47 protein-coding genes and 1 pseudogene are annotated in these 53,805 nt (G+C 57.2%); 29 read left to right on the top strand and 19 right to left on the bottom strand.

Annotated features, from left to right (window positions below; translation table 11 throughout):
- From murE to mutT, 15 genes are all read left to right on the top strand, one after another.
- Positions 1–1,428: UDP-N-acetylmuramoyl-L-alanyl-D-glutamate--2,6-diaminopimelate ligase (gene murE / locus CKF42_RS12310; RefSeq protein ID WP_233501041.1), on the top strand; the 1,428-nt coding region annotated here is incomplete at its 5' end.
- Positions 1,425–2,783 carry a UDP-N-acetylmuramoyl-tripeptide--D-alanyl-D-alanine ligase gene (murF, locus tag CKF42_RS12305; protein WP_111208302.1) on the top strand — a complete coding sequence of 453 codons (1,359 nt, stop codon included), beginning with the start codon at positions 1,425–1,427 and terminating at the stop codon, positions 2,781–2,783. The genes murE and murF, both read left to right, overlap by 4 nt.
- The gene (mraY, locus tag CKF42_RS12300) at positions 2,777–3,859 is read left to right on the top strand and encodes a phospho-N-acetylmuramoyl-pentapeptide-transferase (RefSeq protein WP_009092141.1); all 1,083 of its coding nucleotides are present in this window, start codon (positions 2,777–2,779) and stop codon (positions 3,857–3,859) included. Before murF ends, mraY begins: the two co-directional genes overlap by 7 nt.
- Before the next feature lie 2 nt (positions 3,860–3,861).
- Positions 3,862–5,178, top strand: a complete 1,317-nt coding sequence (gene murD / locus CKF42_RS12295; protein WP_111208301.1) for a UDP-N-acetylmuramoyl-L-alanine--D-glutamate ligase — start codon at positions 3,862–3,864, stop codon at positions 5,176–5,178.
- Entirely contained in the window at positions 5,178–6,392 is a 1,215-nt protein-coding gene (ftsW, locus tag CKF42_RS12290) for a cell division protein FtsW (RefSeq protein WP_009092138.1), read from the top strand. Before murD ends, ftsW begins: the two co-directional genes overlap by 1 nt.
- Entirely contained in the window at positions 6,389–7,447 is a 1,059-nt protein-coding gene (gene murG, locus CKF42_RS12285) for an undecaprenyldiphospho-muramoylpentapeptide beta-N-acetylglucosaminyltransferase (protein ID WP_111208300.1), read from the top strand. The genes ftsW and murG overlap by 4 nt, the downstream gene beginning before the upstream one ends.
- A 70-nt stretch (positions 7,448–7,517) precedes the next feature.
- Entirely contained in the window at positions 7,518–8,996 is a 1,479-nt protein-coding gene (gene murC, locus CKF42_RS12280) for a UDP-N-acetylmuramate--L-alanine ligase (protein WP_009092134.1), read from the top strand.
- Complete coding sequence (locus CKF42_RS12275) at positions 8,986–9,906, top strand: D-alanine--D-alanine ligase (RefSeq protein WP_111208299.1); 921 nt, start codon at positions 8,986–8,988, stop codon at positions 9,904–9,906. Before murC ends, CKF42_RS12275 begins: the two co-directional genes overlap by 11 nt.
- A 1-nt stretch (position 9,907) precedes the next feature.
- Entirely contained in the window at positions 9,908–10,747 is an 840-nt protein-coding gene (gene ftsQ / locus CKF42_RS12270; RefSeq protein WP_009092131.1) for a cell division protein FtsQ, read from the top strand.
- Positions 10,744–12,000, top strand: a complete 1,257-nt coding sequence (ftsA, locus tag CKF42_RS12265; RefSeq protein WP_009092129.1) for a cell division protein FtsA — start codon at positions 10,744–10,746, stop codon at positions 11,998–12,000. Before ftsQ ends, ftsA begins: the two co-directional genes overlap by 4 nt.
- 71 nt (positions 12,001–12,071) lie before the next feature.
- Positions 12,072–13,226: a cell division protein FtsZ gene (gene ftsZ, locus CKF42_RS12260; RefSeq protein ID WP_009092127.1), complete on the top strand. Its 1,155-nt coding sequence runs from the start codon at positions 12,072–12,074 to the stop codon at positions 13,224–13,226.
- A gap of 101 nt (positions 13,227–13,327) precedes the next feature.
- A complete protein-coding gene (gene lpxC / locus CKF42_RS12255; RefSeq protein WP_009092125.1) occupies positions 13,328–14,245 on the top strand; it encodes a UDP-3-O-acyl-N-acetylglucosamine deacetylase in 918 nt (305 codons plus the stop codon).
- Between the two features lie 299 nt (positions 14,246–14,544).
- The gene (gene secM / locus CKF42_RS12250; RefSeq protein WP_223812705.1) at positions 14,545–15,051 is read left to right on the top strand and encodes a secA translation cis-regulator SecM; all 507 of its coding nucleotides are present in this window, start codon (positions 14,545–14,547) and stop codon (positions 15,049–15,051) included.
- Between the two features lie 74 nt (positions 15,052–15,125).
- A complete protein-coding gene (gene secA / locus CKF42_RS12245) occupies positions 15,126–17,828 on the top strand; it encodes a preprotein translocase subunit SecA (protein WP_009092121.1) in 2,703 nt (900 codons plus the stop codon).
- A 142-nt stretch (positions 17,829–17,970) separates the two neighbouring features.
- Entirely contained in the window at positions 17,971–18,366 is a 396-nt protein-coding gene (mutT, locus tag CKF42_RS12240; RefSeq protein WP_009092119.1) for an 8-oxo-dGTP diphosphatase MutT, read from the top strand.
- A 30-nt stretch (positions 18,367–18,396) separates the two neighbouring features.
- Here mutT and yacG read toward each other — a convergent pair whose 3' ends face one another.
- The 3 genes from yacG to coaE are packed head-to-tail and all read right to left on the bottom strand — an operon-like array spanning position 18,397 to position 19,959.
- Positions 18,397–18,594 carry a DNA gyrase inhibitor YacG gene (gene yacG, locus CKF42_RS12235; protein WP_009092117.1) on the bottom strand — a complete coding sequence of 66 codons (198 nt, stop codon included), beginning with the start codon at positions 18,592–18,594 and terminating at the stop codon, positions 18,397–18,399.
- Between the two features lie 8 nt (positions 18,595–18,602).
- Positions 18,603–19,346: a cell division protein ZapD gene (gene zapD / locus CKF42_RS12230; protein ID WP_009092116.1), complete on the bottom strand. Its 744-nt coding sequence runs from the start codon at positions 19,344–19,346 to the stop codon at positions 18,603–18,605.
- A 4-nt stretch (positions 19,347–19,350) separates the two neighbouring features.
- Positions 19,351–19,959, bottom strand: coding sequence for a dephospho-CoA kinase (coaE, locus tag CKF42_RS12225; protein ID WP_009092113.1), 609 nt, complete (start codon positions 19,957–19,959; stop codon positions 19,351–19,353).
- Between the two features lie 234 nt (positions 19,960–20,193).
- Between coaE and CKF42_RS12220 the strand changes: the two genes are divergently transcribed.
- A complete protein-coding gene (locus CKF42_RS12220; RefSeq protein WP_009092110.1) occupies positions 20,194–21,234 on the top strand; it encodes a GMP reductase in 1,041 nt (346 codons plus the stop codon).
- A gap of 25 nt (positions 21,235–21,259) precedes the next feature.
- Here CKF42_RS12220 and hofC read toward each other — a convergent pair whose 3' ends face one another.
- From hofC to nadC, 4 genes are all read right to left on the bottom strand, one after another.
- Positions 21,260–22,459 (bottom strand): protein transport protein HofC, encoded by a 1,200-nt coding sequence (gene hofC / locus CKF42_RS12215; protein ID WP_111208298.1) that lies wholly within the window; start codon positions 22,457–22,459, stop codon positions 21,260–21,262.
- Complete coding sequence (gspE, locus tag CKF42_RS12210) at positions 22,452–23,837, bottom strand: type II secretion system protein GspE (protein ID WP_111208297.1); 1,386 nt, start codon at positions 23,835–23,837, stop codon at positions 22,452–22,454. Before gspE ends, hofC begins: the two co-directional genes overlap by 8 nt.
- A complete protein-coding gene (gene ppdD, locus CKF42_RS12205; RefSeq protein ID WP_009092106.1) occupies positions 23,824–24,279 on the bottom strand; it encodes a prepilin peptidase-dependent pilin in 456 nt (151 codons plus the stop codon). Before ppdD ends, gspE begins: the two co-directional genes overlap by 14 nt.
- A gap of 216 nt (positions 24,280–24,495) precedes the next feature.
- Entirely contained in the window at positions 24,496–25,392 is an 897-nt protein-coding gene (gene nadC / locus CKF42_RS12200) for a carboxylating nicotinate-nucleotide diphosphorylase (RefSeq protein WP_009092105.1), read from the bottom strand.
- A gap of 196 nt (positions 25,393–25,588) precedes the next feature.
- On the opposite strand from nadC, the gene ampD reads away from it, so the two are divergent.
- Positions 25,589–26,140: a 1,6-anhydro-N-acetylmuramyl-L-alanine amidase AmpD gene (ampD, locus tag CKF42_RS12195; RefSeq protein ID WP_009092102.1), complete on the top strand. Its 552-nt coding sequence runs from the start codon at positions 25,589–25,591 to the stop codon at positions 26,138–26,140.
- A gap of 16 nt (positions 26,141–26,156) precedes the next feature.
- Positions 26,157–27,011, top strand: a complete 855-nt coding sequence (gene ampE / locus CKF42_RS12190; RefSeq protein WP_111208296.1) for a beta-lactamase regulator AmpE — start codon at positions 26,157–26,159, stop codon at positions 27,009–27,011.
- Here ampE and CKF42_RS12185 read toward each other — a convergent pair.
- The 4 genes from CKF42_RS12185 to aroP form a co-directional block, all read right to left on the bottom strand.
- On the bottom strand, positions 26,993–27,952 hold the full coding sequence (locus CKF42_RS12185) for a family 43 glycosylhydrolase (protein WP_009092100.1): 960 nt from the start codon (positions 27,950–27,952) through the stop codon (positions 26,993–26,995). The genes ampE and CKF42_RS12185 overlap by 19 nt on opposite strands.
- Entirely contained in the window at positions 27,949–29,361 is a 1,413-nt protein-coding gene (locus CKF42_RS12180) for a glycoside-pentoside-hexuronide (GPH):cation symporter (protein ID WP_111208295.1), read from the bottom strand. Before CKF42_RS12180 ends, CKF42_RS12185 begins: the two co-directional genes overlap by 4 nt.
- A 175-nt stretch (positions 29,362–29,536) precedes the next feature.
- Positions 29,537–29,782: a hypothetical protein gene (locus tag CKF42_RS12175; RefSeq protein ID WP_111208294.1), complete on the bottom strand. Its 246-nt coding sequence runs from the start codon at positions 29,780–29,782 to the stop codon at positions 29,537–29,539.
- Positions 29,783–29,906: 124 nt separating this feature from the next.
- A complete protein-coding gene (gene aroP / locus CKF42_RS12170; RefSeq protein ID WP_009092097.1) occupies positions 29,907–31,262 on the bottom strand; it encodes an aromatic amino acid transporter AroP in 1,356 nt (451 codons plus the stop codon).
- Between the two features lie 515 nt (positions 31,263–31,777).
- Here aroP and pdhR point away from each other — a divergent pair.
- The 5 genes and pseudogenes from pdhR to CKF42_RS12145 all read left to right on the top strand — a co-directional run.
- Complete coding sequence (gene pdhR / locus CKF42_RS12165) at positions 31,778–32,542, top strand: pyruvate dehydrogenase complex transcriptional repressor PdhR (protein ID WP_009092096.1); 765 nt, start codon at positions 31,778–31,780, stop codon at positions 32,540–32,542.
- Positions 32,543–32,645: 103 nt separating this feature from the next.
- Positions 32,646–35,312: a pyruvate dehydrogenase (acetyl-transferring), homodimeric type gene (gene aceE / locus CKF42_RS12160; protein WP_111208293.1), complete on the top strand. Its 2,667-nt coding sequence runs from the start codon at positions 32,646–32,648 to the stop codon at positions 35,310–35,312.
- Positions 35,313–35,326: 14 nt separating this feature from the next.
- Complete coding sequence (aceF, locus tag CKF42_RS12155; protein WP_111208292.1) at positions 35,327–37,228, top strand: pyruvate dehydrogenase complex dihydrolipoyllysine-residue acetyltransferase; 1,902 nt, start codon at positions 35,327–35,329, stop codon at positions 37,226–37,228.
- Between the two features lie 160 nt (positions 37,229–37,388).
- The gene (gene lpdA / locus CKF42_RS12150; RefSeq protein WP_046101230.1) at positions 37,389–38,813 is read left to right on the top strand and encodes a dihydrolipoyl dehydrogenase; all 1,425 of its coding nucleotides are present in this window, start codon (positions 37,389–37,391) and stop codon (positions 38,811–38,813) included.
- 49 nt (positions 38,814–38,862) lie between these two features.
- A pseudogene (locus tag CKF42_RS12145) lies at positions 38,863–39,150 on the top strand (IS481 family transposase); the annotation flags it as partial.
- 266 nt (positions 39,151–39,416) lie between these two features.
- Here CKF42_RS12145 and CKF42_RS12135 read toward each other — a convergent pair.
- From CKF42_RS12135 to CKF42_RS12125, 3 genes are read right to left on the bottom strand one after another with little or no spacing between them, the layout of a single operon-like run.
- The gene (locus tag CKF42_RS12135; RefSeq protein WP_111208290.1) at positions 39,417–40,070 is read right to left on the bottom strand and encodes a hypothetical protein; all 654 of its coding nucleotides are present in this window, start codon (positions 40,068–40,070) and stop codon (positions 39,417–39,419) included.
- Complete coding sequence (locus tag CKF42_RS12130) at positions 40,063–40,569, bottom strand: hypothetical protein (RefSeq protein WP_111208289.1); 507 nt, start codon at positions 40,567–40,569, stop codon at positions 40,063–40,065. The genes CKF42_RS12135 and CKF42_RS12130 overlap by 8 nt, the downstream gene beginning before the upstream one ends.
- Before the next feature lie 18 nt (positions 40,570–40,587).
- Positions 40,588–41,487, bottom strand: a complete 900-nt coding sequence (locus CKF42_RS12125) for a LysR family transcriptional regulator (protein WP_111208288.1) — start codon at positions 41,485–41,487, stop codon at positions 40,588–40,590.
- Between the two features lie 105 nt (positions 41,488–41,592).
- Here CKF42_RS12125 and CKF42_RS12120 point away from each other — a divergent pair, with 105 nt between their 5' ends.
- The 3 genes from CKF42_RS12120 to yacL all read left to right on the top strand — a co-directional run bounded on the left by CKF42_RS12120 (position 41,593) and on the right by yacL (position 45,690).
- Entirely contained in the window at positions 41,593–42,102 is a 510-nt protein-coding gene (locus CKF42_RS12120; protein WP_009092087.1) for a phenolic acid decarboxylase, read from the top strand.
- A gap of 419 nt (positions 42,103–42,521) precedes the next feature.
- Positions 42,522–45,119 carry a bifunctional aconitate hydratase 2/2-methylisocitrate dehydratase gene (acnB, locus tag CKF42_RS12115; protein ID WP_111208287.1) on the top strand — a complete coding sequence of 866 codons (2,598 nt, stop codon included), beginning with the start codon at positions 42,522–42,524 and terminating at the stop codon, positions 45,117–45,119.
- 190 nt (positions 45,120–45,309) lie between these two features.
- Positions 45,310–45,690, top strand: coding sequence for a protein YacL (yacL, locus tag CKF42_RS12110; protein ID WP_009092085.1), 381 nt, complete (start codon positions 45,310–45,312; stop codon positions 45,688–45,690).
- A gap of 63 nt (positions 45,691–45,753) precedes the next feature.
- Here yacL and CKF42_RS12105 read toward each other — a convergent pair whose 3' ends face one another.
- The 5 genes from CKF42_RS12105 to CKF42_RS12085 form a co-directional block, all read right to left on the bottom strand.
- A complete protein-coding gene (locus CKF42_RS12105) occupies positions 45,754–46,425 on the bottom strand; it encodes an SDR family NAD(P)-dependent oxidoreductase (RefSeq protein ID WP_199559868.1) in 672 nt (223 codons plus the stop codon).
- 8 nt (positions 46,426–46,433) lie between these two features.
- Positions 46,434–47,630, bottom strand: a complete 1,197-nt coding sequence (locus tag CKF42_RS12100) for an exo-alpha-sialidase (RefSeq protein ID WP_009092083.1) — start codon at positions 47,628–47,630, stop codon at positions 46,434–46,436.
- Position 47,631: 1 nt separating this feature from the next.
- Positions 47,632–49,047, bottom strand: a complete 1,416-nt coding sequence (locus CKF42_RS12095; RefSeq protein WP_009092082.1) for a sodium:solute symporter family protein — start codon at positions 49,045–49,047, stop codon at positions 47,632–47,634.
- A gap of 79 nt (positions 49,048–49,126) precedes the next feature.
- On the bottom strand, positions 49,127–50,011 hold the full coding sequence (locus tag CKF42_RS12090; protein WP_111208285.1) for a dihydrodipicolinate synthase family protein: 885 nt from the start codon (positions 50,009–50,011) through the stop codon (positions 49,127–49,129).
- Positions 50,012–50,022: 11 nt separating this feature from the next.
- Positions 50,023–51,171 (bottom strand): iron-containing alcohol dehydrogenase, encoded by a 1,149-nt coding sequence (locus CKF42_RS12085; protein WP_111208284.1) that lies wholly within the window; start codon positions 51,169–51,171, stop codon positions 50,023–50,025.
- A gap of 187 nt (positions 51,172–51,358) precedes the next feature.
- Between CKF42_RS12085 and CKF42_RS12080 the strand changes: the two genes are divergently transcribed.
- The 3 genes from CKF42_RS12080 to CKF42_RS12070 all read left to right on the top strand — a co-directional run.
- Positions 51,359–52,615: a four-carbon acid sugar kinase family protein gene (locus tag CKF42_RS12080; protein WP_111208283.1), complete on the top strand. Its 1,257-nt coding sequence runs from the start codon at positions 51,359–51,361 to the stop codon at positions 52,613–52,615.
- Positions 52,608–53,588 carry a D-threonate 4-phosphate dehydrogenase gene (locus CKF42_RS12075; protein WP_009092077.1) on the top strand — a complete coding sequence of 327 codons (981 nt, stop codon included), beginning with the start codon at positions 52,608–52,610 and terminating at the stop codon, positions 53,586–53,588. Before CKF42_RS12080 ends, CKF42_RS12075 begins: the two co-directional genes overlap by 8 nt.
- 6 nt (positions 53,589–53,594) lie before the next feature.
- Positions 53,595–53,805, top strand: a 211-nt coding sequence (locus tag CKF42_RS12070) for a DeoR family transcriptional regulator (RefSeq protein ID WP_146239936.1), incomplete at its 3' end; no start/stop codon positions are given.

Here is a 53,805-nt window from a genome sequence, read left to right as displayed (position 1 = left end):
CCACTGCGTGACATGACCCTGGACAGCCGCCTTGCGGCTTCTGGCGATCTGTTTGTCGCTGTTTCAGGCCATCAGGTTGATGGACGCCGTTTTATCCCGCAGGCGATTGCGCAGGGCGTCGCTGCCGTTGTTGCGGAAGCCGAAGGCGAAGCCGCTGACGGTGAAATCCGTGAAATGCACGGCGTGCCGGTTATCTATCTGGCGCAGCTGCATCAGCGTCTTTCGGCATTAGCCGGACGCTTTTACCAGCAGCCAGGTGAAAAACAGAAGCTGATCGGCGTGACCGGCACCAACGGCAAAACCACCACCACGCAGTTACTGGCGCAGTGGGCCATGCTGCTGGGTGAAACCAGCGCGGTCATGGGCACGGTCGGCAACGGCCTGGTAGGCCAGCTGGCCGCCGCCGAAAATACTACCGGCTCTGCGGTAGACGTACAGCATCTGCTGCACGATCTGGCTGAAAAAGGGGCGACCCTGACCGCTATGGAAGTTTCTTCACACGGGCTGGTTCAGCATCGCGTCGCGGCGCTGCCGTTTGCCGCTGCGGTCTTCACTAATCTCAGCCGCGACCACCTCGACTATCACGGTGACATGGAGAGCTACGAGTCCGCCAAATGGCTGCTCTTCTCTGAGCATCAGGTTGGTCAGGCGATCCTCAACGCGGATGATGAAGTGGGGCGTCGCTGGCTCGCGCGCTTACCGGATGCGGTCGCGGTCACTATGGAGAATAACCTCCAGCCGGGTTGCCATGGCCGCTGGCTGAAAGCCGACGCGGTGGAGTATCACGACAACGGCGCCCATATCCGTTTCAGCTCCAGCTGGGGCAATGGCGACATTGCCAGCCCGCTGATGGGCGCATTCAATGTCAGCAATCTGATGCTGGCGCTGGCGACCCTGCTGGCGCTCGACTATCCGCTGGCGACGCTGATCGACGCCGCCCCCCGGTTACAGCCGGTCAACGGGCGTATGGAAGTGTTCAGTGCCGCAGGTAAACCCACGGTCGTGGTCGATTACGCTCACACGCCAGACGCGCTGGAAAAAGCGCTGGAAGCGGCACGCCTGCACTGCACAGGAAAACTGTGGTGCCTGTTTGGCTGCGGTGGCGATCGTGACAAAGGGAAACGCCCGTTAATGGGGGCGATTGCCGAGCAGTTTGCCGATGTGGTGGTGATTACCGATGACAACCCGCGCAGCGAAGATCCGCAGGCCATCGTCAACGATATTCTGACCGGTTTGCTGGACCCGGGCCGCGCCCGTGTGGTCTCCGGTCGTGCGCAGGCGGTGACTAACACTATTATGCAGGCGCAGCCTGACGACATCGTGCTGGTCGCGGGCAAGGGCCACGAAGATTATCAGATCATCGGTACACACCGGCTTGATTACTCCGACCGTGCAACGGTCGCGGCTCTGCTGGGAGGCACAGCATGATTCCGGTTTCATTACAGGCCCTGGCACAGATCACCGGCGGCACGCTTTACGGCAGCGACCTCACTCTGAACGAGGTCACCACAGATACCCGCAAGGTGACGGCTGGCAGCCTGTTTGTCGCGCTGGTGGGTGAGCGTTTTGATGCGCATGACTTTGTCGGCGATGCGATTGCGAATGGCGCACAGGCGCTGCTGGTCAGTCAGCATTTACCTGTCGCTGTACCGCAGGTAGTCGTTGAGGATACCCGTCTCGCCTTTGGCAGACTGGGGGCCTGGGTTCGCCAGCAGTCGAGCGCCCGCGTCGTGGCGCTGACCGGCTCTTCCGGGAAAACCTCGGTGAAAGAGATGACCGCGGCGATTCTGCGTCAGTGCGGTGAAACGCTCTATACCGCCGGTAATCTCAATAACGACTATGGCGTCCCGATGACGCTGCTGCGCCTGACACCTGAACATCAGTATGCGGTGATCGAGCTGGGCGCGAACCATCAGGGCGAGATCGCCTATACCACCGATCTGGTTCGGCCGGAGAGTGCGCTGGTTAACAACCTGGCGGCAGCACATCTGGAAGGCTTTGGTTCACTGGCGGGCGTTGCCAAAGCCAAAGGCGAAATTTTTCAGGGCTTACCGCCGCACGGCATTGCGATTCTGAATGCCGAGAGCAATGACTGGCCAAAGTGGCAGGCGAATCTGCAGGATAAAACCGTGTGGCGCTTCGCACCGCAGGCGGCAGGGTGCGACTTCTCCGCCCGCGATATCCGCATTGCTCAGGACGGCACCCATTTTGTCATGGTGACTCCGCGTGGCGAAGTGGAGATCGTTCTGCCGCTGCCGGGTCGCCATAACATCGCTAATGCCCTGGCCGCTGCGGCCCTGGCCCTGTCAGTGGACGCGCCGCTGAGCGCCGTTCAGCAGGGGCTGAAAAGTCTGCAGTCGGTGCCTGGCCGTCTGTTCCCGGTGCGCCTTTCTGCGCAGCAGCTGCTGCTGGATGACAGTTACAACGCTAACGTCGGTTCAATGACCGCAGCGGTTCAGGTGCTGTCCGAGATGCCGGGCTATCGGGTGCTGGTGGCGGGGGATATGGCCGAGCTGGGCGACGAGACCGAACAGTGTCACCGCGAAGTCGGCGAGGCAGCACGTGACGCAGGCATTGATCGCGTGCTGACGACCGGCAGATTCAGCCATTTCATCAGCGAAAGCAGCAAAGCTGGCGAACATTTCAGCGATAAGACGGCGCTGACTGAACGTTTACGCCAGCTGTTGTCCGAACACTCAGAAATTACTGTCTTGATAAAAGGTTCGCGTAGTGCCGCCATGGAGCAGGTAGTACAGAGCTTACAGGAGAAAGGAACATGTTAGTTTGGCTGGCCGAGCATCTGGTCGCTTTATATTCCGGTTTTAACGTCTTTTCCTATCTGACGTTTCGCGCCATTGTCAGCCTGCTGACCGCGTTATTTATCTCGCTCTGGATGGGACCGCGCCTGATCGCCTGGCTGCAGAAGTTACAGATCGGTCAGGTTGTCCGCAATGACGGCCCGGAGTCTCACTTCAGCAAGCGCGGCACGCCGACCATGGGCGGCATCATGATCCTGACCTCCATCACCATTTCGGTGCTGATGTGGGCCTATCCGTCGAATCCGTATGTCTGGTGTGTGCTGGTGGTGTTAATCGGCTTTGGCATCATCGGCTTTGTCGACGACTACCGCAAAGTCGTACGTAAAGACACCAAGGGACTCATCGCCCGCTGGAAATATTTCTGGATGTCGGTGATTTCGCTGGGCGTGGCGTTCGCGCTGTATGCGGCAGGCAAAGATACGCCGGCGACCCAGCTGGTGGTGCCATTTTTCAAAGACATCATGCCGCAGCTCGGCCTCTTTTATGTGCTGCTGGCCTACTTTGTGATTGTCGGAACGGGTAATGCGGTCAACCTGACCGATGGCCTGGATGGTCTGGCTATTATGCCGACCGTCTTTGTGGCGGCCGGCTTCGCGCTGGTTGCCTGGGCAACGGGTAACGTGAAATTCGCAGAATATCTGCACATCCCTTACCTGCGTCATGCCGGTGAACTGGTGATTGTCTGCACCGCTATCGTCGGGGCAGGGCTGGGCTTTCTGTGGTTCAACACCTACCCTGCACAGGTCTTTATGGGGGACGTGGGCTCGCTGGCACTGGGCGGCGCGCTGGGAACCATCGCGGTGTTACTGCGTCAGGAATTTTTACTGGTGATCATGGGCGGCGTGTTTGTGGTTGAAACGCTGTCGGTGATCCTGCAGGTGGGATCGTTCAAGCTGCGCGGTCAGCGTATTTTCCGCATGGCGCCGATCCATCACCACTATGAACTGAAAGGCTGGCCGGAACCGCGCGTGATTGTGCGCTTCTGGATTATTTCGCTAATGCTGGTGCTGATTGGCCTGGCCACGCTGAAGGTGCGTTAATCATGGCTGACTATCGGGGTAGAAAAGTCGTCATCATCGGGCTGGGCCTGACCGGGCTCTCCTGTGTTGATTTCTTTCTGGCGCAGGGCGTAACGCCTCGCGTGATGGATACCCGTGTCTCGCCGCCGGGGCTGGATAAATTGCCCGGGCAGGTTGAACGCCATCTGGGCGGTCTTTACGGCGACTGGCTGCTGACCTCCGATCTGATTGTTGCCAGTCCGGGTATCGCGCTGGCGCATCCGCTTCTCAGCGAAGCAGCAGATGCCGGTATCGAAATCGTCGGCGACATCGAGCTGTTTTGCCGCGAGGCGCAGGCGCCTGTCGTGGCGATTACCGGTTCCAACGGCAAAAGCACGGTGACGACGCTGGTGGGCGAGATGGCCAAAGCCGCAGGCTGGCAGGTGGGCGTAGGCGGCAACATCGGTCTGCCCGCACTGAGCCTGCTGCAGTCTCCGGCGCAGCTCTACGTGCTGGAGCTCTCCAGTTTTCAGCTTGAGACTACGCACAGCCTGAAAGCCGCGGCGGCAACCGTGCTGAACGTCAGCGAAGATCATATGGATCGCTATCCGCTGGGGATGCAGCAGTATCGTGCCGCCAAACTGCGGGTTTACGAGAACGCGCAGACCTGCATCGTTAACGCCGATGACGCCCTGACGATGCCGGTTCGCGGCGCGGACACCCGTTGTGTCAGCTTTGGCATCGATTTCGGTGACTATCATCTTAACAAGCAGCAGGGCAGTATCTGGCTGCGGGTGAAGGGTGAGAAGGTGCTGAACACCGCTGAAATGAAAATGACCGGCCAGCACAACTACACCAATGCACTGGCGGCGCTGGCCCTGGCTGATGCAGTAGGGTTGCCACGCGCCTCCAGCCTGGCCGCTTTAACGCATTTTAACGGTCTGGCACATCGCTTCCAGCTGGTGCATGAGCATCAGGGCGTGCGCTGGATTAACGACTCTAAAGCCACCAATGTTGGCAGCACCGAAGCGGCACTGAATGGTCTGCAGGTGAACGGCACGTTATGGCTGCTGATGGGCGGGGATGGCAAATCAGCCGACTTTACGCCGCTGGTCCCCTGGCTGCAGGGTGACAATGTGCGCCTCTACTGTTTTGGCCGCGATGGCGATGCGCTGGCGGCGCTGCGTCCTGAGATCGCCGTACGCACGGAGACGATGCGTCAGGCAATGGAGCAGATCGCGCCTCAGGTTAAATCCGGCGATATGGTTCTGCTGTCGCCCGCCTGTGCCAGCCTTGACCAGTTCCGTAACTTTGAGCAGCGCGGCGATCAGTTCGCGCAGCTGGCGAAGGAGCTGAGCTGATGCGTATTCCTGGCGCCGGACTGGCTCACTATTTCTCAGGACGCCTGAAAGATTGGGTCATGGGAGCGCGTGAAAGTGATGACACTTCACTGGTGCTCTATGACCGCACGCTGTTATGGCTGACGCTCGGTCTGGCTGTGATTGGTTTTGTGATGGTGACTTCGGCCTCTATGCCGGTCGGTCAGCGTCTGAATGACGATCTCTTTTACTTTGCCAAGCGTGACGCCTTCTACATTGCGCTGGCGCTGGGCATGGCGCTGGTCACGCTGCGGGTGCCGATGGATTTCTGGCAGCGCTACAGCAACGTGATGCTGATGGTCACGATCGTCATGCTGCTGATTGTTCTGGTGGTCGGCAGCTCGGTTAACGGTGCATCGCGCTGGATTGCGCTGGGTCCGCTGCGTATCCAGCCTGCGGAGCTGTCGAAGCTCTCCCTGTTCTGCTATCTCGCCAGTTACCTGGTGCGCAAAGTGGAAGAGGTGCGTAATAACTTCTGGGGCTTCTGCAAACCGATGGGCGTCATGGTCGTGCTGGCGGTGTTACTGCTGGCGCAGCCCGACCTGGGAACGGTGGTGGTACTGTTTGTTACGACGCTGGCGATGCTCTTCCTGGCGGGGGCCAAGCTGTGGCAGTTCATGGCGATCATCGGCTCCGGTATCTTTGCGGTGATCCTCCTTATCATTGCAGAACCCTACCGTATGCGCCGTGTGACGTCGTTCTGGAATCCCTGGGAAGATCCCTTTGGGAGTGGCTACCAGCTGACCCAGTCGCTGATGGCCTTTGGCCGCGGTGAGTTCTGGGGACAGGGACTCGGTAACTCCGTGCAAAAGCTGGAATATCTGCCGGAAGCGCACACCGACTTTATTTTCGCCATCATAGGGGAAGAACTCGGTTACATCGGTGTGGTATTGGCACTTTTAATGGTATTCTTCGTCGCTTTTCGTGCGATGTCGATTGGCCGACGCGCGCTGGAGCTGGATCAGCGTTTTTCCGGCTTCTTAGCCTGTTCAATTGGCGTCTGGTTCAGCTTCCAGGCGCTGGTTAACGTCGGGGCTGCAGCCGGTATGTTACCGACTAAAGGCCTGACCTTGCCGCTGATCAGTTACGGTGGTTCGAGTCTGATCATTATGTCGACCGCCATCGTCTTTTTATTACGCATAGATTATGAAACGCGCCTGGCGAAAGCGCAGGCGTTTACCCGAGGTGGTCGATGAGCGGTAAGCGATTGATGGTGATGGCAGGCGGAACCGGCGGACATGTTTTTCCCGGTCTGGCTGTCGCCCATCATCTGATGGAACAGGGCTGGCAGGTTCGCTGGTTAGGCACCGCCGACCGCATGGAGGCCGATCTGGTGCCGAAGCACGGCATTGAAATCGACTTTATCCGCATCAGCGGACTGCGCGGTAAAGGCCTGAAAGCGCTGCTGCTGGCGCCCATGCGCATCTTCAATGCCTGGCGTCAGGCGCGCCGCATTATGAAAGCCTGGCAGCCCGATGTTGTGCTGGGCATGGGCGGCTACGTTTCCGGTCCCGGTGGCCTGGCCGCCTGGAGTTGCGGCATTCCGGTGGTACTGCATGAGCAGAACGGGATTGCCGGACTGACCAACAAATGGCTGGCGAAAATCGCCACCAAAGTGCTGCAGGCGTTTCCGGGGGCTTTTCCTGCTGCCGATGTGGTGGGCAATCCGGTGCGTACGGATGTGCTGGCGCTGCCTCTGCCGGCACAACGGCTGGCCGACCGGACGGGCCCGATCCGGGTGCTGGTGATTGGCGGAAGCCAGGGTGCGCGGATACTGAACCAGACGCTGCCGCAGATTGCGGCGCTGGTGGGTGATGAGATCACCCTGTGGCATCAGACCGGTAAAGGGGCGCTGCCCGAAACGGAGAAAGCCTATCAGCAGGCGGGTCAGACGCAGCACAGGGTCACCGAGTTTATCGATGATATGGCGGCGGCCTATGCCTGGGCCGATGTGGTGGTCTGCCGCTCCGGAGCGTTAACCGTGAGTGAAGTCGCTGCCGCTGGTTTACCGGCGATTTTCGTGCCGTTTCAGCACAAGGATCGCCAGCAGTACTGGAACGCGCTGCCGCTGGAAAAAGCGGGCGCTGCCAGAATTTTTGAGCAGCCGCAGTTTACTGCGGAGGCCGTAGCGGATCTGCTACGCCACTGGGATCGCGCAACCCTGTTGACGATGGCTGAGCAGGCCCGTCAGGTGGCGATCCCCGATGCGACCGATCGGGTCGCACAGGAAGTGGCTCGCGCCGCAAAGTAATCATTCCGGTCAGCGTGTCTGACCTGTACCCGGGCCGGGTACAAATTGAAAGAGCAGGTAATTGAGAGCGATGAATACACAACAATTGGCAAAACTGCGTTCTATCGTGCCCGAGATGCGTCGCGTCCGGCACATCCACTTTGTCGGCATCGGTGGTGCTGGCATGGGCGGTATTGCCGAGGTGTTAGCAAATGAAGGCTACCATATCAGCGGTTCAGATCTGGCCCCTAACCCGGTGACGCAGAACCTGATAGCGCTGGGTGCGACCATCTATTTTAACCATCGCCCTGAAAACGTGAACGATGCCAGCGTGGTGGTGGTTTCCAGCGCGGTCTCGCAGGACAACCCTGAACTGGTGGCGGCGCGTGAACAGCGCATTCCAGTTATTCGTCGCGCGGAGATGCTGGCGGAGCTGATGCGATTCCGTCACGGCATCGCCGTTGCGGGCACTCATGGCAAAACCACCACCACGGCGATGGTCTCAAGCATTTATGCGGAAGCCGGGCTGGATCCGACCTTTGTGAACGGCGGACTGGTCAAAGCAGCAGGCACCCATGCCCGTCTGGGCAACAGCCGCTATCTGATTGCCGAAGCGGATGAGAGTGACGCGTCGTTCCTGCATCTGCAGCCGATGGTGGCGATTGTGACCAACATCGAAGCGGACCACATGGACACCTATCAGGGCGATTTTGAGAACCTGAAGCAGACCTTTATTAACTTCCTGCACAACCTGCCGTTTTATGGTCGCGCAGTGATGTGCGTGGATGATGCGGTGATCCGCGATCTGATCCCACGTGTAGGACGGCACATTACCACCTACGGTTTCAGTGATGACGCTGACCTGCGCATTGAGAATTATGAGCAGAGTGGTGCGCAGGGACATTTCACCCTGATTCGTCAGGATAAAGCGCCGCTGCAGATTACGCTGAACGCACCGGGCCGCCACAACGCGCTGAATGCGGCCGCCGCGGTTGCCGTCGCGAGTGAAGAGGGCATTGAAGACAACGCCATTCTGGCCGCGCTGGAGAGCTTCCAGGGCACGGGCCGTCGCTTTGATCTGCTGGGTGAGTTCCCGACCGAACCGGTAAACGGGCAGCCGGGCAGCGCAATGCTGGTGGATGACTATGGTCATCACCCGACTGAAGTTGAGGCGACGATCAAAGCGGCACGTGCAGGCTGGCCGGACAAAAAACTGGTCATGGTATTTCAGCCGCACCGTTTCAGCCGAACCCGCGATCTCTTCGATGATTTCGCCAACGTGCTGTCACATGTCGATGTCCTGCTGATGCTGGATGTCTACTCTGCCGGTGAGACGGCCATTCCGGGCGCAGACAGCCGTTCGCTCTGCCGTGCGATTCGCAATCGGGGCAAAGTGGATCCGATTCTGGTGCCGGAACATGACGCGCTGCCGGAGATGCTGGCACCGCTGCTGTCAGGCAACGATCTGATTCTGGTGCAGGGAGCCGGTAACGTCGGCAAGGTTGCCCGCAAGCTGGCTGACGCGAAGCTCCAGCCGGAGCAGAAAGCGGAGGATCGTCATGGCGGATAAAGTTGCCGTATTAATGGGCGGTACCTCGGCAGAGCGTGAGGTGTCGCTTAACTCGGGTCAGGCTGTGTTAGCCGGATTACGGGAAATGGGCATTGATGCACATGGCATCGATACCCGTGATGTTTCGGTTCTCACGCTGAAAGAGCAGGGCTTTACCAAAGCCTTTATTGCTCTGCATGGCCGGGGTGGCGAAGATGGCTCGCTGCAGGCGGTGCTGGAGTTTCTGCAACTGCCCTACACGGGCAGCGGCGTGATGGCCTCAGCCGTCACCATGGACAAGCTGCGCACCAAACTGCTGTGGCAGGGGCGCGGCTTACCTTCAGGGCGCTTTGTCTGGCTGACGCGTCAGCAGTTTGATGCCGGGCTGGATGCAGAGAGCGACGCGGCGATTGCGGCGCTTGGCCTGCCACTGTTTGTTAAGCCAGCCTGTGAAGGCTCCAGCGTGGGCATCAGCCGGGTCAACGATCTGAGCGCGCTGCCTGCTGCACTGGGACTGGCGTTTAAGCACGACAATGACGTGCTGGTCGAGGCGTTTCTCAGCGGCGCGGAGTATACCGTCGCGATTGTGGGCGATCGTATTCTGCCTGCCATTGAAATTAAGAGCGCCAGCGAGTTCTATGACTATGAAGCTAAATACATTTCTGACGATACTCAGTATCTCTGTCCGGCCGATTTAAGTGCCGAACGGGAAGCAGAATTGCAGCAGCTGGTGCTGGCAGCCTGGCGTGCGCTGGGATGCCGTGGCTGGGGACGGGTTGATGTGATGACCGACGGAGAGGGGAACTTTCAGCTGCTGGAAGCCAACACCTCACCGGGCATGACCAGCCACAGTCTGGTTCCGATGGCGGCGAAACAGGCGGGTATGCGTTTTCCGCAGCTGGTTGCCCATATTCTGGAGCTGGCCGACTGATATGTCACAGGCGGCGATGAGAGTTCGAAACCGTGAACCGCAGGAGCGTACTCGCACCGGGCGCAGTAACGGAGCCCGACTGTTCGGTATTGTTTTCCTGCTGATTGTCATCGGGATTATGATTTCCGGCGGGCTGGTGGTGCTGAAGTGGATGAATGATGCGTCCCGGTTGCCGTTATCCAGACTGGTGGTAACGGGGCAGACGCACTACACCACGCACGATGATATCCGCCAGGCGATCCTGTCGCTTGGCCCACCGGGCACCTTTATGTCGCAGAATGTCGACATCCTGCAGCAGCAGATCGAGCGGCTGCCGTGGATCAAGCAGGTCAGCGTGCGTAAACAGTGGCCGGACGAGCTGAAGATTCATCTGGTGGAGTACACGCCAGTGGCACGCTGGAACGATGTGCATATGGTGGATGCTGATGGGGTTTCCTTCAGTGTGCCTGCCAGCCACATTGGTAAAGAGACGTTGCCAATGCTGTATGGACCTGAAGGGAGTGAGAAAGAGGTCCTGGCGGGCTATCACAGCATGGATGATGTGCTGAAAGCCCGGAAGTTTACTCTGAAGGTGGCGTCGATGACGGCCCGGCGTTCATGGCAGCTGGTCACCAGCGATGATGTTCGTATTGAGCTGGGCCGCAGCGACACCATGAAACGACTGAATCGCTTTATTGAGCTCTACCCGGTGCTGGAACAGCAAGGTCAGAACGAGAGCAAACGTATCAGCTACGTGGATTTGCGATACGACTCGGGCGCTTCTGTTGGCTGGACACCGGTTGTGATGGAGCCACAGGACAGTAATCAGCAACAGAACCAGGCACAGGCTAAACAACAATGATCAAGGCAACGGACAGAAAACTGGTAGTTGGACTCGAAATCGGCACTGCGAAGGTCGCCGCCCTGGTTGGGGAAATTCTGCCCGATGGTATGGTCAATATTATTGGGGTGGGCAGCTGTCCCTCCCGCGGTATGGATAAAGGTGGCGTAAACGACCTTGAGTCGGTGGTGAAATGCGTTCAGCGTGCCATCGACCAGGCTGAGCTGATGGCAGATTGCCAGATCTCCTCTGTCTACCTTGCTTTATCGGGCAAACATATCAGTTGTCAGAACGAAATCGGGATGGTTCCGATTTCGGAAGAGGAAGTGACTCAGGATGATGTGGAGAACGTCGTGCATACCGCCAAATCGGTGCGTGTGCGTGATGAGCATCGCATCCTGCACGTGATTCCTCAGGAATATGCCATCGACTATCAGGAAGGGATTAAGAACCCGGTCGGACTTTCCGGCGTGCGTATGCAGGCGAAAGTGCACCTGATCACCTGTCACAACGACATGGCAAAGAACATCGTGAAAGCCGTTGAGCGGTGCGGGCTGAAAGTCGATCAGCTGATTTTTGCCGGTCTCGCCTCCAGTTTTGCCGTTTTAACGGAAGACGAACGTGAGCTGGGCGTGTGTGTTGTCGACATTGGTGGCGGTACAATGGACATTGCCGTATATACCGGCGGCGCTTTACGGCACACTAAGGTTATTCCGTATGCGGGCAACGTCGTCACCAGCGATATCGCCTATGCGTTTGGCACACCGCCAACCGATGCGGAGGCGATTAAAGTGCGCCATGGCTGTGCGCTGGGATCGATTGTCGGCAAAGATGAGAACGTTGAAGTGCCAAGCGTGGGTGGACGTCCACCGCGCAGCCTGCAGCGTCAGACGCTGGCAGAGGTGATTGAGCCGCGTTATACCGAACTTTTGAATCTGGTCAACGACGAGATTCTGCAGTTACAGGAACAACTGCGTCAGCAGGGCGTGAAGCACCACTTAGCCGCAGGCATTGTCCTGACCGGTGGCGCCGCGCAAATTGAAGGACTGGCGGCCTGTGCGCAACGCGTATTCCATACGCAGGTGCGTATCGGACAGCCGCTGAATATTACTGGCCTGACTGATTATGCGCAGGAATCGTACTACTCCACCGCGGTGGGACTGCTGCACTATGGCAAAGAGTCGCACATGAACGGTGATGCAGAGACCGAAAAGCGTGTCTCAGTAGGTAACTGGTTCAAGCGTTTTAACAGTTGGTTAAAAAAAGAGTTTTAATTTTTGTGAAAGGAGATCATGCTGTTTTCTTTAGTGATCTCCAGGCGACAGGCACATAACGGAGAGAAATCATGTTTGAACCTATGGAATTAACCAACGACGCGGTGATTAAAGTCATCGGCGTCGGTGGCGGCGGCGGTAACGCCGTAGAGCACATGGTACGCGAGCGTATCGAAGGTGTGGAATTCTTTGCTGTGAATACCGACGCTCAGGCGCTGCGTAAAACAGCGGTCGGCCAGACGATCCAGATCGGTAACAACATTACCAAAGGTCTGGGTGCGGGTGCGAACCCGGAAGTGGGCCGTAACTCTGCAGAAGAAGATCGCGAAGCACTGCGTTCTGCGCTGGAAGGGGCAGACATGGTGTTCATCGCAGCCGGCATGGGCGGCGGTACCGGTACCGGTGCAGCGCCTGTCGTGGCTGAAGTGGCAAAGGATTTAGGCATCCTGACGGTGGCCGTGGTCACCAAGCCGTTCAACTTCGAAGGCAAAAAACGCATGGCGTTTGCCGAGCAGGGGATCGCTGAACTCTCTAAGCATGTCGATTCACTGATCACCATTCCTAACGACAAGCTGCTGAAAGTGCTGGGTCGCGGAATCTCCCTGCTGGATGCGTTTGGCGCAGCCAACGACGTGCTGAAAGGTGCAGTCCAGGGTATTGCCGAGCTGATCACCCGTCCGGGCCTGATGAACGTCGACTTTGCTGACGTGCGTACCGTCATGTCTGAAATGGGTTATGCGATGATGGGTTCAGGCGTTGCGTGCGGTGAAGATCGTGCGGAAGAAGCGGCTGAAATGGCAATCTCCAGCCCACTGCTGGAAGATATCGACCTGTCTGGTGCACGTGGCGTGCTGGTCAACATTACGGCAGGCTTCGATCTGCGTCTGGATGAGTTCGAAACCGTGGGTAACACCATCCGCGCCTTCGCTTCTGACAACGCAACCGTGGTTATCGGCACCTCGCTGGATCCGGAAATGAACGACGAACTGCGCGTCACCGTGGTGGCAACCGGTATCGGCATGGACAAGCGTCCGGAAATTACGCTGGTCACTAACAAGCCAGCCAGCCAGCCTGTGATGGATCATCGCTATCAGCAGCACGGTATGTCACCGCTGCCGCAGGAGCAGAAACCCGCTGCTAAAGTGGTTAACGACCAGGCTGCGCAGTCGAACAAAGAGCCCGACTATCTTGATATTCCGGCCTTTTTACGCAAGCAGGCCGATTAGGATTAACCCTATAATTGGGGTTCTCCGCTCTTTGTGCTAAAGTGTCTGCCCGCTGGTAAAGTATACTGGCGGTCGGAAAGGTAATATTGCGAGATAATGCGATGATCAAACAAAGGACATTAAAACGTATTGTTCAGGCGACGGGTGTCGGTTTGCATACCGGCAAAAAAGTCACCCTGACATTACGCCCTGCGTCGGCTAACACCGGGGTCATCTATCGTCGCACCGACTTGAATCCACCGGTAGATTTTCCGGCTGATGCAAAATACGTGCGCGACACCATGCTGAGTACCTGCCTGGTGAATGATGACGGCGTGCGTATTTCAACGGTCGAACACCTCAATGCCGCCCTGGCCGGTCTGGGTATCGATAACATTATTGTTGAAGTCGATGCTCCGGAAATCCCGATCATGGATGGCAGCGCAGCACCGTTTATCTATCTGCTAATGGATGCGGGTATCGAGCAGCTCAACAGCGCGAAGAAATTCGTGCGTGTTAAGCAGACCGTGCGTGTGGAAGAGGGTGATAAATGGGCCGAGATCAAACCGTACAACGGTTTCTCGCTTGATTTCACCATCGACTTCAAACACCCGGCTATCGATTCCAGCTCACAGCGTTATGCGATGAACTTCTCTGCTGATGCCTTTGTTCGTCAGATCAGCCGGGCGCGTACATTTGGCTTTATGCGTGAAATCGAATATCTGCAGTCTAAAGGCCTGTGCCTGGGCGGTAGCTTAGATTGTGCGATAGGTCTGGATGATTTCCGCGTACTGAATGAAGAAGGCCTGCGTTTTGAAGACGAGTTTGTCCGTCACAAAATGCTGGACGCTATCGGCGACCTGTTTATGTGTGGTCACAACATCATTGGTGCATTTACTGCATTCAAATCAGGCCACGCACTGAATAACAAGCTGCTGCAAGCGGTTCTGGCTAAGCAGGAAGCCTGGGAATGGGCAACCTTCGAAGACGAAGCTGAACTGCCGCTGGCATTCAAAGCACCGAATCTGGTTCTGGCTTAATTACCCCGGAACGCGAAACGGCTGGTTATGCTGACACCCTCTCCGGTCAGCGGCGCCAGCCGTTTTTTATTGCCCCCATCTTCTCCATCGCAATAGTGTGACCTCTCTCGTAACACCTTGTCTGTTCTGCTGAATTGCTGAACAATCGCTCGCCTTTTCTCACACCGCCACTTTAATCTCAGGTGTGGATGCCCCACATTAATGATACTATCTGTGGCGCTTTTACAGGCCGAAATCCGTTGCAGCACGCGGCGGTTGAACGAAAACAAAGGCGCAGGAGCATGCGCAATGGAAAGGGTGTGATCGGGATTCTTCAGCGCTGGCGACAATTGGGTAGACGCTATTTCTGGCCCCATCTCCTGTTAGGGATGGTCGCGGCCAGCTTTGGCCTGCCAGCCTGTGCGCAAAACTCCGAACTCAGCACCTCTTCAGAATCTCCGGCCAGCAGCCTTTTTCTGGGCAGTGCCGCACGTTTTGACCACCTGATACGGCTTCAGGAAGCGTCCCGCCGTCCCAGCTTCAGCGTGGATTACTGGCATCAGCACGCCATCCGTACGGTTATCCGTCATCTTTCGTTCACGCTGGCGCCACAGGCCCAGGCGGAGCCACAGATTTTACCGCTGGCGGCACAAAAGCTGGCGCTGATTGATTCACTGCATAACTTACTGACGTCCCATTCTGCGCGGCATACCGCCCCGCAGCTGATGACGGCACCCCCGCTTTTCACCGCCGTAACCCGCTCATGGGTTGAGTGGCATGCCAGCGTGCATGGCATTCGCGCCGGACCTGCCCGATTGTTCTGCTAATATTTTTGGTTTTATTCACTCTGTTAAGATTTCGCAGTCCGGCAAGCGCCGGCTGAATTGAGAAACTATTGATTATGTTAAGCAAAATATTGACCAAGGTTTTTGGCAGCAGCAACGATCGTACGCTGCGCCGCATGCGCAAAGTGGTAGATGTCATCAACAAGATGGAGCCTGATTTCGAGAAGCTCTCTGATGATGAACTGAAAGCCAAAACGGACGAGTTCCGCGAGCGCCTGAAAAAAGGCGAATCGCTGGAGAGCCTGATTCCTGAAGCCTTTGCGACAGTGCGTGAAGCCAGTAAACGTGTGTTTGGCATGCGTCACTTCGACGTTCAGCTGATCGGCGGCATGGTGCTGAACGACCGCTGCATCGCTGAGATGCGCACCGGTGAAGGTAAAACCCTGACCGCGACCCTGCCAGCCTACCTGAACGCCCTCTCCGGCAAAGGCGTTCACGTGGTGACCGTCAACGACTATCTGGCTCAGCGCGATGCGGAAAACAACCGTCCACTGTTCGAATTCCTTGGCCTGAGCATTGGTATCAACATGTCGGGTCTGCCTGCGGTAGCGAAGCGCGAAGCCTACGCTGCAGACATCACCTACGGCACCAACAACGAGTACGGCTTCGACTACCTGCGCGACAATATGGCTTTCAGCCCGGAAGAGCGCGTACAGCGTAAACTGCACTACGCGCTGGTGGATGAGGTCGACTCCATCCTGATCGATGAAGCGCGTACGCCGCTGATTATCTCCGGTCCGGCAGAAGACAGTTCTGACCTCTACACCAAAGTGAACAAAATCATCCCTCATCTGGTTCGTCAGGATAAGGAAGATAACGAAACTCATCAGGGTGAAGGTGACTTCTGGGTCGATGAGAAAGCGCGTCAGGCTCACATGTCCGAGCGCGGTCTGGTTAAGGTGGAAGAGCTGCTGGTCAGCCAGGGCATCATGGAAGCGGGTGAGTCACTCTATTCACCGACCAACATCATGCTGATGCATCACGTTACGGCGGCGCTGCGTGCTCATGCGCTCTTTACCCGCGACGTGGACTATATCGTCAAAGATGGCGAGGTCGTGATTGTTGATGAACACACCGGCCGTACCATGCAGGGTCGTCGCTGGTCCGATGGTCTGCATCAGGCGATTGAAGCGAAAGAAGGGGTAGAGATTCAGAACGAGAACCAGACGCTGGCCTCTATCACTTTCCAGAACTACTTCCGTATTTACGAGAAGCTGGCCGGTATGACCGGTACCGCAGACACTGAAGCGTTCGAATTCAGCTCCATCTATAAACTCGACACTATCGTGGTGCCGACCAACCGTCCGATGGTACGTAAAGATCTGGCTGACCTGGTCTACATGACCGAGAAAGAGAAGATCGATGCGATTATCGAAGATATCCGTGAGCGTACTGCTAACGGTCAGCCGGTGCTGGTGGGGACGATCTCGATTGAAAAATCGGAAGTGGTCTCTAACGAACTGACCCGTGCGGGTATCAAACACAACGTTCTGAACGCCAAGTTCCACGCCCGCGAAGCGGATATCGTGGCGCAGGCGGGTCAGCCGGGTGCGGTAACGATCGCCACCAACATGGCGGGTCGTGGTACAGACATTATGCTGGGCGGCAGCTGGCATGCCGATGTGGCGGCGCTGGAGAATCCGACCGAAGCGCAGATCGAAGAGATCAAAGCGGCCTGGAAGGTTCGTCACGATGCGGTTCTGGCATCAGGTGGTTTGCACATCGTCGGTACCGAGCGTCATGAGTCCCGCCGTATCGACAACCAGCTGCGTGGTCGTGCCGGTCGCCAGGGTGATGCCGGTTCCTCACGCTTCTACCTCTCAATGGAAGATGCGCTGATGCGTATTTTTGCCTCCGATCGCGTGTCGAATATGATGCGTAAACTGGGCATGAAGCCCGGCGAGGCGATTGAGCATCCATGGGTCACCAAAGCGATCGCCAATGCTCAGCGCAAAGTTGAAAGCCGTAACTTCGATATTCGTAAGCAGCTGCTGGAATATGATGATGTGGCAAACGATCAGCGTCGCGCTATCTACAGCCAGCGTAATGAGCTGCTGGATGTCTCTGATGTGAGCGAAACCATTAACAGCATTCGCCACGATGTCTACAAAGCGACCATCGATACCTATATTCCGCCGCAGTCACTGGAGGAGATGTGGGACGTGCCAGGGCTGGAAGAGCGTCTGCGCGCCGACTTCGATCTTAACCTGCCGATAGCGGAATGGCTGGATAAAGAGCCGGATCTGCACGAGGAAGTGCTGCGTGAGCGCATCATGACCCACGCGACCGAGAGCTATGCTGCCAAAGAAGAGATCGTCGGTGCCGAGATGATGCGTAACTTCGAAAAAGGCGTGATGCTCCAGACGCTGGATTCGCTGTGGAAAGAGCATCTGGCTGCGATGGACTATCTGCGTCAGGGCATCCATCTGCGTGGCTATGCGCAGAAAGATCCGAAGCAGGAGTACAAGCGCGAATCCTTCGCCATGTTCGCTGCGATGCTGGAATCACTGAAGTATGAAGTGATCAGTACCCTGAGCAAGGTTCAGGTGCGTATGCCTGAAGAGGTTGAAGCGATGGAGCAGCAGCGTCGTGAAGAAGCCGAGCGTCTGGCGCAGCAGCAGCAGCTGAGCCACGTAGAAGAGGATGCGCTGGCAGAACCGGCGGCAGAGCAGAGCGGTGAACGTAAAGTCGGCCGCAACGATCCCTGCCCGTGTGGTTCCGGTAAGAAATACAAGCAGTGTCATGGCCGTATCGCCTGATACGCAATGCTGATGAAAAAGGAGCCGCTGGCTCCTTTTTTTATGCCCGCGGCCCATCTCGCCAGAGCAGACGTAAAGCGGTTAACTTCCGCTATAGCATGTTCTAAAATCAGCCCTCACTCATTACGACCGGACAGTTTCCATGAAGCACCTGCAGGTTGCGGTTGGCATCATTCGCAATGCCAGTAAACAAATTTTCCTTGCCCAGCGCGCGTCAACGTCTTACATGGCGAACAAATGGGAGTTTCCCGGCGGTAAGATTGAAGCGGGCGAAAGTGCGGAAGAGGGGCTCGTCAGAGAACTCCACGAAGAAACCGGTATTGAAGTGACCGATGCGCGCCCGATTGGTCATGCCGACCACACCTATGACGATCTGCGCGTGACGCTGCATTTCTTTCTGGTCGAAGGCTGGAAGGGAGAGCCGTGGGGTAAAGAGGGGCAGCCGCAGCGTTGGGTTGATCAGCAGGCGCTGGTCGCCGACGAATTTCCGGCCGCGAATCATCAACTGATTGCGCGTCTGGTCGCCGGCGAGCTCTGAGCAGATGGGGCAGTGCGCCCCATCCTTCTGTCAGCGATCTTCTTCGCTCCAGTTTTCACTGTCGTTCATATCATCGCTGCTGGGAATGCGTTTCTCTTCGGCAGCCCATTCCCCTAAATCGATAAGCTGACAGCGCTTACTGCAAAACGGCCGAAACGGGCTGAGTTCGTCCCAGATCACCTCTTTGCCACACTGCGGACAGGAGACGGTCATGACTTCTTGCTGCATAGTTACCTCTAACAACAGGCCAGCTGGAAGTTAAGACGGGCGGGCACTTCGCCGCGCTCGCTGTCCAGCGGCATAAAACGAATGGCGTAGCGGCTTTTGTGTCCGGACACCTGTGGATAGAGCGCATCGTCCAGCGACAGCTGCAGTCGCAGCAGATCGGCATCCTCGGCATTATCCTGATAAAAGCCATTGAGGCTGGTCTGCGTATGGAACGAACCCGACTGGCGGATCAAATCCAGCACCATCGCCAGGGCATGATGGAGTGGCTCCAGGGTCTGCATCCAGGCTTCAACCTGCGCATCGCGGACTTCCTGTGGCAGATGCAGCCAGATGTGCAGACCCGGCAAATCAAAACTGCAGCAGCCGCCAGGAATGCTCAGACGCTGGCGAACCAGGGCAATGAGACGATCCTCGCGGAGTTGCTGCCCCATCCGTGGTGCATTCATCAACCGGGTTGACTGACTTTTGAGTTTATCGCTCAGGGCATCAACCCGCGTCATATCGACACCCGGCACATCCGCCCAGGCGCGTAATTTCTGCTGCTGACGCTCCAGCTCTTTCAGCAGCTCTGTGCGAATATCGCCCCGCTCGAAAATGTCGAGCAACTCGCCAGTGAGGCGGAAAAAGGTCAGTGCATTGACGGTTTTATCCAGCGGGGTCGTTTCGTCTAACTGATTAATTAAAAACTCAACCCGTAGCCAGGTCCGCATTTTTTCATTCAGTGGGTGTTCAAACAGAACGGGTGTGCTCATGTTATTAATCCTGTTTCGTTGCCGCCAGCCGGAGGTAGCGCTGGTGAAGTCCGGCAACCTGTGGCAAGGCGTCATCGGGCTCGCCACTGTTATCAATAATATCGTCGGCACAGGCGAGGCGCTGCTGGCGCGTCGCCTGCGCGGAAAGAATACGTTGCGCCTGCTCCAGGGAGAGCCCATCGCGCTGTCGGGTACGGGCTAACTGCGTCTCCTCATCAACATCCACGACCAGCACCCGATCAGCCTGGTGCTGTAACTGATTTTCTACCAGTAGTGGCACCACCCAGAGCACATAAGGTGAGGCCGCCTGGGCGATCAGCTGTCGCGTCCGGGCGTTAATCAGCGGGTGCAGCAGCGCGTTTAACCAGCTTTTCTCTTCGGGCTGCTGAAAAATAATTTCGCGCAGGCGAGCACGGTCAAGCGTTCCTTGTCCGGTCACGATCGATGCGCCGAAGCGCGCCTCAATGGCCTGCAGAGCGGGAGTGCCTGGCTCGACCACTTCGCGTGCGATCAGGTCAGCATCAATAATTTCCACACCAAGCGCAGCAAAGGCTCCGGCTATCGTGCTTTTACCACTGCCGATTCCTCCTGTGAGCGCGACGGTATAGGGCATGTTTCTCACCTGGCTTCTCATATGGACATAGGTTCAGGGTAATGATCTGAACAAAAAACGCAAAAATGAGCGACAGATCACACCAGTAAAGCAGCAATAAATTTTACGGATTGTAGCGTAAATAAAGTGAAATTCGCAGTCTTGTCGCGTCGCCAGAGGCGCGTAATATAACGTCACTGGAACCGTGCTTATTTCGCGAACGGCGAGTTGTTGCCACCTACCAGGACACTGTTTATGCGTATTGAAGAAGATCTGAAACTGGGCTTTAAAGATGTCTTAATCCGGCCCAAACGCTCCACGCTGCAAAGCCGCTCGCAGGTCGAGCTGGAACGCAGCTTCACCTTCCGCCACTCTCGCCTGAGCTGGAGCGGCGTCCCGATTATCGCGGCCAACATGGATACCGTCGGCACCTTTTTAATGGCTGAGGCGCTGGCCAGTTTTGCTATTCTCACCGCCGTTCACAAGCACTACAGCGTGGAGGAGTGGCGGGCGTTTATTCAGCGCGTCCCCGCCACGGTTCTGAAGCATGTGATGGTGTCAACCGGCACCTCTGAAAACGATCTGAACAAGCTGGTCGCCATTATGGCGCTGTCCGACGATCTGCAGTTTATCTGCATCGACGTGGCCAACGGTTACTCGCAGCATTTTGTTGATTTTCTGCAGCGCGCTCGTGAGATGTTCCCGGCGAAAACCATCTGTGCCGGTAATGTGGTGACAGGGGAGATGGTGGAAGAGCTGATTCTGTCGGGCGCGGATATCGTTAAGGTTGGCATCGGCCCGGGGTCGGTCTGCACGACCCGGGTGAAAACCGGCGTGGGCTATCCGCAGCTTTCTGCCGTCATCGAATGTGCCGATGCGGCCCATGGCTTAAGTGGACAGATTGTCAGTGATGGCGGCTGTTCGGTGCCAGGCGATATTGCGAAAGCTTTTGGTGGCGGAGCGGACTTTGTGATGCTGGGAGGCATGCTGGCGGCACACGATGAGTGTGAAGGGCAGGTCGTCGAAGAAAATGGCGAAAGCTTCATGCTGTTTTACGGCATGAGTTCTGAATCGGCGATGAAACGTCATGTCGGCGGTGTCGCCCAGTATCGGGCCGCCGAAGGTAAAACGGTGAAGCTGCCATTACGTGGCCCGGTGGCTGATACTGCACGGGATATTCTGGGAGGTTTGCGGTCCGCCTGCACCTACGTCGGGGCTGAGCGTCTGAAAGAGCTGACCAAGCGCACGACCTTCATCCGGGTCAATGAGCAGGAAAACCGCGTATTCAACCGGTAATCGTCCGGGGCGCATCCGGCGCCCCTTAATGCATCGCATCACCCAGACCGAATACGGGCAGATACATCGCGACTACCAGCGAGCCGACGATAGCGCCAATGACCACCATCATGATCGGCTCCAGCGACGCCGCCAGGGTATCAGCACGTTTGCGGGTCTCTGCCTCGTGCCACTCCGCCAGACGCGCCAGCATCACATCCAGTGCCCCCGCCTCTTCGCCGACCCGAATCAGCTGACCACATAACGGCGTGAACAGCGAATGATGCATCAATGCCTGATGCAGGGGATGACCCTGAGCAATGTGCTGCTGGAGGGCGGCCATGGCCTCCCGCCAGAGCAGGGCAGAGAGCGTCACTTCTGCGGCGGCCAGTCCCTGCAACAGGGTCAACCCGGCACGCTGTGTCAGCGTCAGGATGGTGTAGATCTGCGTCAGCTGCATCCCCCGCCATAATCCGGCAAGCAGGGGGAGGCGCAGCAAAAGCGCCTGTTCGCGGCGCTGCCAGTCCGCAGAGCGCCGTCGCAACTGAAACACAATCGCCAGTATCAGCGTTACGCCGAAAGCGAGGACGCCTCCCCATGCCTGAAGCTGGGCTGATAGCTGCATCACCGCTGCCGTAAAGGCGGGCAGGGGCGCGTCAAAGGCGTCATAGACGGCAACGAACTCAGGCAGCACAAACAGCAGCATGCCGCAGGTGACAGCGAGGGCCACCAGCAGGATGAACAGCGGATAACGCAACGCTTTCACCACCTGCTGACCTAACTGCTGTTGCCGGCTCTGCTGACGGGCCAGCTCATCGCAGCAGACATCAAGCTGACCGGTCAGTTCACCCACCTCCATCAGTGCCGGATAGAGCGCCGGAAAAATCTGTGGCCATTCACGTAATGCCTGAGAAAAAGGGGCGCCGCTGAGCACCCGATAATGCAGGGCGAGCAGCAATGCCCGCCAGCCTGCATGCGGATGCCCCTCTGCCAGCAACGCCAGACTCTCTGCCAGCGGCAGACCGGCTTTGAGCAGGGTTGCCAGCTGGCGTATCAGATCGCTCTTCTGCTGCCACTTCCATTCCGACTGACGCCAGCCCTTTTCCCGCTTCCAGCTCACGGGCAGCAGGTCGCGCTGCGCCAGCACCCGCAGCAGAGTTTCACTATCAACAGCCAGCAGCTGACCACTGCGCAACTGCCCCTGGCTATCTACCGCCTGCCAGCGGAACAGCGCTGCATCAGCCATTGTCCAGCCCGATGACCCGCTGCATCTCTTCCAGCGAGGTGTCGCCCCGGCTTACGGCTTCCAGACCGGAAACCAGCAGGGTGCGCAATCCCTGCTGTTTTGCCAGCGTGAGCAGATTCTCCAGCGGCATCTCAGCAGCAATGGCATTCTGTAGCCTGGCATTGATCGGCAGCAGTTCAAACAGCGCCAGCCGGCCAAAGTAGCCGGAGAAACAGTGATCGCAACCGGGCGCGCGCCAGGTTTGCAGCGTGCCGGGCCAGATTTCTGTGGGGTAGTGCGCCACCGCCTGGGCCGGCTGACGGCAATGGGGGCAGAGGCGCCGGACCAGGCGTTGAGCCACGATCAGCTTCAGCGCCGGGCCCAGCAGATAACCGGGGATGCCCATCTGCCGCAGCCGGGTCAGCGTCTCGGCGGTGGAGTTGGTGTGCAGGGTTGAAAGCACCAGATGGCCGGTCTGCGCTGCCTTCACTGCAATCTCTGCCGTTTCGGCATCGCGGATCTCTCCGACCATAATGACGTCCGGATCCTGTCTCAGTAACGCCCGCAGCACACGGTTAAAATCCAGCCCCTTGCGGTTATGGATCTGCGTCTGATTAATGCCGGACAGCGGGATCTCAATCGGATCTTCCACGCTGCACAGGTTTTTTTCCGGCCGGTTCAGGGCGCTGAGTCCACTGTAGAGGGTAAATGTCTTACCGCTGCCGGTCGGCCCGGTGACCAGTATCAGCCCCTGCGGCTGGGCCAGCGCCGCCGTGAAGAGGCGCAGCTGCGCAGGGGGGAGGCCGAGCTTATCCAGTGACAGCGCCGCGCTTTCACTCTGCAACAGCCTGATGACCGCTTTTTCACCGCCATACACGGGTAACGTTGCCAGACGAAAGGAGGCTGACTGACCGGCGATCGCCAGACTGAACTGACCATCCTGGGGCAACCGGCGTTCGGCAATATCCAGTCCGCCGAGGATTTTCAGGCGCGCCAGCAGCGCCGCAGGCTGGGTCACAGGCAGGGAAGAGAGCGGGTGAAGGACACCGTCAATGCGCAGCCGCACCCGCATCCCCTCAGCGCCGGGTTCGATATGCACATCCGAGGCGCGACGTTCCAGCGCCTGACGCAGAATCAGCTCGGCGGCTTCAATCGCCGATTCAGCGGGTGTCTCTTCGCGCGCGACCCGCCCCGTGTCGGCATGCTGACGTTGATCCAGGCGGGCCTGCGGCCAGCATTCAATGTCAATCTGACACTGACTGGCAAAGTGAAGCGCTTCAGAGAGGCCGGGCGGAACGCTCTCCGCCACGGCAACGCGTAACCGATCGGCATCATGCTGCAAAATCAGCGCGCGATAGCGCTGGCAGAGTGCCGTGATTGCATCGTCAGGCGGATTCATCGCTGGCCCCTTTATCCGCAAAGCGGAACTGTTCCAGGCAATTGTCGCGCAGATTGTTGTTGCTGCTGGTGCAGCTGCGCTGCCAGCTGATGCTGCCATCCGTGGCATCATGAATCGGCACCATTTCAACGCTCAGGCCATTCAGACTCTCTTGGCCGGTCAGTGTAATCACCCCGTTAGTGACGCTCAGTGCCGAAACATAGCGCGATCCTTTCGCAGCAGGGATACCAGCCTGTCCGGCCTGACACTGCGTCGGGCCGCCGCGCTCCATGGCACAGAGTTCGACGGCGGTTTTATAGGGCACCATCGTTTGCAGCATGTCGGTGAGCGCGGCGCGCTGCAGATAGTTTTGATAGGCGGGCAGGCCAATGGCACTCAGAATCGCCACAATGCCGACCACAATCATCAGTTCAACCAGCGTAAATCCACGTTGATAGTTCATTCCATCGTCTCCTGATTAAGAAGTCGACAGGGTAGAAAGCGGGGGCGGTGAAAAACAGTGGCGAGTTTTCAGGCTGGAAAGGATCACCGAAAGAATGTGCGTCGTTACAACGCAGTAGCAATGGCGCTGTAAGCGAGGTCGCAAAACGCGTGGCCGCGCGGGCGGGTCAGCAGAATGCGCGGACAGAGGCTGCGGCACTGACCGTGCCGCTGCGGTTTACTTTTGCTGAAAACGCATCGAGAGATCCAGCGCCCGGACATGTTTGGTCAGTGCGCCAACCGAAACGTAGTCCACGCCGGTCAGGGCGATCTGCGGCAGGGTGGCTTCGGTAACGTTGCCGGAAACTTCCAGCAGCGTCCGCCCCTGATTCAGTTCGACGGCGGTACGCATCTCCTCCAGGCTGAAGTTATCCAGCATGACAATGTCAGCGGCGGCCTCCAGCGCCTGGCGTAACTCCTCCAGCGATTCCACCTCAACTTCAACCGGCACGTCGGGCTGTAACCACTGCGCTCTTTCCACCGCCTGAGCAATCGACCCGCTGGCGATAATATGATTCTCTTTGATCAGATAGGCGTCAGAGAGGCCAAGCCGGTGATTGCTGCCGCCACCACAGAGCACGGCATATTTCAGCGCCGTCCGCAGGCCGGGCAGGGTTTTACGCGTGTCCAGCAGCTGGGTCTGGCTGCCTGCCAGCAGCGCAACATAGCGGCTGACTTCGGTCGCCACGCCGGAGAGCGTCTGCACAAAATTGAGCGCCGTCCGCTCGGCGGTCAGCAGCAGGCGGGCCGGGCCTTCAATTTCAAACAGCAGCTGGTCAGCCTTGATCGGATCGCCATCACTGACGTGCCAGTTCAGGGTGGCGTGCGCGCCCAGCTGAATAAACACCTCTTCGACCCAGCGTTTACCACAGAAAACACCGGCTTCGCGGGTGATGACCTGCGCATGGGCCTGGGTATCGGCCGGTAACAGCTGTGCGGTGATATCGCGGTCGGCGTCGATCTCCCCACCGAGATCCTCCTTTAACGCCAGCGCAACGGCATCCGGGATGTCACTTTCAATGCGTTTAATCAGCGCCTGACGGCGGCTGTCGGGATCATAACCACGAGAAGACATAGGCTTACACTCCAGAAAAGGGGATGTCTGAGGCGGTCACAATAGCCTGAACTGCCACGCGGTGCCAGCCATAAACCGTATTTTGTTTAGTATCCTTAACAAGAAATCAGATAATGTCACGCTGCCGACACACTAAGGGGCAAGAATCCTTTATTATTCATGCTATTCTCAGCCAGGCAGAACAAGGAAATCCGGTATGAAAATCAAACAGGGCTGGCTGACCGGCGTACGTCAGGTGCCCTCATTACATTGCAATGAACGACCTGACAATGAGGCGCCGTCACTGCTGGTGATTCACAATATCAGCCTGCCGCCGGGAGAGTTTGGCGGACCGTGGATCGATAAGCTGTTCACCGGCACGCTTCCGCCGGATGCGCATCCCTATTTTGCCGATATCGCGGCACTGAAAGTGGCGGCACACTGCCTGATTCGCCGTGACGGCGAGATTGTGCAGTATGTCCCCTTTGATAAGCGCGCCTGGCATGCGGGGGTTTCGCAGTTTGAGGGCCGGGAAAACTGCAATGACTTCTCTATTGGCATCGAGCTGGAAGGAACTGACAGCGAGCCTTATACCGGGGCGCAATATCGGGCTTTGCAGCAGGTTACGCAGTTGCTGCTGCAGCACTATCCGGTCACGCCTGCACGTATTACCGGGCATAGCGACATTGCTCCGGCGCGCAAAACCGATCCTGGTCCTGCTTTTGACTGGGAGTACTACAGAGAGCTGTTAACGCAGCAAAAATCCTGATTTTTGCGGGGTCAGTATGACGTTGTTTACCTTGTTGTTGGTTCTGGGCTGGGAGCGCCTGTTTAAACTGGGCGAGCACTGGCAGCTCGAACACCGGCTGGAGCCGATTTTTCGCCATCGCCGCCACTTCTCCATGTTGCGGACGCTGCTGATGACCGCGCTGGCGATGGCGCTGACGGCACTGGTGCTGGTGACGCTGAAAGGCGTACTGTTTGGCGTGGTGCTATTGCTGTTCTGGATTGTGGTCGGGCTGCTCTGTATCGGGGCCGGTTCAGTGCGGCAGCACTACCATCACTATCTGAAGGCGGCCAGTCATGACGACGATGCGGCGCATCAGGCGATGGCGGCGGAGCTGACGCTGATTCATGGTGTGCCGGTGGAGTGCAGCGAACGCGAATTTCTGCGCGAGCTGCAGAATGCGCTGATCTGGATAAACTTCCGTTTCTATCTGGCACCGATGTTCTGGCTGGTGGTGGGTGGCCCCTGGGGACCGGTGCTGCTGGTGGGTTACGCCTTCCTGCGAGCCTGGCAGGGCTGGCTGGCAAAGCACGGCACACCGATGGCGCGGGCGCAATCGGGGGTCGACGGTATTCTGCATCTGCTCGACTGGATACCGGTCCGGCTGGCAGGGGTGGCTTACGCTCTGCTGGGCCACGGTGAAAAGGCGCTGCCCGCCTGGTTTGTCTCACTGACCGATCGTCACCGTTCTCAGTATCAGGTGCTGACCACCCTGGCGCAGTTCTCGCTGTCCCGCGATCTGCACACGGATAAAGTTGAAACGCCACGGGTGGCCGTGGCGTTGGCGAAACGGACCTCACTGGTGCTGGTGGTGGCCGTAGCGCTGCTGACGATTTATGGCACGCTGGTGTGATCAGCAGGGGGCACGCCAAAATCGGGCGTGCCATCGCTGCGCCAGCTGAAATATTTCAGTCGGGTATGGCGGTTCGGGTCCCATAACGGATCGCCCTCAATCTCCGTGTAGTTTCGCGCATGGTAGACCAGCACGTCCCGCCCCGACTCATCCTGCGTAAAACTGTTGTGCCCCGGCCCATACTGATGATTGTCCCAGCTGGAAACAAACACCGGCCGCGCCGATTTCTGCCATGCGGTCACATCAAGCGGGTCCGCCTCTGCGGCAATCGACAGCATGCCCAGGCAGTAATTCTCATCGGTGGCGCTGGCGGAGTAGGTAACAAACAGCCTGTCACCATGACGAATGACCGCCGGTCCTTCATTCACGCTAAATCCTGCACACTCCCACTCATATTCAGGCCGGCTCAGCATTACCGGCGTGCCTTTCAGCGTCCAGGGATTAAGCAGCTCCGCCAGATAGAGGTTGGAGTTACCGGGAATGGCGGGATCTTTCTGTGCCCAGAGATACCAGTTTTTACCCTGATGCACGAAGTGGGTGGCATCCAGTGAAAAGCTGTCAAGCTGGCTGAAGACGCGCCGGCAGGGCTGCCATTCGCCCTGCAGCGGGTCGCCGGCCTCGCACACCAGTGCGTACATCCGATGCTGGAATAACCCCTCTTTAATGTCGCGCGTCGGTGCCGCCGCGAAATAGATCACCCACAACCCGTCGATATAGTGCAGCTCGGGTGCCCAGATGAGTTCGCTGCAGGGGCCGCTCTCCGGCTTGTGCCAGACCACCACCGGTTCTGCGCTGCGCAGGTCAGCCAGCGTGGTGGCGCGGCGAATCTCCAGCCGGTCATATTCCGGTACTGAGGCGACAAAATAGTAGTGCTGTTCATGGCGCAGAATAAACGGGTCAGCGCGCTGCTCAATAAAAGGATTCGGCCAGGTTGGGCTCATTTTACATCTCCGGTTGGCGTGGCAGCACGGTTGTGCAGACGAACAGTGTGTAAGTCGTGGAAGTTTTCGCGACGCAGCGCCAGATCCTGCTGGATGGTGAGCATCATTTTGCGGTCAACCTTCATCAGCCGTACTACGCCGGCGGTGATCAGGTAGCCGACGCCCGGAATAACGGTAAACAGCAGCATGATGCCGTTAATCGCCTCGGCTGACTGCTGTTTTGCGCCCGCGTTGTAGCCATACATTGAGAGCAGAAAACCGACCATCGCCCCCGCGACAGCCAGACCCACCTTGAGGAAAAAGAGGTTGCCGGAGAAGCTGATGCCGGTAATGCGTTTACCGGTTTTCCATTCGCCGTAGTCATCCACATCGGCCATCAGCGACCAGTGCAGGGGAGAGGGGATCTGATGCAGAATATTCAGCACAAAATAAGCCACCACGACCATCAGGGTGGCGTGCGGATCGATCCAGTAAAAGCCGCTGGAAAAAAGGGCCAGCGCGATATTGGTCCAGAAAAAGACTTTGAGTTTGCACCAGCGGTCGGTGAGCACTTTCGCCAGCGTGCTGCCCACCATCATGCCGATTACCCCCAGGCTGATAAACAAGGTGGCGAAGTGCGTTGACTGACCCATGACCCAGGTTACGTAGTACATGGTCGCCGCCATGCGAATGAAGCCGGGACAGACGTTGCAGAAGGTGAGCAGCAGGATCCGGACCCACTGGTCATTCTTCCAGACGTCACGCAGATCTTTTTTCAGGTCATCATTGCTGGGAACGGCAGGGCGGATGCGTTCACGCACCGTAGCAAAGCAGAAGAGAAACATCGCCAGGCCCAGAGTGGCCAGCACCGCCATCGCCATCTGATAGCCGCGCGCCTTATCCGCGCCGCCAAACCACTCCGCCATCGGCAGTAGTGACAGGGAGAGGGTCAGCGTGGCGATGCCGACCATAACAAAGCGGTAGGACTGGCAGGAGACGCGCTCGCCGGGATCGCTGGTAATCACGCCGCCCAGTGAACAGTAAGGAATATTAATGGCGGTGTAGGTCAGTGACATCAGGAAGTAGGTGACAAATGCCCAGATCACCTTGTTGTGATAGGTCCAGTCTGGCGTAGTAAACATCAGTACGCTGAACAGCACGTAGGGAACGGAGACCCACAGCAGCCAGGGACGAAAACGACCCCAGCGACTCTGGGTGCGGTCGGCAATCGCGCCCATAATCGGGTCGGTGACCGCATCCAGCACCCTGACCGAGAGCAGCAGCGTGCCCACCAGCGCCGGAGCCAGGCCGAACACGTCGGTATAGAAGTAGTTGAGGAACAGCATGATGGCACCGCCAATCATGTTGCATCCGGCATCGCCCATGCCATAACCCAGTTTTTCTTTAAATGTGAGTGCCGCGGGCTTCATTGTGCTTCTCCTGCAAACCATGAAGCTAATGATTATCAGCGCTTAAGTCATTCACGGCGTGGCAGTATTGAGTCACAGAGATGGACAAAACGGGCGGGCGCAAAAAAATGTGAACTGGCACGCAGGCGCGGGCCCGTTCACATCACATTAAGCGGGGCAGGGCGGCAGAGAATCGTTAAGCTGCGCTGTTATTCTGTCCTTCAACCAGGCTACCGAGCAGACTGCCAATCCAGCCACCAATGGTGCTGAAAAGCGTACTGGCCACCGAGGAGATCACGCCGTTGAGAAAGGGAATCGGTATCAGGGAACCCATCACGCTGCCCAAAAGCGAACCGGCCTGCTGGCCGACGGCGGTGGTGATATCCTGAATCAGGCCACATCCGCTGACGGCCATAATTTCTGAAGGTGCGAGTTCACGCATAGTTATTTTTTCCTTTAGTGGGTGAGAAGCAGGAAAAAATTATCACTACCCGTCAGCAATAAAAATAGTAACAGAACGAAAGTGGCCGGTGCGCCTGAGCTGGCGCACCGGATAAGAGAAGGGATCAGACTTTCTGCGTCTGGTTCTTAATAAAGTAACCCAGCGCCAGAATCACCAGCCAGACCGGGATCAGCCAGACAGAGATGGCCATGCCCGGCGTAGTTGCCATCAGCACCAGAATTGCCGCCAGGAAGATCAGGCAAATCCAGTTACCGGCCGGATAGAGCAGCGCTTTGAAGCGGGTGGTCACGCCCTGCTGATCTTTCTTACGACGGAACTTAAGGTGCGCCAGGCTGATCATCGCCCAGTTGATGACCAGTGCAGAAACCACCAGTGACATCAGCAGGCCGAACGCTTCACCGGGCATCAGGTAGTTGATCAGCACGCAGAGCGCCGTGGCGACCGCAGAAACCAGAATGGTTAAGACCGGAACGCCGCGACGGTCAACTTTCAGCAGCGATTTGGGCGCGTTGCCCTGCTGAGCCAGACCAAACAGCATACGGCTGTTGCAGTAAACGCAGCTGTTGTAGACCGACAGAGCGGCCGTCAGGATCACCACGTTCAGCGCATTCGCCACCATGGCATCGCCCAGCTCGTGGAAGATAAAGACAAACGGGCTGACTTCAGAGGTGACACGGCTCCACGGCATCAGTGACAGCAGCACCGCCAGTGAACCAATGTAGAAAATCAGGATGCGCCACAGCACCTGGTTGGTCGCTTTCGGGATGCTGACTTCCGGATTATCGGCTTCAGCGGCGGTGATCCCCACCAGCTCCAGCCCACCGAATGAGAACATGATGATCGCCATGACCGTCACCAGACCGCCAATGCCGTGCGGGAAAAAGCCGCCCTGTTCCCAGAGGTTACGCACCGTCGCCTGCGGGCCGCCGTTGCCGCTGAAGAGCAGCCAGCCGCCGAACAGGATCATGCCAATGACCGCCACCACTTTAATAATGGCGAACCAGAACTCCATCTCACCAAAGACTTTCACGTTGGTCAGGTTGATGGCGTTAATCATGACGAAGAAGATGGCTGCCGAGGCCCAGGTTGGAAAGTCGGGCCACCAGAACTGAATATATTTGCCGACGGCAGTGAGCTCTGCCATGGCGACCAGCACGTAAAGTACCCAGTAGTTCCAGCCCGAGGCGAAGCCGGCAAAGTTGCCCCAGTATTTATAGGCGAAGTGGCTGAAGCTGCCGGCAACCGGCTCCTCAACGACCATCTCGCCCAGCTGGCGCATGATTAAAAAGGCAATAAAACCGGCAATGGCATAGCCCAGAATAACGGCCGGACCGGCGGATTCGATGACCGATGCGCTGCCCAGAAACAGGCCGGTTCCTACTGCTCCACCCAGCGCGATGAGCTGAATATGGCGGTTCTTAAGACCACGTTTCAGCGCCTCGCCTTGCTGTTGTTCCATACAAACCTCGTGATGTTTTTATTCTTCGTTCCCAGCGCGGTTCGCTGTAAGGAAGTAGTTACATTAACGTATTGATTATTTTACGGTATCTGGCGTGCTGAGTGCTGCCATGCGCTACCCTGGCGACAAGAATAGTGATAAGCGAATCGCTTTGCACCTGCTTTCGCCTTTCGTGCTGAGAGTTGACTGAAAAAACGCCGTCCCGGTCACGTCAGGCCAGAGAAATTTCTGCCATGAAATGCGGTTCATGACGAATAGCTTTCACTTATGGATGCCGCTGCGCTTCGGGGCTAAGCAGGTGTAAGGTTTGGTAAAAGTGAATTTATTTAACATTCAGCCTAACGCGAATTTTTCATTTTTTTAACCGCAAGTTAGCGTCAGGGCGGGCTTCAGAGGCAGGGGAATGTCACAGACACCATATAGACACAAGGTGAATACTTTGTTACTTTACCGCCACCTCTGTACAATTGGTATTACCAATTTACTCCGGACGACTGGCTTAATAAGAAGGGATGATGGCTTACAGTAAGATTCGCCAACCCAAGCTCTCAGATGCTATCGAGCAACAGCTCGAATCCCTGATTATGGAAGGGACACTGCGTCCGGGAGAGAAGCTGCTCCCTGAGCGCGAACTCGCCAAACAATTCGATGTCTCACGTCCGTCTCTCCGCGAAGCGATCCAGCGCTTAGAAGCGAAAGGATTGTTGCTGCGCCGTCAGGGCGGCGGAACATTCGTACAGGAGCATCTCTGGCAAAGCCTGAGTGATCCACTCGTTGAGCTTCTCGCAGACCATCCGGAATCACAGTTTGACCTGCTGGAAACGCGTCATGCCTTAGAGGGCATCGCCGCCTATTACGCGGCGCTGCGCGGCACAGAAGAAGATCTGCTGCGCATTCGCGACTGCCATGTGCACATCCAGCAGGCGCAGGACAGCGGCGATTTAGACGCCGAAGCGGACGCCGTGATGCAGTATCAGATCGCTGTCACAGAAGCGGCCCATAATGTGGTGCTTTTGCATTTGCTACGCTCAATGGGCCCTATGCTGGAACAAAACGTCCGTCAGAATTTCGAATTGCTCTACTCTCGCCGGGAAATGCTGGCAAAAGTGAGCGGTCACCGCGCCAGAATCTTTGAGGCGATTGTGGCCCGTGAGCCAGAAAAAGCGCGCGAGGCTTCACACCGTCACCTGGCGTTCATAGAGGAAATCTTGCTGGACAGAAGTCGGGAGCAGAGCCGTCGAGAACGCTCCCTGCGTCGTTTACAGCAACGTAAGGAATAACGTGCGACAAAGATCGTACGGACATGTGCGACGAGCCTGCCTGCTTGTGCTTTGACAGGCTCCCGATTATTCAACGTATTAGACACAGATAAGGAACACACCCATGTCAGAACGTTTACACAATGACGTGGATCCGATTGAAACTCGTGACTGGCTACAGGCGATCGAATCGGTCATCCGTGAAGAAGGTGTTGAACGTGCACAGTATCTGATCGATCAGGTACTGGGTGCAGCCCGCAAAGGCGGCGTGAACGTTGCTGCAGGATCGTCTGCTATCAGCAACTACATCAACTCTATTGCCGTTGAAGATGAACCCGACTATCCGGGCAACACCTCTCTTGAACGTCGTATCCGTTCCGCTATCCGCTGGAACGCCATCATGTCGGTGCTGCGCGCATCGAAGAAAGATCTGGAACTCGGCGGCCATATGTCCTCCTTCCAGTCTTCTGCGACCATTTATGAAGTGTGCTTCAACCACTTCTTCCGCGCGCGTAATGACAAAGATGGCGGCGATCTGGTCTATTTCCAGGGCCACATCTCTCCGGGCATCTATGCCCGTGCGTTCCTTGAAGGTCGTCTGACCGAAGAGCAGATGAACAACTTCCGTCAGGAAGTTGACGGTAAAGGTCTCTCTTCTTATCCGCACCCGAAATTAATGCCGGAGTTCTGGCAGTTCCCGACCGTTTCTATGGGTCTGGGTCCATTGTCAGCGATCTATCAGGCGAAGTTCCTGAAATATCTGGAACACCGTGGCCTGAAAGATACCTCTGCTCAGACCGTCTACGCCTTCCTGGGTGATGGTGAGATGGATGAGCCAGAATCCAAAGGTGCGATCACCATCGCGACCCGTGAAAAACTGGATAACCTGGTCTTCATCATCAACTGCAACCTGCAGCGTCTGGATGGCCCGGTCACCGGTAATGGCAAGATCATCAACGAGCTGGAAGGCATCTTTGCCGGTGCTGGCTGGGAAGTGATCAAAGTCATCTGGGGCGGTCGCTGGGATGAGCTGCTGCGCAAAGATACCAGCGGCAAGCTGATTCAGCTGATGAACGAAACCGTCGACGGCGACTACCAGACCTTTAAATCCCGTGATGGCGCCTATGTGCGTGAGCACTTCTTTGGCAAATATCCGGAAACTGCCGCGCTGGTTAAAGACATGTCCGATGATGAAATCTGGGCACTGAACCGTGGCGGCCACGATCCGAAGAAAATCTACGCGGCACTGAAAAAAGCGCAGGACACCAAAGGCAAGCCGGTGCTGATCCTGGCGCATACCATCAAAGGTTATGGTATGGGCGACACCGCGGAAGGCAAAAACATTGCTCACCAGGTGAAGAAGATGAACATGGATGGCGTGCGCTATATCCGTGATCGCTTCAACGTGCCGGTTGCTGACGATAAAATCGAAGAACTGCCGTACGTGACCTTCGAAAAAGGCTCAGAAGAGCACACTTACCTGCACGGTCAGCGTGAGAAGCTGGGTGGCTACCTGCCAACGCGTCAGCCGAAGTTCACCGAGAAGCTGGAAATGCCAGCGCTGGAAGAGTTCGGTGCGCTGCTGGAAGAGCAGAACAAAGAGATCTCCACCACCATCGCCTTCGTTCGTGCCCTGAACGTGATGCTGAAGAACAAGTCGATCAAAGATCGTCTGGTTCCGATCCTTGCGGATGAAGCGCGTACCTTCGGTATGGAAGGTCTGTTCCGTCAGATTGGTATCTACAGCCCGAACGGCCAGCAGTACACTCCGCAGGACCGTGAGCAGGTTGCTTACTACAAAGAAGATGAGAAAGGCCAGATTCTGCAGGAAGGGATCAACGAGCTGGGCGCAGGTTCATCCTGGCTGGCAGCGGCGACCTCTTACAGCACCAACAACCTGCCGATGATCCCGTTCTACATCTATTATTCGATGTTCGGCTTCCAGCGTATCGGCGATCTGATGTGGCTGGCGGGTGACCAGCAGGCGCGCGGCTTCCTGGTCGGCGGAACCTCCGGCCGTACCACGCTGAACGGCGAAGGCCTGCAGCATGAAGATGGCCACAGCCATATTCAGTCGCTGACCATCCCGAACTGTATCTCTTACGACCCGTCTTACGCCTATGAAGTGGCTGTCATCATGCATGATGGTCTGGTGCGTATGTATGGCGAAGCGCAGGAGAATATCTACTACTACATCACCACGCTGAACGAAAACTACCATATGCCAGCCATGCCGCAGGGTGCGGAAGAGGGTATCCGTAAGGGTATCTACAAGCTGGAAACGGTAGAAGGCAGCAAAGGCAAAGTGCAGCTGCTGGGCTCAGGTTCTATCCTGCGTCACGTACGTGAAGCGGCACAGATCCTGGCGAAAGATTACGGTATCGGCTCTGATGTCTATAGCGTCACCTCGTTCACCGAACTGGCGCGTGATGGCCAGGATTGTGAGCGCTGGAACATGCTGCATCCGACAGAAGAAGCACGCGTGCCTTACATCGCTCAGGTGATGAATGACGCACCAGCGGTTGCCTCAACCGACTACATGAAACTGTTCGCTGAACAGGTTCGCAGCTATGTTCCAGCCAGCGATTACCGCGTGCTGGGTACCGATGGCTTTGGTCGCTCTGACAGCCGTGAGAATCTGCGTCATCACTTTGAAGTTGATGCATCTTATGTGGTGGTTGCTGCGCTGGGTGAGCTGGCTAAACGCGGCGAGATCGAGAAGAAAGTGGTGGCGGATGCCATTACCAAATTCAACATCGATGCCGATAAAGTTAACCCGCGTCTGGCTTAAGAGGTAAGAGAGTAATGGCTATCGAAATTAAGGTACCGGATATCGGGTCTGACGAAGTTGAAGTCACCGAGATTCTGGTGAAAGTTGGCGACAAGGTGGAAGCCGAGCAGTCGCTGATCACCGTGGAAGGCGACAAAGCCTCAATGGAAGTGCCTTCCCCGCAGGCTGGCGTTGTGAAAGAGATCAAAATCGCCACCGGTGACAAAGTAGAAACCGGCTCGCTGATCATGGTGTTTGACGCCGAAGGGGCCGCAGAAGCGGCACCTGCCGCCGCCGAAGAGAAGAAAGCGGACGCGGCACCTGCACCCGCCGCGGCAGCCGCCACCGCCAGCAAAGAAGTGGCTGTGCCGGATATCGGCGGTGACGAAGTTGAAGTCACTGAGATTCTGGTGAAGGTTGGCGATAAAGTTGAAGCCGAACAGTCACTGATTGTGGTGGAAGGTGATAAAGCGTCAATGGAAGTGCCGGCTCCGTTCGCTGGTGTGGTTAAAGAGATCACCATTGCGACCGGCGATAAAGTCAGCACCGGTTCTGCCATCATGGTCTTTGAAGCGGAAGGGGCTGCACCGGCCGCTGACGCGAAGCCAGAACTGAAAGAAGAAGCGGCATCGGCACCCGCCGCAGCGGCAGGCGCAAAAGAGGTTAACGTCCCGGACATCGGCGGTGATGAAGTCGAAGTCACCGAAATCCTCGTGAAAGTGGGCGACAAAGTTGAGGCTGAGCAGTCACTGATCGTGGTGGAAGGCGATAAAGCGTCAATGGAAGTGCCTGCGCCATTCGCGGGTACCGTCAAAGAGCTGAAAGTGGCGACCGGCGACAAAGTCAGCACCGGATCACTGATCATGGTGTTTGAAGTCGAAGGTGCCGCACCGGCCCCGGCGGCAGCGAAGCAGGAAGCCGCACCGGCCCCGGCTGCGAAACCAGAAGCTAAATCTGCGGCGCCTGCTCCGGCAGCCAAAGCGGACAGCAAAGGTGAGTTTGCCGAGAACGATGCGTACGTTCACGCTACCCCGGTGATCCGTCGCCTGGCGCGTGAGTTCGGTGTGAATCTGGCGAAAGTCAAAGGCACCGGCCGTAAAGGTCGCATTCTGAAAGAAGACGTGCAGACTTACGTGAAAGAGGCGGTGAAACGCGCTGAAGCGGCACCGGCTGCGGCAAGCGGTGGCGGCCTGCCAGGCATGCTGCCATGGCCGAAAGTGGACTTCAGCAAGTTTGGCGAAGTCGAAGAAGTCGAACTGGGTCGTATCCAGAAAATTTCGGGTGCGAACCTGAGCCGTAACTGGGTGATGATCCCGCACGTTACGCATTTCGACAAAACCGATATCACCGATCTGGAAGCGTTCCGTAAGCAGCAGAATGCCGAAGCAGAGAAGCGTAAGCTCGATGTGAAGTACACCCCGGTGGTGTTCATCATGAAAGCTGTCGCTGCCGCGCTTGAGCAGATGCCACGCTTCAACAGCTCGCTTTCCGAAGATGCGCAGAAGCTGACGCTGAAGAAATACATCAACATCGGTGTGGCGGTCGATACGCCAAATGGCCTGGTGGTTCCGGTCTTCAAAGACGTGAACAAAAAGGGCATTACCGAGCTGTCGCGTGAGCTGATGGCAGTGTCGAAGAAAGCGCGTGACGGTAAGCTGACTGCGGGCGACATGCAGGGCGGATGCTTCACCATCTCCAGCCTGGGCGGCCTGGGAACCACGCACTTCGCGCCGATTGTTAACGCGCCGGAAGTGGCTATCCTGGGTGTCTCTAAATCGGCGATGGAGCCGGTGTGGAACGGTAAAGAGTTTGCGCCGCGTCTGATGATGCCAATCTCTCTCTCCTTCGACCACCGCGTGATCGACGGAGCTGATGGTGCAAGATTCATCACCATTATTGGCAATATGCTCTCTGACATACGTCGTTTAGTTATGTAAATGTGAAGAAGGCCGGCGGATGCCGGCCTTCCTTTAACGTTTCGTCGCGTCACGGTTGGCAGTTTGTTAACAATTCTGTAAACTCTTGCGGTGAAAGTCCCGGTGGAACAAGGGCATTATAAGAACGTCTGACCCGCCGGATATCAAATAAGAGGTCATGATGAGTACAGAGATTAAAACCCAGGTCGTGGTACTTGGGGCAGGTCCTGCAGGTTACTCTGCAGCCTTCCGTTGTGCGGATTTAGGTCTGGAAACCGTACTGGTAGAGCGTTACAGCACCCTTGGTGGTGTGTGTCTGAACGTCGGTTGTATCCCCTCTAAAGCGCTGCTGCACGTTGCCAAAGTGATCGAAGAGGCGAAAGCCCTTGAAGAGCACGGCATTGTGTTTGGTCAGCCCTCTACTGATATCAACAAGATTCGCAGCTGGAAAGAGAAGGTGATTAACCAGCTGACTGGCGGCCTGTCAGGAATGGCAAAAGGTCGTAAAGTCAAAGTGGTTAATGGCCTCGGCAAATTCACCGGTGCTAACACCCTGGTGGTGGAAGGTGAAGGCGGCGCGACCACCATCAACTTCGATAATGCCATCATCGCTGCGGGTTCACGCCCAATCGAACTGCCTTTCATTCCTCATGACGATCCCCGCGTCTGGGATTCAACCGATGCGCTGGAACTGAAAGAAGTGCCGAAGCGTCTGCTGGTTATGGGCGGCGGTATCATCGGTCTGGAAATGGCGACGGTGTATCATGCGCTGGGTTCAGAGATCGATGTGGTTGAGATGTTTGACCAGGTTATCCCGGCTGCGGATAAAGATGTCGTCAAAGTCTTTACCAAGAAAATCAGCAAGAAGTTCAACCTGATGCTGGAAACCAAAGTGACCGCCGTTGAAGCAAAAGACGATGGCATTTACGTTTCAATGGAAGGCAAAAAGGCACCGGGTGAAGCGCAGCGTTATGACGCCGTGCTGGTGGCTATCGGTCGTGTGCCGAACGGTAAAGGTCTGGATGCCGGTAAAGCGGGCGTGGAAGTGGACGATCGCGGCTTTATCCGTGTCGACAAGCAGATGCGTACCAACGTGCCACACATCTATGCTATCGGCGACATCGTCGGTCAGCCAATGCTGGCGCACAAAGGCGTGCATGAAGGCCACGTTGCGGCGGAAGTGATCTCCGGTCTGAAGCACTACTTCGACCCGAAAGTGATCCCATCCATTGCCTATACTGAGCCAGAAGTTGCCTGGGTCGGTCTGACCGAGAAAGAAGCCAAAGAGAAGGGCATCAGCTACGAGACTTCCACCTTCCCGTGGGCTGCCTCTGGCCGTGCTATCGCTTCAGATTGTGCAGACGGTATGACCAAACTGATTTTCGACAAAGAGACGCACCGTGTCATCGGTGGCGCGATTGTCGGCACTAACGGCGGCGAGCTGTTAGGCGAAATCGGTCTGGCGATTGAGATGGGTTGTGATGCGGAAGATATCGCGCTGACCATCCATGCTCACCCGACCCTGCATGAGTCAGTCGGTCTGGCAGCAGAAATCTTCGAAGGCAGCATCACCGATCTGCCTAACGCGAAAGCGAAGAAGAAGTAAGTTTCCGCTGCTGACGAAAAAGCCTCCGATATGGAGGCTTTTTTTTGGTCTGGATTATGCGAAGACCAAAGCGATGTCACCACAGACTAACGGCATCTGCGATGCGCTTCCACATGACGATATTGCAGGAAGGTGGCGTTCCGCAAAAGCGGTATGGTGAACCCGACACATTACAATCTGATCTTGATGACTGGCTGGCTCACTTAATAATCAGCGAACTCATCAGGGGAAAATGTGCCCTGTCCGGACGCTTATGGAAATATTACCTGATGGAAAAAGCCTCTGGGCTGAGAAGAATTCAATCCAAATGTACTCTGATAAATACCTGTATAAATAACGGGTAACTTTCAGATGAAGTCTGAGCTGATAAAACTGAGTATGGCCCCATGAGGGGCTTACTGATTTGGCCGTTCAGGTAAGACCTTACCTATCAGATAGACAACTCCGATAGACAGACCAATCGCCATCAGCCGCTCATGCCAGGTTTCATAGTGAAAGAACCAGTAGCAGCACAGAAGGAGCAGCAACCCGCCTATGATCGCACCTGACACCTCTATAAGGCTATACATGATGCGTTTACCTAAGCTCAGCTTAGCAGGCCCATTATTTCGCATTAGCGTTTACCTCCTTCTCTACCATTTCAATGATCCGTTCAAAAGCCGGTTGCCCTTGCGTTCGCTTCACATTGAGAGCTTCTAAGAACGGGTTCAGAGCTGGCTCAAGTAGGAAGTAGAGTAAATCATAGTTCCTCACGCGTAATGCGTTATAGACTTCAGGATTGCTCTTTTGCAGCTTTTCAGAGGTATAGATACATCTCTCTGTCATGCCACCAATAAGCAGGGCATTACCAATCAGACCACCTCTGACCGCAACAAGGAACGAGCTACGCTGCGCAATGGTAGTTGCTAACCTTCCTGCTATTAATGAGTTCGTAAGCGTCCGGCCAGCAACTGAAGCCATCGTTTTGCTATAGATAGCGTTCTGCCTGACTTCAGGCACATTCTTGTTGAAGATATTGAGCACAGTCTCAATAGTCTTCATGAAGTTGTGATTTTCAAGAATGCCATGCCTGATGGCACTAACCATCCTGATTTTCTCTGTTTCACGTTGATAGCGGCTGTCCGTATCAAGAAATCCGTAGGCAAGATAGCCAATGTCTGTAGGCACAGACAGGACTCCATGCATTAATCCTATCGCTGACTCAGGCGATATAATGATTTTGGCTATACGCTTCGCGATCTCACTGTAGCTACGCATCCTTAAGCCCCTTATCCTTGCTTACTTTGACTACATAGTAGTCCCTTGCTCCCGGCACTATCCTATCAACCTTGATGCCGACTGTGCCACTGTTGACCGCATCGTAAGGAACACGGTCTATCTCAATGCTTTCAATATTGAGTAAGTGCCAACGATTCTCGCTGTCCTGTATTGCGATTTTATCAACCCTTGATACAGTAAAGTTGCTGTCAGCAGGGATTCTAAGAGAGTAAACCACCACTCGGTCATAGCAGTGGTTAAACTCAAGCCGGTGAAGGCTCTGCCTAAAGTCTATGAGGCCTTCTTGCTTAAAGGTTTCACGAGCAGTTGCTTTGCTGATGACACCTGCTTCGTATAGTCCCGGATAGACCAAAGATTGCCGTTTTGAGCCAGCAATCTGATCGTATGAGAACGCTGGTGTTCCACGCTTTAGGGGGATAAACCGCAGCTTCATCTTTGGAATGCGTTTTTTGCATGTTCCCCACGTCAACGGAAACAAATTCAGCCTCCTTAGCGCTCAGCGACGCGCTCCCCATACCGCCACCCGCTCCACAAACATCTGCGCCAGGGCCGCAATGGCGCTGTTGCCGGGCAGCCTCTCTTCATTGATATACATCACCAGCGAACTGCTGCGTCGGCGACCCTGCAACAGCGGAAGGGCGCGCAGTTCGCCGCTCTTCAGCAGCCCGGCGATATTCTGTTCCGGTAACCAGCCATAGCCCAGCTGATGCTGGACTGCTTCAATCGCGGCGGAGAGCGTCGTGAAGGACCAGTTTTCCGCCTGAGCGCCACTGACCTCGGATTGCTGCTGTTGCTGCCGATCCAGGATGGTGATGCAGGGCCAGCGAGCCAGCGTGGTGGCACTCAGCGGGGCAGGTTCACTGTGCAGCGGATGATCACGATGGGCAACGGCCACGAAATCGACGCTCATCAGGCTCTCGCCGGCAACAGGGGCATCGCCATATTGCGCGACCAGCCAGAGGTCAGCCTGCTGCTCAGCCAGCCTTTCCGGCGTTTCGCTGCGAACAATTTCGCTGAACCAGATGCGGACATGGGGGTAGCGCTGCTGAAAGGTCTGCAGCACATCAAACAGCAGAGGTTTAGGCAGCGTCGCGTCCACCATCAGATCGATGCGCGAACGTTCACCCCGCTGCAGCGCATGCGCCTTAGCTTCAAGCGCGCTGAATCCCTCCAGCAATGGACGAACCTGAGCCAGTAGCTGATGTCCCTCGGCAGTGAGGACGGCGCGCCGCCCCTCCTGCTGCAGCAGTGTCAGACCCAGCCGCTGCTGAAGCAGGCTAAGCTGATAGCTCAGTGAAGACTGGCTGCGATGATGCTTTTCTGCGGCCAGCGCAAAGCTCCCTTCATTCACCACCGCGTCGAGCAGCGCCCACTGTTCCAGTGTCGTTTTATACATGGCAACTCATCGAAAAATTGGATTATTCAGTGCTAAAAATAGCGTTATTCATCTCATCTGTAACGCGTAATAATCTCCTTAAGGCAAATAAATGAGGAATTGACCATGAGCACTTTTGATAAACATGACCTGTCAGGCATCGTTGGCAAACACCTGGTTTACACCTATGACAACGGCTGGAATTACGAGCTTTACATCAAAAATGCCAGCACGATCGACTATCGCATCCACAGCGGCATGGTGGGTAATCGCTGGGTTAAAAATCAGCATGTCTATGTCGTCCGTCTGGCGCAGGATGTCTATAAAGTTTCCTGGACCGAACCTACCGGCACCGATGTCAGCCTGGCCGTGAACCTGGCGGATAAAATCTTCCACGGCACCATCTTCTTCCCGCGCTGGGTAATGAATAATCCGGAAAAAACCGTCTGTTTCCAGAATGACCATCTGGAAGAGATGGCTGCCTTCCGCGAAGCAGGTCCGGCTTACCCAACCGAAGTCATTGACGAGTTCGCGACGCTGACTGTGATCCGCGATGTGGGCGAAAATAACGAAAGCGTGATCGACTGCCCGCCCGATCAGCTGCCCGCTGACTTCCCGGAAAATCTGAAAAACTGATAGCAGGGAGAAGAGGCCATTAAGGCCTCTTCTGCGCCGCTGTGTCTGGCCGGTGGCATCGATGGCCAGTCCTGCAAACCGCACCTTTCTATTCCTGCCCGTTATCGATTCCGCCCCGATACTTCTCTTAAACCGCGATAAACCTGACATTTTTCGGGGCTAATTTCCCCGGCATGCGGTACGCTCGGGACCGTCCGTTTACGCACAATCAGCCCGCGCAGACGGCGAACCGGACGGGCAGAATGGGCGTAGTCGATTATGTTGTATTTTTGTAAACAGATTAACAAACAGACGAAATCCTGCTATTCTGCCCTCCGCGAAACCGGGCACCTCAACCTGGACAAGAAAAGGGAAGGTTGTTCTCCATAAGTGAGCAAGGTGGTCGGAAAGCCCTACATAATGAGAGCGAGGATAACGTCGTGCTAGAAGAATACCGTAAGCACGTTGCCGAGCGTGCTGCCCAGGGAATTGTTCCTAAGCCTTTAGAGGCTTCCCAGATGGCCGCGCTGGTTGAACTGCTGAAAAATCCACCTGCGGGTGAAGAAGAATTTCTGACCGATTTACTGGTCAACCGAGTCCCACCTGGCGTCGATGAAGCGGCGTATGTCAAAGCCGGTTTCCTGGCGGCTGTTGCCAAAGGCGAAGCAACCTCTCCTCTGATCTCTCCTGAAAAAGCGGTCGAACTGCTCGGTACCATGCAGGGCGGTTATAACATTCATCCGTTGATCGAGGCGCTGGACGACAGCCGACTGGCCCCCATCGCGGCCAAAGCCCTTTCACACACCCTGCTGATGTTCGACAACTTCTATGATGTCGAAGAGAAAGCCAAAGCGGGCAATGAATACGCGAAGCAGGTCATGCAATCCTGGGCCGATGCGGAATGGTATCTGTCACGTCCTGAGCTGGCCGAAAAGATCACGGTCACGGTATTCAAGGTAACGGGCGAAACCAACACCGACGACCTCTCTCCGGCCCCGGATGCCTGGTCACGTCCTGACATCCCGCTGCACGCTCTGGCGATGCTGAAAAATGCCCGCGAAGGCATTGAGCCGGATGAGCCGGGCAATATCGGCCCGATCAAACAGATCGAAGCGCTGCAGGCCAAAGGCTATCCGCTGGCTTACGTCGGTGACGTGGTCGGAACCGGCTCATCCCGTAAATCCGCCACCAACTCGGTGCTGTGGTTCATGGGCGACGACATCCCGAACGTGCCAAACAAAAAAGGCGGCGGCGTGGTGTTGGGCAGCAAAATTGCGCCTATCTTCTTCAACACCATGGAAGATGCGGGCGCACTGCCGATTGAAGTGGACGTCAACGACCTGAACATGGGCGATGTCATCGACATCTATCCCTACAAAGGTGAAGTGCGTAACCACGAAACCAACGACCTGCTGGCCAGCTTCGAACTGAAAACCGAAGTGCTGATTGACGAAGTGCGCGCCGGTGGCCGTATTCCGCTGATCATCGGCCGTGGCCTGACCACCAAGGCGCGCGAGTCGCTGGGTCTGCCGCACAGCACCGTATTCCGTCAGGCGAAAGATGTTGCGGAGAGCACCCGTGGCTTCTCACTGGCGCAGAAAATGGTCGGCCGCGCCTGTGGCGTGACCGGTGTGCGTCCTGGCGCGTATTGCGAACCGAAGATGACTTCCGTGGGATCGCAGGATACCACCGGTCCGATGACCCGTGACGAGCTGAAAGATCTGGCTTGCCTGGGCTTCTCGACCGATCTGGTGATGCAGTCCTTCTGCCACACCGCCGCCTATCCTAAGCCGGTCGATGTGAACACGCACCACACGCTGCCAGACTTCATCATGAACCGTGGCGGTGTCTCACTGCGTCCGGGTGACGGCATTATCCACAGCTGGCTGAACCGTATGCTGCTGCCGGATACCGTCGGAACCGGCGGTGACTCCCATACCCGTTTCCCTATCGGTATCTCTTTCCCGGCCGGTTCGGGCCTGGTGGCGTTTGCCGCGGCAACGGGCGTCATGCCGCTCGACATGCCGGAATCGGTCCTGGTGCGCTTCAAAGGCAAGATGGAACCCGGTATTACCCTGCGCGATCTGGTTCACGCCATTCCGCTTTATGCCATCAAACAGGGCCTGCTGACCGTTGAGAAGAAAGGTAAGAAAAACATCTTCTCTGGCCGCATCCTGGAGATTGAAGGTCTGCCGGATCTGAAAGTTGAGCAGGCGTTTGAACTGTCCGATGCGTCAGCAGAGCGTTCTGCGGCGGGCTGTACCATTAAGCTGGATAAAGCGCCAATCATCGAATATCTCAACTCCAACATCGTGCTGCTGAAGTGGATGATCGCAGAAGGTTACGGCGATCGTCGTACGCTGGAGCGTCGCGTGGAGAGCATGGAGAAATGGCTGGCCGATCCTCAGCTGCTGGAAGCCGATGCGGATGCGGAATACGCCGCCGTGATCGAGATCGATCTGGCTGATATCAAAGAGCCGATCCTCTGTGCCCCTAACGATCCAGACGATGCCCGTCTGCTCTCGGACGTTCAGGGCGAGAAGATCGACGAAGTGTTTATCGGCTCGTGCATGACCAACATCGGTCACTTCCGTGCTGCCGGTAAGCTGCTGGACAGCCACAAAGGTCAGCTGCCAACCCGTCTGTGGGTGGCACCGCCAACCAAGATGGATGCCGCACAGCTGACCGAAGAGGGCTACTACAGCGTCTTCGGTAAAAGCGGTGCGCGTATCGAGATCCCGGGCTGTTCACTCTGCATGGGTAACCAGGCACGTGTGGCAGACGGTTCGACAGTGGTTTCCACCTCGACCCGTAACTTCCCGAACCGTCTGGGTACCGGCGCAAACGTCTATCTGGCGTCTGCCGAGCTGGCTGCCGTTGCATCACTGCTGGGCCGGCTGCCTACGCCTGATGAGTATCAGCAATTTATGGCGCAGGTCGATAAAACGGCCAGCGACACCTATCGCTATCTCAACTTCGACCAGCTGGCGCAGTACACCGACAAAGCGGAAGGCGTGATTTTCCAGACCGCAGTCTGATCCTTCACCTTGTAAGCATGCATAAGGGGCGATGATTCGCCCCTTTTTTTCGTCTTCGCGCCGGTCACCGGCACGATCAAAAGCTGGATTTCGCCTGACAGCCTGTAATAATGCGCGACGTGTCACATTATGCTGCAAAGCCAGCCGTGACACTCATTGAGTGACGCGACGACGTTGAGAGGAACGGGCGATGGAATATGAATTTTTACGCGATGTGACCGGACAGATTAAGGTCCGCATGTCGATGGATCATGAAGCGGTCGGCCACTGGTTCAACGAAGAGGTGAAAAACGATCCGGGTCTGCTGGATGAAGTCGAAGCCGCTATCGAAGACGTCAAGGGCAGCGTGCGACAGTGGCAGCGCATCGGCAGCGAATACACCATCCTGGTGGATGAGGAGGAGGTGATGATTCGCGCCAACCTGCTGGCGCTGGAAGATGACGGCATGGAGGAGGGGATGAACTACTACGACGAAGAGAGCCTCTCATTCTGCGGCATTGAAGATTTTCTGCTGGTCATCGCCGCGTACCGCCAGTTTGTGAACCAGTATGGCAATCCCGTCCGGCGCTAAATGCCGGACAGGTGGCGCTTCACGTCTGGCCGGGATGTGAAACCGCCCGGCGGCCGGGGCAGGTTAGCTCAGCGAGGCGCCACCGCAGATCACCAGTTGCTGGCCGGTGATTGCCGCTGCTGAGGGAGAGAGCAGGAACGCCACCAGATCGGCCACTTCCTGCGGCTGAATATAGCGGCCTATCGGCGGCAGGCGCGGCGGTGAACTGGCGCGGCCCGGCTGGTGCAGCATCGGTGTTTCGGTCGCACCGGGGGCCACGATATTGGCGGTAATGCCACGCGGAGCCAGTTCTGCCGCCCAGCTGCGCACCATGCCGATCATCGCTGATTTGGTCGCCACGTACTGACTGCGGCCTGCGGCACCGCCTGACGTACGGCTCCCCAGCAGCAGCACTCTCCCGCCTGCCGCCATCCGCGGCGCAAATTGGTTCGTCAGCTGTTCCGCAGCGGCCACGTGCAGCTGCCACAGACGGGCGCTGGCCGCCAAATCCAGTTCCCCCAGCGGCGCGGCCTGCATCATACCCGCGGCATGGATCACTGCCTGCGGCACAGGCAGTTGTTCCAGCAGCACCTGCAGGGCAGCGCTGTCACTGATGTCGATCTGATGACTCTGCCAGCCCGGTTCTGTGCGGCTGACCGCCGAACGGCTCAGGCCGATCACCTGCCAGCCGTCACTCAGTAAGCGGTCACAAATCGCCTGACCGATGCCGGAGCTGGCACCGGTCACCAGCGCCATCCGTTCATTCACGCGTCACCTCCCTGCACCCATGACTCCTCAATCCGCACATATTTGATCGCCTGACGATACCAGGTATAGGCGATATGCAGTTCGCCATGCAGACCCTCTTTGATGCTGGGATAGGAGAACTCACGGTTTAACTTCTGCTGCGAGTTATTGGTCATACAGTAGCCATCGCCTTCGTCCAGATTGCGCTGCAGCGGCCAGCTTTTGCCGCCATCTGTTGAGATCGCCAGTGTCATGGGCGCTCGGGGCGCACCCCAGAAGGCGGTACGGCCGCTGTGTACCACCGCTTCGGCGGCCACCGCCACCTCACCGTCCTCTTCATCATCTTCAATTTCGTCATAGAGCGACAGGCGACGTTCGCTGGCACCTTCAGCGCTCATGGCGTTAAACACCAGCGCCAGATGACCGTTGCGCAGCGTCGTGACCTGAATAGAGGAGTTGTTATTTGGCAGCGACAGCGCTTCGGGTGCGCTCCAGCTCTCTCCCTGATCAAACGAGCGGCTCTGGTAGATGTGATCGGCCCAGCGACTGCGGTAGAGCGCCAGCAGCGAGCCATCCTCCAGCAGGGTGACGTTCATATGGACGCAGCCGGTACTGTCAGGCACGCTGACATCGCGCCAGCTCCGGCCTTTATCCTCCGAGATTTTCACGGCGCTGACATCATAGTTTCCCACCCATTTTTCACCGGGCGGCGTCAGGCAGTAAAAGACTGGCAGCAGCCAGTTGCCATTCGGCAGCACCACGATCGGCTGGCGAATAAAGGTGCCAGGCTTATCCAGCAGGGTGTCGATCGCGCCCCAGCTCCGGCCCAGATCGTGAGACTGACGATAGCGCACGATGGCGGTGTCCTGATTACCGGACTTCTGCGCCGTCCAGAGCAGCCACAGGACCTGATCGGGATCGAGGAACAGCACCGGATTCTGCTCGGACCGCGTCGGATCCTCAGAGAGTTTCTGCGCCTCACTCCAGCGATCGCTGCCTTTCTGCAGCCGTGAACACCAGACAGAGATATCGGCGATCCCCTCCTGGGTGCCGCCAAACCAGACGCAGAGCAGATCGCCATCCGGCAGCGGCAGCAGGTTAGCCGCATGGTTTTGCGGGCAGGAGGAGGGCAGCATCGCAACCTGCTGCGCGCTATCCTGCGGATGCGGCGCAAGCTGGCCGGTGCGTTCGGCGGTGACGGTTTCCTGAGTCATATTAGGCTCCACTCTTTTGTGCATTGCGTTGCGGTTGAGGCTGAGACTGGCGTGACGGGATGCAGCGGTCAATCACCATAATGATCGCCGGCGTGGCCAGCGCCACATACATATTATCGATGCCAAAAGGATTCCCCATCAGGAACCAGACGGAGGTGACCAGACAGGAACCAATCAGACCGGCGTTGGCGCCGCGTGTGCTCTTAAACCACGGCAGATAGAACGCCATGATCGCCACGACGGTGATCGACAGGCGAATCGCGCGGGTAAAGAAGGAGAGCTTCAGCACTTCCGGGAAGAACAGCACAAACAGCAGCGGAAAGAAGCCGATGGCAATCGAGAACCAGCGCGTCACTTTGAACTCGCGCTCTGGCGTAGGGTGACGGTAAGGAACATAAAAATCTTTCACCACCAGCGAGGCGATCGCCAGCGCCACGGTGCCGACGCTGACGAAAATCGATGCCACCAGCGAGGTCGTCACGATGCCAGCCAGCCAGGGGGACATATCCTGCAGAAACACCGGCAGTGCATAGAGGCTCTTGATGTCGGGATGGGCAAACTTCGCCGCCACGCCGATCAGTGCCATCGCCAGGCCGATAGGCAGGCAGAAGAAGAAGGCGACCCACGTGGCACGCTTAGCGGATTTGACATCTTTGGTCGAGGAGATCGCCTGGATCACAAACTGGGTGCAGAAGATCGAGCCCACGGTTCCGATCAGCCAGGCCACAATGGTACTGGCCCCGACGTGACCATCCCACGTCCAGTAGAAGGCGGGCATTTTCTCGATCATCGGGGCCACGCCGCCGGTCATCTTCAGCGCCACGTAGAGGATAATCAGGATCCCGATGTACTTAATGGCGCTGTGCAGCAGCGTCACCCAGGCCACCCCTTTCATGCCGCCAAACGCGAAGTAGAAGGTACTCACCACCGCGGTAATAAAGGCCGCCTGGGTCAGGTCGATCTTCAGCACGGTAGAGATCGCCGCCGCGCCGCTGATGTAGTTGCCGACGTTCACCAGCAGCAGCGCATAGATCATGATCAGCGAAATAATGTTTTTGGTCGAACTGCCATATTTTTCGGCGATCGCCCCGGAAATGGTGATCTTACCGGTGTTGTAGATGCGCTTCACCAGGATCAGACCAAACAGCGGGAAGCCAATCGCCGCGCCGATCACTGACCAGGAAGCGGCGAAGCCATTTTCAAAGGCGGCCTGCGCAGTGCCGATCGTGGATTTTGCCCCGATATATTCCGACATCAGCATGATGCCGACGATAAAGGCGGGCATGGCGCGGGAGCCTTCCATAAAGTCACCGCTGCTTTTACTGCGCAGCCGCCAGGTCAGCCAGGTGGTGAACAGGATATAGGCGACCACCATGCCTACGATCAGTAAGGTGCTCTCAGTTGAAAATGCGTTCATCATAACCTCGATTGTGCTGGCAGATGGCGACCATCAGGTTCGTTCTCATCTGACCGGTAGGAGACAAAGGCGATGGCGTTTATTGCAGGTAGTGGGTGACGATCTGACGGATCTGCTGCTGCTCTTCGGCGCTGAACTGCACCGCATAGCGGCTTTCACCCACCTCGAAGCCCAGCAGGCTGACCGCTTTTTTCACGGCGGCCGGTGAGAAACCGATGCTGTAGAGCGCCGTGCGCAGACCGGTGACGTTCTCCTGAGCCTGCTGCGAACCGGCAATATCGCCGGCAGCGAAGCGCGCCCAGATAGCGTTAATCGCCTCCGGGGCCACGTTGGCCAGCCCGGAAATGGCGGCGGAGCAGCCCTCAACAAACCCCTGATGGATCAGCGAGTCGGGGCCATTCAGCACATCAAAACCGTCACAGTCGGCGGTGGCCTGCAGGAAGCCGCGCAGGCTGTCATAACTGCCCGCCGAATCTTTGATGCCGATGATGTTGGGATGGGCGGCCAGCGAGCGCACCGTCTCCGGCTGCAGCGTATTGCCGGTGCGCGCCGGGATGTTGTAGAGGAACAGCGGCACCGTCAGCGCGTCAGCCACGCGCCGGTAGTGATCGATAAGCTCCTGCTGTTTCAGCGGCACAAACCAGGGAGTGATCGCGGAGACGGCATCCACGCCCAGGCGGGCGATCTGTGTGCCGAGCCGGATCGTTTCACGCGTCGAGATTTCGCCGATGTGCGCTACTACCGCCGCGCGGCCGCTGACTTCATCCACGCAGGTGGCAGTGACGGCGAGCTTTTCCTGCTCGTTCAGCACAAAGAATTCGCCGTTGGTGCCGCAGCAGAAGATGCCGTTACCGGCCCGGAGCTGTCGTCTGACCTGCTCACGCTGTCTCACCGGATCAAAAGCGCCGTCACGATCGAAGGTGGTGACGATGGCGGTCAGTACGCCGCATATTTTCTTATTCATGACAATCCTCATTACGCCTGGCAGGAAGGAAACAGGGTCAGATAGACCGCGCGCACATCGTCAGCGGTGACCGCCATCGGGACATTTTTCATCAGGCGCTGCACGTCGAGCGCGGCTTCCACCAGATAGGGCAGGTGATCCGGGCCGATGCCCAGCGCTTCCAGACTGGCAGGCAGCTGCAGACGCGCCACCAGTGCGGTGAAGTAGTCGACCAGCGCATGGGACTTCGCTTCATCACTTAAACGGCGGTCAGCATCGGGCAGCAGGTCATAGGCCTGAGCGAATTTACTCACCGCCGCCGGACGGACAAAGCGCATGCAGGGGGCCAGCAGAATGGCATTCGCCACGCCGTGCGGCAGATGATATTTGCCGCCGAGCGGGTAGGAGAGGGCGTGCACCAGATGCGTGCCGGCATGGGCAATCGACGCGCCGCCATAATAAGAGGCCCACAACATCTCCAGTCGTGCCTGCAGATTCTCCGGCTCCCGCAGCGTGGTTTCGAGATTGGCGAACAGCTTCTTCATCCCGATCAGCGCATAGTTATCGCTGACCGGATTGGCGACGCAGGCGGTAAAGCACTCGATCAGGTGGCAGAGGGCATCAATACCGGTTGAGGAGGCGATGTGTGCGGGCATGCTGGTGGTGAGTTCCGGCAGCAGCGCGACGACATCGGGCAGCATAATCGGGGAAATAATGCCGACTTTGGTCTCCTTCTCCGGGATCGCCAGAATCGCATTGGGCGTGGCTTCGGAGCCGGTACCCGCGGTGGTCGGAATCAGCATGGAGCGGGTGCGGTGCTGCGGTTTCTCCCCCGCCAGCAGGGCTTCCAGCGACGGGGCCGCATCCACGCACAGCACCGACAGCAGCTTTGCCACATCCAGCACGCTGCCACCGCCGATACCGATCACCATGTCAGCCCTGCGCGACGTGAGTGCGGCAAGAAGGGCGGCCACATCATGCTGGCTCGGCTCGGGGGGAACACTGTTCACCACGCTGATGTGGGGGATCTGCTCCCGGAGTTGCCCCAGCAGCGCCTGCACAGCCGGAATCGCTTCAATGTTCCGGTCAGTTACCACTACCGCGGATGAAACCCCCTCCAGCAGATAGCGCATGTCGTTTAACGCCTGATAGCCGCTGATCACCGTGCTGTTAATGTTCATTTCATACCCTTATGTCGATCGCGTCTGAGCAGATGATTAACTTTGCTCATCTCAATGCGAGGTCAGTCACTCTGTATGGCTAATTTTATAGGGCATATCGATTTCGATTAATTTGAAGTTGCTCACATATAATCAATTATGATTGAATATAATCAATGGCAGCGGCAATCGCCTGACAGGAGTGAGGATGGGCTCATCATTATGGAAAACGCCGGTACTGGTCATCGCCGATGACTTTACCGGTGCCAACGATGCGGGAAGCGGACTGGCGCAGGCCGGCGCAGGCGTTCAGGTGCTGTTCGACACCCGGGGCGCGTTGCCAGAGACGGCAGATGTGCTGGTCGTCAGCACGGAGAGTCGGGCGACCAGCGCCACCCAGGCGGCAGAGCGCGTCACGCAGGCGGTGCGGCACTTCGCGGCGCAGTTTCAGCACGGCTGGCTGTTCAAAAAGATCGACTCCACGCTGCGCGGCAATATCGGCGCTGAAACGGTGGCGGCACTGAAGGCCAGTGCGAAAACGCTGGCGCTGGTTGCACCGGCGGTGCCACGACTGGGCCGCACCACGTGCGGAGGTCACGTCCGGGTCCATCAGCGTCTGCTCACGGACACCGAATTTGCCAGCGATCCGAAAACCCCGATCGCCAGCGCCAGCGTTCTCGAACAGATGCAGATCGCCGGCAGCGTGATCGATCTTGCCACGCTGCGCAGCGACCGGCTTGATGCGGTGCTGGCGGCGGCGCACGGCATCGTCGTGGTGGATGCTGAAACCGGGGCGGACCTGGCGCGACTGATCGCCGCGGCTGCGCGGCTGCGCGAGACGCCGCTGCTGGTCGGTGCCGCCGGATTAAGCGATGCGCTGGGCGCCGCGCTCCGGGTGCGAACGCCCCGGCCGGTGCTGGCGGTGGTGGGATCGATGAGCGAGAGCGGGCAGCAGCAGGTTGCCACGCTGATCAGCCGGCGTGACGCAGCGAGAGTGGATGTCGATATCCGGCAGCTGTTCCGGCAGCCCGCCTGGCCCGATCGGGATCGCTGGATCGACGAGGCGGCTGCGGCACTGCGGGCCGGTCGCCATACGGTGATCACCACCTGCCAGCACGAGGCGCAGCGGCACGAGATTGCGCAGCTCTGTCAGCACTTCAGTATGACGCGCCAGCAGCTGGGGGAGGCGATCTGCCAGTTTCTCGGCGAGATCACTTACCGGCTCTGCCTGAGTGCGCAGCCGCATGCGCTCTATCTGTCGGGAGGGGATGTGGCGATGGCCGTCGCCGGGGCACTGGGTGCCAGCGGCTTTACCATTCAGGGTCTGGTGGCGGGCTGTGTGCCGCACGGGGTTCTGCTTAACAGTGAATTTACTCTGCCGGTGATGACCAAAGCGGGTGGCTTTGGTGATGAAAACACCCTGGTAGCAGCCATTGATTTTATTGAGGAGAAGTCGAGTGAGTAAAATTATTGCGATCACCATGGGCGACCCGGCGGGCATCAGCCCGGAAATCATCATTAAATCGCTCTCTGAAGGTGAGCTGAATGGCATTCCTGCCGTGGTGATTGGCTGCGCCAGTACACTGCGCCGTATTCTGGCGATGAACATTACGCCCCAGGCCGAGCTGCGGGTCCTTGACCGGGTGCAGGATGCCCGCTTTGCTCCCGGCATCATCAACGTGATTGACGAGCCGCTGGCTGACCCCGACGCGCTGAAACCCGGCGTGGTGCAGAAAGAGGCGGGCGATCTGGCGTGGCGCTGTGTGAAACGTGCCACGGCGCTGGCGCTGGCGGGCGACGTGCAGGCGATTGCCACCGCGCCGCTGAACAAAGAGGCGATGCATGCGGCCGGTCATCTCTACCCGGGGCACACGGAGCTGCTGGCCCACCTTACTGACACCCGGGATTACGCCATGGTGCTCTACACCGATAAGCTGAAGGTGATTCACGTCACCACCCACATTGCGCTGCGTAAGTTCCTCGACACGCTGAACCAGCCGCGCATTAAAACGGTCATTGGTATGGCAGACACTTTCCTGCGGCGCGTCGGTTATCAGGCTCCGCGCATCGCCGTGGCGGGCGTCAATCCCCATGCCGGTGAGAACGGGCTGTTTGGCGATGAGGAGATCACCACCGTTGCACCTGCCATTCAGGCGATGAAAGCGCAGGGGATAGATGTCGCCGGGCCGTGCCCGCCGGACACGGTGTTCCTGCAATGCCAGGAGGGGCACTATGACATGGTGGTCGCGATGTACCACGATCAGGGGCATATCCCGCTGAAGCTGCTGGGCTTCTATGACGGCGTCAACATTACCGCCGGCCTGCCGTTTATCCGCACCTCTGCGGACCACGGCACCGCCTTTGATATCGCCTGGACAGGTAAAGCGAAGTCTGAGAGCATGGCGATCTCCATCAAACTCGCGATGCAGCTCGCATAGGGAAATATGAAGGGACAGAGCCGTCTTGACCAGATTATGGATTATCTGAAAAGCCATAATCTGGTGACTGTTGAGCAACTGGTCAGTGCGATCTCCGCCTCACCCGCCACGATTCGCCGTGATTTGATCAAGCTGGATAAAGAGGGCGTGATCAGCCGCAGTCACGGTGGTGTCACCCTGAATCGGTTTATTCCCGCCCAGCCGACCACCCTGGAGA

Origin of the sequence: Pantoea sp. ARC270 (assembly GCF_003236725.1) — a bacterium.
Lineage (GTDB): Bacteria > Pseudomonadota > Gammaproteobacteria > Enterobacterales > Enterobacteriaceae > Pantoea > Pantoea anthophila.
The sequence above is the reverse complement of the archived record's forward strand: the minus strand, read 5'-3'. Positions and strand labels throughout refer to the sequence as shown.

Excerpts from the sequence above, each read along its gene's own strand:
- CKF42_RS12180 (WP_111208295.1), bottom strand. The coding sequence starts at position 29,361 with ATGAAGCCCGCGGCACTCACATTTAAAGAAAAACTGGGTTATGGCATG.
- CKF42_RS12080 (WP_111208283.1), top strand. The coding sequence starts at position 51,359 with ATGGGCTCATCATTATGGAAAACGCCGGTACTGGTCATCGCCGATGAC.
- lpxC (WP_009092125.1), top strand. The coding sequence starts at position 13,328 with ATGATCAAACAAAGGACATTAAAACGTATTGTTCAGGCGACGGGTGTC.
- mraY (WP_009092141.1), top strand. The coding sequence starts at position 2,777 with ATGTTAGTTTGGCTGGCCGAGCATCTGGTCGCTTTATATTCCGGTTTT.
- nadC (WP_009092105.1), bottom strand. The coding sequence starts at position 25,392 with ATGTCTTCTCGTGGTTATGATCCCGACAGCCGCCGTCAGGCGCTGATT.
- ftsW (WP_009092138.1), top strand. The coding sequence starts at position 5,178 with ATGCGTATTCCTGGCGCCGGACTGGCTCACTATTTCTCAGGACGCCTG.
- ampE (WP_111208296.1), top strand. The coding sequence starts at position 26,157 with ATGACGTTGTTTACCTTGTTGTTGGTTCTGGGCTGGGAGCGCCTGTTT.
- aroP (WP_009092097.1), bottom strand. The coding sequence starts at position 31,262 with ATGGAACAACAGCAAGGCGAGGCGCTGAAACGTGGTCTTAAGAACCGC.
- pdhR (WP_009092096.1), top strand. The coding sequence starts at position 31,778 with ATGGCTTACAGTAAGATTCGCCAACCCAAGCTCTCAGATGCTATCGAG.
- murD (WP_111208301.1), top strand. The coding sequence starts at position 3,862 with ATGGCTGACTATCGGGGTAGAAAAGTCGTCATCATCGGGCTGGGCCTG.
- CKF42_RS12220 (WP_009092110.1), top strand. The coding sequence starts at position 20,194 with ATGCGTATTGAAGAAGATCTGAAACTGGGCTTTAAAGATGTCTTAATC.
- CKF42_RS12105 (WP_199559868.1), bottom strand. The coding sequence starts at position 46,425 with ATGGCGCTGGTGACCGGTGCCAGCTCCGGCATCGGTCAGGCGATTTGT.
- hofC (WP_111208298.1), bottom strand. The coding sequence starts at position 22,459 with ATGGCTGATGCAGCGCTGTTCCGCTGGCAGGCGGTAGATAGCCAGGGG.
- ftsZ (WP_009092127.1), top strand. The coding sequence starts at position 12,072 with ATGTTTGAACCTATGGAATTAACCAACGACGCGGTGATTAAAGTCATC.
- ampD (WP_009092102.1), top strand. The coding sequence starts at position 25,589 with ATGAAAATCAAACAGGGCTGGCTGACCGGCGTACGTCAGGTGCCCTCA.
- yacG (WP_009092117.1), bottom strand. The coding sequence starts at position 18,594 with ATGCAGCAAGAAGTCATGACCGTCTCCTGTCCGCAGTGTGGCAAAGAG.
- murG (WP_111208300.1), top strand. The coding sequence starts at position 6,389 with ATGAGCGGTAAGCGATTGATGGTGATGGCAGGCGGAACCGGCGGACAT.
- CKF42_RS12135 (WP_111208290.1), bottom strand. The coding sequence starts at position 40,070 with ATGCGTAGCTACAGTGAGATCGCGAAGCGTATAGCCAAAATCATTATA.
- CKF42_RS12085 (WP_111208284.1), bottom strand. The coding sequence starts at position 51,171 with ATGAACATTAACAGCACGGTGATCAGCGGCTATCAGGCGTTAAACGAC.
- ftsQ (WP_009092131.1), top strand. The coding sequence starts at position 9,908 with ATGTCACAGGCGGCGATGAGAGTTCGAAACCGTGAACCGCAGGAGCGT.
- coaE (WP_009092113.1), bottom strand. The coding sequence starts at position 19,959 with ATGCCCTATACCGTCGCGCTCACAGGAGGAATCGGCAGTGGTAAAAGC.
- CKF42_RS12125 (WP_111208288.1), bottom strand. The coding sequence starts at position 41,487 with ATGTATAAAACGACACTGGAACAGTGGGCGCTGCTCGACGCGGTGGTG.
- CKF42_RS12175 (WP_111208294.1), bottom strand. The coding sequence starts at position 29,782 with ATGCGTGAACTCGCACCTTCAGAAATTATGGCCGTCAGCGGATGTGGC.
- murC (WP_009092134.1), top strand. The coding sequence starts at position 7,518 with ATGAATACACAACAATTGGCAAAACTGCGTTCTATCGTGCCCGAGATG.
- yacL (WP_009092085.1), top strand. The coding sequence starts at position 45,310 with ATGGAATATGAATTTTTACGCGATGTGACCGGACAGATTAAGGTCCGC.
- zapD (WP_009092116.1), bottom strand. The coding sequence starts at position 19,346 with ATGAGCACACCCGTTCTGTTTGAACACCCACTGAATGAAAAAATGCGG.
- CKF42_RS12275 (WP_111208299.1), top strand. The coding sequence starts at position 8,986 with ATGGCGGATAAAGTTGCCGTATTAATGGGCGGTACCTCGGCAGAGCGT.
- murF (WP_111208302.1), top strand. The coding sequence starts at position 1,425 with ATGATTCCGGTTTCATTACAGGCCCTGGCACAGATCACCGGCGGCACG.
- CKF42_RS12100 (WP_009092083.1), bottom strand. The coding sequence starts at position 47,630 with ATGACTCAGGAAACCGTCACCGCCGAACGCACCGGCCAGCTTGCGCCG.
- CKF42_RS12185 (WP_009092100.1), bottom strand. The coding sequence starts at position 27,952 with ATGAGCCCAACCTGGCCGAATCCTTTTATTGAGCAGCGCGCTGACCCG.
- ppdD (WP_009092106.1), bottom strand. The coding sequence starts at position 24,279 with ATGAACTATCAACGTGGATTTACGCTGGTTGAACTGATGATTGTGGTC.
- ftsA (WP_009092129.1), top strand. The coding sequence starts at position 10,744 with ATGATCAAGGCAACGGACAGAAAACTGGTAGTTGGACTCGAAATCGGC.
- CKF42_RS12095 (WP_009092082.1), bottom strand. The coding sequence starts at position 49,047 with ATGAACGCATTTTCAACTGAGAGCACCTTACTGATCGTAGGCATGGTG.
- CKF42_RS12090 (WP_111208285.1), bottom strand. The coding sequence starts at position 50,011 with ATGAATAAGAAAATATGCGGCGTACTGACCGCCATCGTCACCACCTTC.
- gspE (WP_111208297.1), bottom strand. The coding sequence starts at position 23,837 with ATGAATCCGCCTGACGATGCAATCACGGCACTCTGCCAGCGCTATCGC.
- aceF (WP_111208292.1), top strand. The coding sequence starts at position 35,327 with ATGGCTATCGAAATTAAGGTACCGGATATCGGGTCTGACGAAGTTGAA.
- CKF42_RS12120 (WP_009092087.1), top strand. The coding sequence starts at position 41,593 with ATGAGCACTTTTGATAAACATGACCTGTCAGGCATCGTTGGCAAACAC.
- lpdA (WP_046101230.1), top strand. The coding sequence starts at position 37,389 with ATGAGTACAGAGATTAAAACCCAGGTCGTGGTACTTGGGGCAGGTCCT.
- mutT (WP_009092119.1), top strand. The coding sequence starts at position 17,971 with ATGAAGCACCTGCAGGTTGCGGTTGGCATCATTCGCAATGCCAGTAAA.
- aceE (WP_111208293.1), top strand. The coding sequence starts at position 32,646 with ATGTCAGAACGTTTACACAATGACGTGGATCCGATTGAAACTCGTGAC.
- secA (WP_009092121.1), top strand. The coding sequence starts at position 15,126 with ATGTTAAGCAAAATATTGACCAAGGTTTTTGGCAGCAGCAACGATCGT.